This is a genomic window from Mycobacterium sp. (genome assembly GCF_035506235.1).
Lineage (GTDB): Bacteria > Actinomycetota > Actinomycetes > Mycobacteriales > Mycobacteriaceae > Mycobacterium.
In genome coordinates this window covers 1-55200 of sequence record NZ_DATJPU010000253.1, presented here as the reverse complement: position 1 = coordinate 55200, position 55200 = coordinate 1, and the positions used below count along the sequence as shown (strand labels likewise).

At 68.7% G+C, this 55200-nt stretch carries 55 protein-coding genes, 1 tRNA gene and 1 pseudogene; 21 read left to right on the top strand and 36 right to left on the bottom strand.

The features are described 5' to 3' along the window. Positions 1-223: hypothetical protein (locus VMD50_RS23845; protein ID WP_325431383.1), on the bottom strand; the 223-nt coding region annotated here is incomplete at its 3' end. Positions 224-616: 393 nt separating this feature from the next. Here VMD50_RS23845 and VMD50_RS23840 point away from each other — a divergent pair. Both VMD50_RS23840 and VMD50_RS23835 read left to right on the top strand, forming a co-directional pair. Further along, positions 617-1004 (top strand): annotated as a pseudogene (locus VMD50_RS23840) (IS110 family transposase); the annotation flags it as partial. Between the two features lie 100 nt (positions 1005-1104). Then, positions 1105-2856: a hypothetical protein gene (locus tag VMD50_RS23835; RefSeq protein ID WP_325431381.1), complete on the top strand. Its 1752-nt coding sequence runs from the start codon at positions 1105-1107 to the stop codon at positions 2854-2856. 73 nt (positions 2857-2929) lie between these two features. Here the strand turns inward: VMD50_RS23835 and VMD50_RS23830 are convergent, their stop codons facing one another. The 5 genes from VMD50_RS23830 to VMD50_RS23810 form a co-directional block, all read right to left on the bottom strand. Beyond that, complete coding sequence (locus VMD50_RS23830; protein ID WP_325431379.1) at positions 2930-3523, bottom strand: restriction endonuclease; 594 nt, start codon at positions 3521-3523, stop codon at positions 2930-2932. A gap of 92 nt (positions 3524-3615) precedes the next feature. After that, entirely contained in the window at positions 3616-4989 is a 1374-nt protein-coding gene (locus tag VMD50_RS23825; RefSeq protein WP_325431377.1) for a cytochrome P450, read from the bottom strand. A 60-nt stretch (positions 4990-5049) separates the two neighbouring features. After that, positions 5050-5352, bottom strand: a complete 303-nt coding sequence (locus VMD50_RS23820) for a DUF4193 domain-containing protein (RefSeq protein ID WP_325431375.1) — start codon at positions 5350-5352, stop codon at positions 5050-5052. Positions 5353-5453: 101 nt separating this feature from the next. Then, on the bottom strand, positions 5454-5777 hold the full coding sequence (locus tag VMD50_RS23815; RefSeq protein WP_325431373.1) for a hypothetical protein: 324 nt from the start codon (positions 5775-5777) through the stop codon (positions 5454-5456). 17 nt (positions 5778-5794) lie between these two features. Further along, entirely contained in the window at positions 5795-6010 is a 216-nt protein-coding gene (locus tag VMD50_RS23810) for a hypothetical protein (RefSeq protein WP_325431371.1), read from the bottom strand. A 259-nt stretch (positions 6011-6269) separates the two neighbouring features. Between VMD50_RS23810 and VMD50_RS23805 the strand changes: the two genes are divergently transcribed. Next, a complete protein-coding gene (locus VMD50_RS23805; RefSeq protein ID WP_325431369.1) occupies positions 6270-6974 on the top strand; it encodes an HAD family hydrolase in 705 nt (234 codons plus the stop codon). On the opposite strand, the gene VMD50_RS23800 is transcribed toward VMD50_RS23805, so the two are convergent. Further along, positions 6948-7448, bottom strand: a complete 501-nt coding sequence (locus VMD50_RS23800; protein ID WP_325431367.1) for a DUF6328 family protein — start codon at positions 7446-7448, stop codon at positions 6948-6950. The genes VMD50_RS23805 and VMD50_RS23800 overlap by 27 nt on opposite strands. A gap of 60 nt (positions 7449-7508) precedes the next feature. After that, positions 7509-7877 (bottom strand): STAS domain-containing protein, encoded by a 369-nt coding sequence (locus VMD50_RS23795; RefSeq protein ID WP_325431365.1) that lies wholly within the window; start codon positions 7875-7877, stop codon positions 7509-7511. A 153-nt stretch (positions 7878-8030) separates the two neighbouring features. On the opposite strand from VMD50_RS23795, the gene VMD50_RS23790 reads away from it, so the two are divergent. Genes VMD50_RS23790 through VMD50_RS23765 form a run of 6 tightly spaced genes read left to right on the top strand, consistent with a single transcriptional unit; the run spans position 8031 to position 13636 of the window. Further along, a complete protein-coding gene (locus tag VMD50_RS23790; RefSeq protein ID WP_325431363.1) occupies positions 8031-8924 on the top strand; it encodes an STAS domain-containing protein in 894 nt (297 codons plus the stop codon). Between the two features lie 22 nt (positions 8925-8946). Further along, positions 8947-9336, top strand: a complete 390-nt coding sequence (locus VMD50_RS23785; RefSeq protein ID WP_325431361.1) for an STAS domain-containing protein — start codon at positions 8947-8949, stop codon at positions 9334-9336. Beyond that, complete coding sequence (locus tag VMD50_RS23780) at positions 9326-9736, top strand: ATP-binding protein (RefSeq protein ID WP_325431359.1); 411 nt, start codon at positions 9326-9328, stop codon at positions 9734-9736. Before VMD50_RS23785 ends, VMD50_RS23780 begins: the two co-directional genes overlap by 11 nt. 46 nt (positions 9737-9782) lie before the next feature. Continuing rightward, the gene (locus VMD50_RS23775; protein ID WP_325431387.1) at positions 9783-10355 is read left to right on the top strand and encodes a SpoIIE family protein phosphatase; all 573 of its coding nucleotides are present in this window, start codon (positions 9783-9785) and stop codon (positions 10353-10355) included. Continuing rightward, complete coding sequence (locus tag VMD50_RS23770) at positions 10352-12595, top strand: SpoIIE family protein phosphatase (RefSeq protein WP_325431357.1); 2244 nt, start codon at positions 10352-10354, stop codon at positions 12593-12595. Before VMD50_RS23775 ends, VMD50_RS23770 begins: the two co-directional genes overlap by 4 nt. Before the next feature lie 15 nt (positions 12596-12610). Further along, a complete protein-coding gene (locus tag VMD50_RS23765) occupies positions 12611-13636 on the top strand; it encodes an iron-containing redox enzyme family protein (protein ID WP_325431355.1) in 1026 nt (341 codons plus the stop codon). On the opposite strand, the gene VMD50_RS23760 is transcribed toward VMD50_RS23765, so the two are convergent. The 10 genes from VMD50_RS23760 to selD all read right to left on the bottom strand — a co-directional run bounded on the left by VMD50_RS23760 (position 13578) and on the right by selD (position 24778). Then, positions 13578-13841 carry a CDGSH iron-sulfur domain-containing protein gene (locus VMD50_RS23760; protein WP_325431353.1) on the bottom strand — a complete coding sequence of 88 codons (264 nt, stop codon included), beginning with the start codon at positions 13839-13841 and terminating at the stop codon, positions 13578-13580. The two genes, VMD50_RS23765 and VMD50_RS23760, sit on opposite strands and share 59 nt — an antisense overlap. Next, on the bottom strand, positions 13838-14527 hold the full coding sequence (locus VMD50_RS23755; protein WP_325431351.1) for a HemK2/MTQ2 family protein methyltransferase: 690 nt from the start codon (positions 14525-14527) through the stop codon (positions 13838-13840). Before VMD50_RS23755 ends, VMD50_RS23760 begins: the two co-directional genes overlap by 4 nt. 110 nt (positions 14528-14637) lie before the next feature. Then, the gene (locus tag VMD50_RS23750; protein WP_325431349.1) at positions 14638-15192 is read right to left on the bottom strand and encodes a type 1 glutamine amidotransferase domain-containing protein; all 555 of its coding nucleotides are present in this window, start codon (positions 15190-15192) and stop codon (positions 14638-14640) included. Continuing rightward, positions 15168-16376, bottom strand: a complete 1209-nt coding sequence (locus tag VMD50_RS23745; RefSeq protein ID WP_325431347.1) for a zinc-dependent alcohol dehydrogenase — start codon at positions 16374-16376, stop codon at positions 15168-15170. The genes VMD50_RS23750 and VMD50_RS23745 overlap by 25 nt, the downstream gene beginning before the upstream one ends. Next, the gene (locus tag VMD50_RS23740; protein ID WP_325431345.1) at positions 16373-17107 is read right to left on the bottom strand and encodes an SRPBCC family protein; all 735 of its coding nucleotides are present in this window, start codon (positions 17105-17107) and stop codon (positions 16373-16375) included. The genes VMD50_RS23745 and VMD50_RS23740 overlap by 4 nt, the downstream gene beginning before the upstream one ends. Positions 17108-17284: 177 nt before the next feature. Next, the gene (locus VMD50_RS23735) at positions 17285-18271 is read right to left on the bottom strand and encodes an LLM class F420-dependent oxidoreductase (protein WP_325431342.1); all 987 of its coding nucleotides are present in this window, start codon (positions 18269-18271) and stop codon (positions 17285-17287) included. Between the two features lie 135 nt (positions 18272-18406). Next, positions 18407-19492: an NrfD/PsrC family molybdoenzyme membrane anchor subunit gene (nrfD, locus tag VMD50_RS23730; RefSeq protein ID WP_325431340.1), complete on the bottom strand. Its 1086-nt coding sequence runs from the start codon at positions 19490-19492 to the stop codon at positions 18407-18409. After that, on the bottom strand, positions 19489-20460 hold the full coding sequence (locus VMD50_RS23725; RefSeq protein ID WP_325431338.1) for a 4Fe-4S dicluster domain-containing protein: 972 nt from the start codon (positions 20458-20460) through the stop codon (positions 19489-19491). Before VMD50_RS23725 ends, nrfD begins: the two co-directional genes overlap by 4 nt. Further along, complete coding sequence (gene fdh, locus VMD50_RS23720) at positions 20423-23746, bottom strand: formate dehydrogenase (protein WP_325431336.1); 3324 nt, start codon at positions 23744-23746, stop codon at positions 20423-20425. Before fdh ends, VMD50_RS23725 begins: the two co-directional genes overlap by 38 nt. A 39-nt stretch (positions 23747-23785) precedes the next feature. After that, positions 23786-24778, bottom strand: coding sequence for a selenide, water dikinase SelD (selD, locus tag VMD50_RS23715; protein WP_325431334.1), 993 nt, complete (start codon positions 24776-24778; stop codon positions 23786-23788). Positions 24779-24805: 27 nt separating this feature from the next. On the opposite strand from selD, the gene VMD50_RS23710 reads away from it, so the two are divergent. The 3 genes from VMD50_RS23710 (at position 24806) to VMD50_RS23700 (ending at position 27890) form a co-directional block, all read left to right on the top strand. After that, positions 24806-24900, top strand: a tRNA-Sec gene (locus VMD50_RS23710). Between the two features lie 18 nt (positions 24901-24918). Continuing rightward, positions 24919-26208 carry an L-seryl-tRNA(Sec) selenium transferase gene (gene selA / locus VMD50_RS23705; RefSeq protein ID WP_325431332.1) on the top strand — a complete coding sequence of 430 codons (1290 nt, stop codon included), beginning with the start codon at positions 24919-24921 and terminating at the stop codon, positions 26206-26208. Then, positions 26196-27890, top strand: coding sequence for a SelB domain-containing protein (locus VMD50_RS23700; RefSeq protein WP_325431330.1), 1695 nt, complete (start codon positions 26196-26198; stop codon positions 27888-27890). The genes selA and VMD50_RS23700 overlap by 13 nt, the downstream gene beginning before the upstream one ends. Before the next feature lie 63 nt (positions 27891-27953). Here the strand turns inward: VMD50_RS23700 and VMD50_RS23695 are convergent, their stop codons facing one another. After that, entirely contained in the window at positions 27954-28418 is a 465-nt protein-coding gene (locus tag VMD50_RS23695) for a GatB/YqeY domain-containing protein (RefSeq protein WP_325431329.1), read from the bottom strand. On the opposite strand from VMD50_RS23695, the gene VMD50_RS23690 reads away from it, so the two are divergent. From VMD50_RS23690 to VMD50_RS23670, 5 genes are read left to right on the top strand one after another with little or no spacing between them, the layout of a single operon-like run. Further along, positions 28417-29751: a DUF7847 domain-containing protein gene (locus VMD50_RS23690; protein WP_325431327.1), complete on the top strand. Its 1335-nt coding sequence runs from the start codon at positions 28417-28419 to the stop codon at positions 29749-29751. The genes VMD50_RS23695 and VMD50_RS23690 overlap by 2 nt on opposite strands. A gap of 13 nt (positions 29752-29764) precedes the next feature. Next, entirely contained in the window at positions 29765-30418 is a 654-nt protein-coding gene (locus VMD50_RS23685) for a DUF4129 domain-containing protein (protein ID WP_325431325.1), read from the top strand. Beyond that, a complete protein-coding gene (locus tag VMD50_RS23680) occupies positions 30418-31596 on the top strand; it encodes a DUF4350 domain-containing protein (protein ID WP_325431323.1) in 1179 nt (392 codons plus the stop codon). The genes VMD50_RS23685 and VMD50_RS23680 overlap by 1 nt, the downstream gene beginning before the upstream one ends. Further along, the gene (locus VMD50_RS23675; RefSeq protein ID WP_325431322.1) at positions 31593-32570 is read left to right on the top strand and encodes an AAA family ATPase; all 978 of its coding nucleotides are present in this window, start codon (positions 31593-31595) and stop codon (positions 32568-32570) included. The genes VMD50_RS23680 and VMD50_RS23675 overlap by 4 nt, the downstream gene beginning before the upstream one ends. Then, entirely contained in the window at positions 32570-33904 is a 1335-nt protein-coding gene (locus tag VMD50_RS23670; RefSeq protein ID WP_325431320.1) for a DUF58 domain-containing protein, read from the top strand. The genes VMD50_RS23675 and VMD50_RS23670 overlap by 1 nt, the downstream gene beginning before the upstream one ends. 15 nt (positions 33905-33919) lie before the next feature. Here the strand turns inward: VMD50_RS23670 and VMD50_RS23665 are convergent, their stop codons facing one another. Further along, entirely contained in the window at positions 33920-34912 is a 993-nt protein-coding gene (locus VMD50_RS23665) for a stage II sporulation protein M (RefSeq protein WP_325431318.1), read from the bottom strand. A gap of 36 nt (positions 34913-34948) precedes the next feature. On the opposite strand from VMD50_RS23665, the gene VMD50_RS23660 reads away from it, so the two are divergent. Continuing rightward, positions 34949-35836 carry an RDD family protein gene (locus VMD50_RS23660; RefSeq protein ID WP_325431316.1) on the top strand — a complete coding sequence of 296 codons (888 nt, stop codon included), beginning with the start codon at positions 34949-34951 and terminating at the stop codon, positions 35834-35836. On the opposite strand, the gene VMD50_RS23655 is transcribed toward VMD50_RS23660, so the two are convergent. Beyond that, on the bottom strand, positions 35833-36222 hold the full coding sequence (locus VMD50_RS23655) for a hypothetical protein (RefSeq protein WP_325431314.1): 390 nt from the start codon (positions 36220-36222) through the stop codon (positions 35833-35835). The genes VMD50_RS23660 and VMD50_RS23655 overlap by 4 nt on opposite strands. A gap of 193 nt (positions 36223-36415) precedes the next feature. Between VMD50_RS23655 and VMD50_RS23650 the strand changes: the two genes are divergently transcribed. Next, positions 36416-37105: a PadR family transcriptional regulator gene (locus tag VMD50_RS23650; RefSeq protein WP_325431312.1), complete on the top strand. Its 690-nt coding sequence runs from the start codon at positions 36416-36418 to the stop codon at positions 37103-37105. Positions 37106-37225: 120 nt separating this feature from the next. Here the strand turns inward: VMD50_RS23650 and glpK are convergent, their stop codons facing one another. Then, a complete protein-coding gene (glpK, locus tag VMD50_RS23645) occupies positions 37226-38752 on the bottom strand; it encodes a glycerol kinase GlpK (RefSeq protein ID WP_325431310.1) in 1527 nt (508 codons plus the stop codon). A 122-nt stretch (positions 38753-38874) separates the two neighbouring features. Here glpK and VMD50_RS23640 point away from each other — a divergent pair, with 122 nt between their 5' ends. Next, a complete protein-coding gene (locus tag VMD50_RS23640; protein ID WP_325431308.1) occupies positions 38875-40356 on the top strand; it encodes a glutamate-cysteine ligase family protein in 1482 nt (493 codons plus the stop codon). A 9-nt stretch (positions 40357-40365) separates the two neighbouring features. Further along, entirely contained in the window at positions 40366-41043 is a 678-nt protein-coding gene (locus VMD50_RS23635; RefSeq protein WP_325431306.1) for a class I SAM-dependent methyltransferase, read from the top strand. A gap of 36 nt (positions 41044-41079) precedes the next feature. Here VMD50_RS23635 and VMD50_RS23630 read toward each other — a convergent pair whose 3' ends face one another. The 14 genes from VMD50_RS23630 to VMD50_RS23565 all read right to left on the bottom strand — a co-directional run. Next, complete coding sequence (locus tag VMD50_RS23630) at positions 41080-42513, bottom strand: PE family protein (RefSeq protein WP_325431304.1); 1434 nt, start codon at positions 42511-42513, stop codon at positions 41080-41082. A gap of 12 nt (positions 42514-42525) precedes the next feature. Then, on the bottom strand, positions 42526-42786 hold the full coding sequence (locus tag VMD50_RS23625; protein ID WP_325431302.1) for a PPE domain-containing protein: 261 nt from the start codon (positions 42784-42786) through the stop codon (positions 42526-42528). A 194-nt stretch (positions 42787-42980) separates the two neighbouring features. Next, the gene (egtE, locus tag VMD50_RS23620) at positions 42981-44123 is read right to left on the bottom strand and encodes an ergothioneine biosynthesis PLP-dependent enzyme EgtE (RefSeq protein ID WP_325431300.1); all 1143 of its coding nucleotides are present in this window, start codon (positions 44121-44123) and stop codon (positions 42981-42983) included. Further along, entirely contained in the window at positions 44120-45085 is a 966-nt protein-coding gene (egtD, locus tag VMD50_RS23615; protein WP_325431298.1) for an L-histidine N(alpha)-methyltransferase, read from the bottom strand. The genes egtE and egtD overlap by 4 nt, the downstream gene beginning before the upstream one ends. Next, positions 45082-45801 carry an ergothioneine biosynthesis protein EgtC gene (gene egtC, locus VMD50_RS23610; RefSeq protein WP_325431296.1) on the bottom strand — a complete coding sequence of 240 codons (720 nt, stop codon included), beginning with the start codon at positions 45799-45801 and terminating at the stop codon, positions 45082-45084. The genes egtD and egtC overlap by 4 nt, the downstream gene beginning before the upstream one ends. Then, positions 45801-47096 carry an ergothioneine biosynthesis protein EgtB gene (gene egtB, locus VMD50_RS23605; RefSeq protein ID WP_325431294.1) on the bottom strand — a complete coding sequence of 432 codons (1296 nt, stop codon included), beginning with the start codon at positions 47094-47096 and terminating at the stop codon, positions 45801-45803. Before egtB ends, egtC begins: the two co-directional genes overlap by 1 nt. Next, positions 47093-48361 (bottom strand): ergothioneine biosynthesis glutamate--cysteine ligase EgtA, encoded by a 1269-nt coding sequence (egtA, locus tag VMD50_RS23600; protein WP_325431292.1) that lies wholly within the window; start codon positions 48359-48361, stop codon positions 47093-47095. The genes egtB and egtA overlap by 4 nt, the downstream gene beginning before the upstream one ends. Before the next feature lie 176 nt (positions 48362-48537). Beyond that, positions 48538-49185, bottom strand: a complete 648-nt coding sequence (locus VMD50_RS23595) for a sensor domain-containing protein (RefSeq protein ID WP_325431385.1) — start codon at positions 49183-49185, stop codon at positions 48538-48540. 52 nt (positions 49186-49237) lie between these two features. After that, a complete protein-coding gene (locus VMD50_RS23590; protein ID WP_325431290.1) occupies positions 49238-50680 on the bottom strand; it encodes a catalase in 1443 nt (480 codons plus the stop codon). Positions 50681-50748: 68 nt separating this feature from the next. Further along, positions 50749-51210: a hypothetical protein gene (locus VMD50_RS23585; RefSeq protein WP_325431288.1), complete on the bottom strand. Its 462-nt coding sequence runs from the start codon at positions 51208-51210 to the stop codon at positions 50749-50751. Between the two features lie 129 nt (positions 51211-51339). Beyond that, positions 51340-51741 carry a hypothetical protein gene (locus VMD50_RS23580; protein ID WP_325431286.1) on the bottom strand — a complete coding sequence of 134 codons (402 nt, stop codon included), beginning with the start codon at positions 51739-51741 and terminating at the stop codon, positions 51340-51342. A gap of 93 nt (positions 51742-51834) precedes the next feature. Further along, positions 51835-52983 carry a DUF4185 domain-containing protein gene (locus VMD50_RS23575; protein WP_325431284.1) on the bottom strand — a complete coding sequence of 383 codons (1149 nt, stop codon included), beginning with the start codon at positions 52981-52983 and terminating at the stop codon, positions 51835-51837. Continuing rightward, positions 52980-54026 (bottom strand): aspartate-semialdehyde dehydrogenase, encoded by a 1047-nt coding sequence (locus VMD50_RS23570; protein WP_325431282.1) that lies wholly within the window; start codon positions 54024-54026, stop codon positions 52980-52982. Before VMD50_RS23570 ends, VMD50_RS23575 begins: the two co-directional genes overlap by 4 nt. Beyond that, positions 54027-55200, bottom strand: a 1174-nt coding sequence (locus VMD50_RS23565; protein WP_325431280.1) for an aspartate kinase, incomplete at its 5' end; no start/stop codon positions are given.

Here is a 55200-nt window from a genome sequence, read left to right as displayed (position 1 = left end):
TATTGTCGCGATTCGCGGCCCGCGCCGCGACCTTGCGCAGGCGGTCCGCGTCGATGTGCTTGTCGAAGTGACGCTGCGCCTGTTCGAACTCGGTGGTCCCGTTGTAACGCTTGTCGATGATGCGCTGAGCTTCCACTAGATCCGCCGTCGTCTCTAACAGTTCGTCGTCGGCCGCATCCTCATCCCGCCGCTTGCGGTCCCCCACGGGGTCGTAGTCCCTCACCACGGCGTGCTCTCCTCTGTCGGTCGATGGGGTGGGCGCCGCCCGGTGCTAGGCGTACAAGTCACAACGAAATCAGCTGGCAGCTGGGTTCCCGCCACCGTCCGCAGTTCGTCCGCAGTAGCTTCACCAAGCGTCGACAACGACCAACTGTTCCAACGCTCTGACATGCGATTTCCTAGTTCAGCCAACGCCGTCAACACCTCCAAACGCCCAGTACACAGAGTTCGGGACGAAGAGGCCGTGGGTTCAAATCCCGCCACCCCGACCAGGAAACGGCTAGACGGTATGGAGTGACCGCCGGCGTTGTGTCGGGGGTTGCGGGCCGGGGCCTCGCTCACCCATGTTCGTGGGTTACCGGGTGGGTAGTGGGCCCGCCCGGTCTATCCGACAGTGGTGGGAGGCCCCGGTGTTACTGAGCCTACGAGTATTGGGCTGGACGTGCATGCACATTCGGTTGTGGCAGCGGCGATCGACGGCGTCACCGGGCAGGTGTCGCAGCCTCGGTTGACGCCGTCCTACGAGCAAAATCCAGGAGTGGATCAAGCAGTTGCCAGGACCGGTGGCAGTGGCGTATGAGGCTGGTCCGACCGGATTCGGGTTGTATCGGACATTGACCGGCGCCGGCATTCGATGCGAGGTCCTCGCGCCGTCGAAACTGCAGAAGCCCGCCGGTGACCGGGTGAAGACCGATGCCCCCGATGCCCATCATCTGGCGCGGTTGTTGCGCATGGACGAAGTCACCTCGGTTGCGATCCCGAGTGTTTCGCGACCGATGCCACGGCCCCATTTGAGCTCGAACGTTCACCTCGTCGTGTTCTCGATGTGACGGCGATAACTCACTCTTGACGTCACTTGAGTGTCGTAGGCGCACTCCCGAGCAGATGACGAGTGGAGTGCCGGGGCTGGAAGACCGTCGTGACCGGATGTCGCGGGCACCGATGTGGCGGTGGCCGCGCGTGCTTGTCGCCGGGGGCGTGTGCATCCTCGCCGCCGGAGGAGTGTGCGTGGCGAGTGCCGCCCCGCCCGCCCCCGCCGCGGTCCTGCGCGTCGGCAGCTATCAAGGGATTCCCGGGCAGTACTCGAGCATCCAGGCAGCGGTCGACGCCGCCCGGCCCGGCGACTGGGTGCTAATCGGGCCGGGCGACTACCACGAGACCGGCAACCGCGTTCCTCCCGGGGCCGTCGGAGACGACACGGCGGGGGCCGCCGTGCTCGTGACCACGCCCGGTATCCACATCCGTGGCATGGACCGCAACGGGGTCATGCTCGACGGCACCAAGCCCGGGGCGTCTCAGTGCAGCTCTTTGACGGCCGACCAGGACCCCGGCCCGCCCGGTGCCGACGGCTCCCCAACGGGACGGAACGGGCTGATCGTGTTCAAGGTGTCCGGCGTCAGCGTCGAGAACATGACCGCCTGCAACTTCCTCTCGGGCGGCGCCACCCCGGGCGACGAGATCTGGTTCGACGGCGGCGGTTCGAGCGGCACCCAGCAGATCGGAAGCTGGCGCGGCGCATTCCTGTCGGCCACCTCGAGCTACTTCGCCGGCGGGAACCAGCCGTTCGCCCAATACGGGATCTACGCCTCCAACACCTTCGGGCCCGGGCTGTTCACCCAGGTGTACGCGAACAACATGGGCGACGCCGCGTTCTACATCGGCGCCTGCCCGGACTGCAACACGATCCTCGACCACGCCCACGGCCAGAACTCGGCGCAAGGCTACTCGGGAACCAACTCCGGTGGCCGCCTGATCATCGAGAACTCCGAGTTCGATTACAACCACACAGGGTTTTCCACGAACAGCCAGAACAACGATGACCAACCGTCGCCCCAGTCCGGCCGCTGCCCCGGTGGCGGGACCGGTCCGACGGGAACCCATTCATGCTGGCTGTTCACACACAACTCGGTCCACGACAACAACAACCCAAACGTGCCCACCAGCCCGGGCGTTGTCGGCTTCAGTCCGGTGGGAACCGGCGTCCTGATCTCCGGAGGCCGGTTCGACACCCTCAACGACAACGACATCCACGACAACGGCGCGTGGGGCGTGCTGCTGGTCCCCGAGGTCGACACCGCGGCCCCGCCGCCGATCGCCCACTGCCACGGCGGCATCGGCCTGGCGGCGTTGTCGTTCTGCTACTTCAACGACAAAGGGAACGAGATCGAGAACAACACATTGAGCCACAACGGCTTCTTCGGCAATCCGAGCAACGTCGACCTCGCGGAGGTCGCAAGCCTCGACTATCCCGGCAACTGCTGGCACGGCAATGTCAACCCCTCGCGAACAGCGGTCGGTGCCAAGCATTTTCAGCTTGACCGCCCGCGGGTCACGAGCGACCCGCTCTTCATCCAGTTCTTCCCCCACGGCATCTGCGGAATCCCGGACGAGGGCGCGGGGATCGCAGGAATCATCAGCGTCCTCAGCCTGGAGGTCGCGTGCGACTCGCAGTTCGTCGGCCCCTGCCCGAGCACCGTGGTCACGAATTACCCGCGCCAGACGGCGGTCCAGCTGATGGCGCCGCCCCCACAGGCGAGCATGCCCGATCCTTGCCTGGGCGTGCCGGGCAACCCGTGGTGCCCGAACAACCCGACCAGCCCGTCCCCCTACTCCGTGCCGGGGTCCACTGTTCAGTGAGGCGTACTTCTTCGCGCCACCATCGATCTCGATGACACTCGTTGCGGCGCAATAGGTATCCGGACGCCCGCGCCTAGGCTTCTCGTTCCGGTTGCACCCGCCCGCGCCCGGCCCGTGCCCAGATGTGCAGTTGCTCGCGTCCGACGAGACGGCAACGGTGGGTGGCCGCCAACTGGCGAGCCGCTTTGGTGAACGTCTGATTGGTCACCACGACCGCCTGGTTGCAGCCGTGGTGCAGGGCGCCGGAGACAACCTGCTGCACGGCCGCCACACCGACCGCCTTCGCCTGCCGCTTGCATTGGACCGCCATCCGGGTGCCGTCCCTGGTGGCAATCAAGTCCACCCCGTAGTCACCGGTGCCGGCGGTGCGCATCACGCCCCACCCCGCGGTCCGCAGCTGCGCGGCGACGAATTCTTCGAATTCGACCCCCGACTTGCGATCGACGGCCGCCAGATCGGACATGGCGTGCCGGCGGTCACGCCTTCGCTGCCGTCCGGCCCGGTGGCGGTCCCATTGCACGCCGAGCCACAACAGCGTGAGCACCGTCAGGCCCAGGCCGCCCAGCCCCGCCGAGAATCCCGCGACCACGCTGCCCGTCGCCTGCTGGGTGAAAAACCAAGGTAGAGCGAACCCCAACAGGAGGAAGGACCCGAGTATCTTCTCCATGACTCCTCAAGCTGACGACGCGGACTCGCCGATGAACCTAGTGGATGGGTGTGACGATTCGGCGCAGGCGCAGGCGCAGCGCGACAAGCCGGCTACCGCGCGCCCGCCTGGATAGGGCGAAGCCGCACCCTGGTCCCGCGGCGCGGCGCCAGCATGATCGAGCGGCGCACGATCCTCTCCGGCTCGTCGTCGACGGCGCTGAACTCGCCCTCGCGCAACAGCGTGTGCAGCACGGTGATCAGCTCCCGCAGCGAGAACGCCGCGCCCAGACAGCGTTTGACGCCGCCACCGAACGGCACCCATGCATACGTTTCGGGCCGGCTGCCCAGGAATCTCTCGGGGCGGAACTGGTTCGGGTGCTCGTAGGTGACGGGGTTGCGGTTGATCGCGATGATGTGAACGACGATTCGCGTACCGGGCTCCACGAGGTAGCCGCCGATCGGAAAGGGTTGCGCCGCAACGCGCGCCGTGAACGGTGCCGGCGGCCGTACCCGCAGCGTCTCGTGGATCACCGCGGTGGTGAAAGTCTCCTCCCCGCTCAGGGCTTCGGCCTGCACGCGTCGCAGCGCATCGGGGTGGTGCAGCAGCAGATCGAAAACCCACGCCAGCGTGGTCGCCGTGGTTTCGTGGCCCGCCAGCATCAAGGTGATCAGGTCGTCGCGAATCTCGCTGTCGGACAGTCTTTCCCCCTCTTCCCCGCGGGCGCGCATCAGCAACGCCAGGATGTCGAGTTGCTCGCCCAGGCGGGGGTCGTCTCGCCGCCGCGCGATGAGCGGCATGACGACGTCGTCGATCTCCCTGTTGGCGCGGGCGCGCTGGGGCCACACTCGTAACGCACCCAGATGTCGCAATGCGTAGCGGAGGGTCAATTGCTCGGAAACACCGAGGTTCAGCAGACCCTCGAAGGGCCGGCCCAGGCGGCGGACTTCGTCGGGATCGTCGACCCCGAAGATGATCCTGACGATCACGTCCAGGGTGAGCGCCCGCGCCGCGGTGAGCATCTCGAACGGCCGGTCAACGGGCCAGCTGTGCAGCGCCGCGCGGGCGGAGCTCTCCATGATCGGTATGTAACTGCTCAGCGCGGCGCCGTGCAGCGGGGGCGTCAGCAGTTTGCGCCGCCGCAGGTGTTCCGGCTCCTCCTGGACGAACATCGATCCGGACCCGTAGATGGCCGCCGCGGGGCCCACACCCTCGCCGCCGAGCAACACGTCCGCCGGCGCGGTGAAAACCTGCTTGACCAGTTCCGGGTCCGACACGATTGCGACGTTGCCCAGGCTGAGGACGGGCATCGTCATGATGGGCCCGTACCGACGGATCAGCCGCAGCATCCGGCGCTCGCCGCCGACAAGGTAGGCGACCGCATACGAGGCGGCGAAAGCCGAACGAAGCACGCGCGGCGCGGGCAGGCCGGGTGGGCGGCTCAAAGCATCCGGCGCACCGTCCGGGCGGGCCGCGGATGCTGTCATGTCGACGACAGAAACACGGTGCCTCTGGTTGGTCAAGGTGCGGCGGTCACCCGCCCGGCGTTACGCGCAGTCGGCGCAGACGGAAAGCCCCGAGCCCGACTTGCGCAGGCGGCTGCGGTGCTGCACCAAAAAGCAGCTCGAACAAGTGAACTCGTCGGCCCGCTGGGGAATCACCGTCACCGACAGCTCTTCGCTCGACAGGTCCGCGCCGGGCAGCTCGAAGAAGAGCACGTCGTTGGGGTCCTCGTCGACAACCGCGGTGGCCGAGACAGGCAGCGTGGGCGCCAGCTCGCGTAGGGCGGCGGGGTCCTGGGTCTCGACGTCGGACACGCGGCGTGCGTCATAATCGCTTGCGGTCGACATGGGTGTTCCTTCCTGCTGAATGCCGGGTTGACGCACTTGCCTGTACTCACACCCGTGGCTCAGTCGGTACCCCGATCAGACGTCCGCCACACCTATCCGGTTCAAAAAGATTGCGCGCGCGACAATTGATGCCGTCCGGCGTCTCGACGAGCGCGGCCGCGCAGGCGAATCGGCCTCGTGACGACCGGCGCTGAACCGGCGGCCCAGGCGGACTCGTCGCCCCGGCGCTGGCTGTGCGACACCCAGGCCAGCCCGCACCATGGCGCCGCGACGGCCAATGCCAGCCCCATGATGGCCAACGCGGCGTGCCCGGTCAGCAGCGCCAGCACGCCCGCCACGACGCCGAACGCCCACAGCGCCGCCGCCACCCGGCCGGGAACGCCGAAATCGATTCCCGCGTGCACCCTGTTGGACGTGTCGAGCATGCCGACGTTTTACCCGGTCAGGCCGGGAAATAAACCTTCCGGCTCGCCGACGGGTCAGCTGGCGGCGGCGGCGCGGGCTCATCGGAATTCTCGGCGTGCCAGCGCAGCTCGGCGTCGCGGACCCCGTGATCGGTGTGCAGCAACCAGGCCGTCGCGCCCGCGGCGACATGGCCGGTCGCGACCGCACACAAGCCGATTACCAAAGCGACCACGGCGACGACCACCCCCGCCACACCCACGGTAGGGGGCCGTGCGTCAGCGTCTCCCCTGCGCGCTGACGAAAAGTGCGTGCGTGATCGACCGGGTCGGCGTTGTGGGTCTTCAAGGGCACTCCTCATGAAACATCTTGTGTGCCAGAGTCTTTCGCGCGGCGGCACCGATTCGCCGACTTCGGATTGCGGTGCCGGATCGCGGCATCCCCGGAGGCGTACCCGCCGACCGGAGGGCCGAACAGTGGGTGTCAACCCGCCGCGGCGCGGGTATGCCGCGCAGATGACAACCGCCAGGCCCGGTCGCGGTACCCCCGCCGTCCTGTTCGACGTCGACGGAACCCTCGTCGATTCCAACTATCTGCACGTCTATGCCTGGCAGCGCGCGTTCGACGACGAACATATGCCCGTCGCCGCGTGGAAGATTCACCGCTGCATCGGCATGGACGGCTCCAAGTTGGTGCGCACCCTGTCCGACGACGCGCCTGCTGACGTGCAAGACCGGCTCAGCGACGGTCACAGCCGGTATTACCGCGACGTCATACCGCTGCTGGCACCGTTGCCCGGCGCCCGCGAGTTGCTCCGCCGCGTCGCCGGCCTCGGATTGCAGGTGGTGCTGGCCAGCTCGGCACCCGGCGACGAACTCGAGACGCTGCTCAAGGTGCTCGATTGCGACGACGTCATCGCCGAAACGACCTCGTCACGTGACGTCGACACCGCCAAACCGGAACCCGGCATCGTGCAGGTCGCGCTGGACAGGGCCGGTGTGGGGGCGGGCGACGCGGTGTTCGTGGGCGACGCCGTGTGGGACGCTCACGCCGCGGCGGCCGCGGGATTGCCGTGCATCGGACTGTTGAGCGGCGGCATCTCGGGGACCGAACTGCGGGCGGCCGGCGCGTCACCGATTTTCGCGGATCCGCAGGACCTCCTCGATCATCTGGAATCCACCCGCGTCGCAGCGCTACATACCGCGGGTGCGCAGCAGTAGCGGCAACACCCACCAAAAGAACGTGAACAATACCAACGCAAACGCTCCCGCTATCAAAGCCGCCTTGTTTCCGGCCACCGAGGCGAAAACGATGACCGTCACCCCGGTCAGCGCCGTGCCGAGCAGCGCCAACCCGGCGTAGGCGCACCGGTGGGCGGCCGACACCAGGACCCGGAGCCGGTGCCGCCGGAACAGCAGCCGGTGGATGCCGACCGGGGCGACCAGCAGCACCGTTGCGCCCACCGAACATCCGACCGTCACCAGGTAGACGATCCGCATCTGTTCGTCGAGGACGTCGAAGCGCTGCTGGAACGGCAGCGTCAACAGGAAGCCGGTGAGCAGCTGCACCCCGGTCTGCACCACGCGCAGCTCCTGCAGCAGGCTGTTCCAATTGCGGTCCAGCCGTTCGATTTCGGTCTCACCACGCTCGTTGCGGTCCCACTGCTGGTCGTCCTCGGGGCGATCGACGTCCATGGCCGTGATCATCGCACCAGCGGCCGCGAAGTGAGGCGAAGGCTCGCAGTGGCCGGGTAATCAGCGGTTGAGGTTGCCGTCCCGGACCGCGGTCAACGCATCGTCCAGCGTCGGGTACAGCGGGAAGGTCTTGTCCAGCCCGGTGAGGTGAATCGGTCTCCTGGTCGCCGGTCCGCGCGCAACCACGCCGAACTCGGTGGATTTGCCGAGCTTTTCGTAGGTCGCGGCCAGGATCTTCAACCCGACCGAGCCGAGGAACTCCACCGCGGAAAGGTCGATGACCAGTGCCGTCGGGCCGTCCGCGACCACCGCGCCGACGGCTTGTTCGAGCGCCGGGGCGGTGACCAGATCGATTTCGCCGCTGACGCTCACCACCGACACACCATCGTGGTCGGTAACCAACGTGGTAATCGAATCAGGAGCTGACAATGGCGATCCTTTGTCCCGGGCCGTAAGCGTGGTGCAAGCGTAACCTGCCGCGCGAACTGCGAGAAGAATATGCCCTCGACACTCACGGCACGATAACTCAGACTAGTCTCCCCAATAGGCACTGCGGAGCGCGATGCGGCAACGGGAGGCCAGATGTCAGATTCGCTGTCGGATTTCGGAAGCACCACCATCGCCGCGCAGACGGTCAGCGAGGGCCTGCTGCCCCAGCTGGTCCAGCATCTGCGTCAGAATCGCACCGTTTTGCGGGAGGAGTGGGCCCGCAGGATCACCGAGGCGCAGTTGCTTACCGCGATGACCCCGGAGGAGCTCTTCTCCGAGGCCACCGCCGTCTACGACAACTACGTCGAGGTGCTCGAGACCGGTAGCGTCGAGGCGCTGCAGGCCTACGCGCGGGACCTGTCGGAGCGCATCATCCCCCGGGGCGTGGAGACCGACGAGGTGCTCGGCATCGTGTTGCTGCTTCGCGACGTGCTCGCGCGCTCGCTGTTCGAGAAGTACCAGACCGACTTCGAGATGCTCAATCGGGTGCTCGACGCGTACGAGCCGGCGGCCAACCGCATCGCCAATACCGTGGGCGTCAGCTTCGTGCAGGAACGCGAACGCATCATCCGGCAGCAGCAGGAAGCGATCCGCGAGCTGTCGACTCCGGTGCTGCAGGTCCGCGAGCAGCTGCTGATTTTGCCCATCATCGGGGTGCTCGACAGTCAGCGCGCACGTCAGGTCACCGAACAGCTGCTGAGAGCCATCCGCGCCAACCGCGCGAAGGTCGTCGTCATCGACATCACCGGTGTGCCCACCATCGACTCCACGGTGGCCAACCACCTGGTGCAGACGGTCGACGCGTCGGGGTTGATGGGTGCGAGCGTGATCATCACCGGCCTGTCCTCGGAGATCGCCCTGACGCTGGTGACGATCGGGCTGGACCTGTCGAAGATGAATGCCGTCGGTGACCTGCAGGGCGGTATCGAGGAAGCCGAACGCCTGCTCGGGTACGAAGTGACACGCACCGGCGAGACCACCGGGTAGACACCGTCAGCGCGAGCACTCCATGCCAGTCCCCATCCTGAAACAGGGCGCGATCCTGATCGCAACGGTGCAGTCCGCACTGACCGACTCCGAGACCGAACGGCTGCGGTACGACCTCATGGAGCGGGTCAGCAGGTTTCGCGCACAGGGCATCATCGTCGACGTCACGGCCATCGATGTGATGGATTCGTTCGCCGCCCGATCGCTGCGGACGATCGCGCACATGACCAGGCTACGGGGCGCGGACACCGTGATCGTCGGGCTGCAGCCGGAGGTGGCCTTCGCGATGGTCCAGCTCGGGCTGGCGTTCGACGACATGAACACCGCGCTGGATCTGGAAGAGGGTCTCGCCCTGCTCAATCGTGCACGCGGAGTGGGGAAATCGATGATCGGGCGCGACGGTGGTGGGTGAGATCGTCGTCAACATCAAGAACCCTGACGACATCGTCGCCGCCCGCAAGGCCGGACATCAACTCGCGCTCGAGCTGGGTTTCTCGCTGACCGACGTCACCATGATCGCCACTGCGATCTCCGAGATCGCGCGAAATATCACCAGCTATGCGGGTCACGGCGCGGTCCGGGTCACGGTGGCCGACCGGGAGGGCCGCAAGGCCCTGGTGGTGCGCGCCGAGGACGACGGCCCCGGCATCGCCGACATCGAGCGCGCGCTGGAGGACGGGTACTCGACCGGTCGTGGGTTGGGGCTGGGCTTGCCCGGGGCCCGCCGACTGATGGACAGGTTGGTCATCGACTCGACACTGGGCCGCGGAACCGTCATCGAGATGTGGAAGTGGGTTCCGGCCCGTGCATGAGAATGGCCGCTTCGGGCCGATCGAGTGGGCAAGCGCGGGTCGTCCGATGCCCAGCGAGTACATGTCCGGCGACCAGGGCATCGCGGTCGACCTCGGCGGCGAGGCCGCTCTGTTCGGCGTGGTGGACGGGCTGGGCCATGGTCCGGATGCCGCCACCGCTGCCCTGCGCGCCGTCGACGCGATGAAGCGCGCAAGTTCCGAGCGGCTCGAGGTCTTGATCCAGCTCTGCCATCGCATGTTGGGCGGCACCAGGGGCGTCGCAATGACCTTGGCGCGGGTGGATTTTGCGACGAGCACGCTGACGTGGACGGGGGTCGGCAACGTCACGGCCGATCTGGTGGCCAAGACCCCGACCGGCATCCGGGTCCGATCCAGTGCGCGCCTCACGGCGGGGATCGTCGGCTACCGCATACCGGAAATCAGTCCTGCCCAGACGCTTTCGATCCGGCCCGGCGACCTGCTCGTGATGAGCACCGACGGCATCGCCGAAGATTACCTGGAGCACATCGACTTCGCGGCTCACGCCGTCGTCATCGCCGGAGACCTCCTCGGCAAGCAAGCCAAGGAAACCGACGATGCCATGGTGCTGACCGCGCGTCATCGGGGAGCCTCGACATGAGCGGCAACCATGAATTCCACGCCGAGTACGCGGCCGCGTTGCGCGCCTACCTGAACGCGCGCGACGAGGACAGCCTGACGGTCGGGCACGAGCTCGGGCGCCGCGCCCTGCAAGAACAGATCAGCATGCTCGACATCATCGAGCAGCATGTCCAGCTGGTCTTCGACCTGTCCGACGACGCGCGAATCGCTGCGCCGGTCGCACTGGAATTCCTCTTGCAAACGTTGGCGCCGCTCGACGTCGCAACGCGGGGATTCCTCGACGGCACCAGGCTCTACGCGCGGGAGCGGGCCCGCGCCGAGGGTCTGGCCGATCGCGACAAATTCCGTACCGCCCTGGTGAATTCGCTGCAGGAAGGCTTCTTCGTCGCTGACCACGAAGGCTCGGTGATCGAGATGAACAACGCCTTCATCGAAATCCTGGGCTATCCCGCGGCGGACCTGCCCTACCGATGGCCCCACCCGTGGCTGGTCGACAAGAAGACCGCCCGGGAACAACAATCCCTGGTCCGCAGCAACGGCAGCGCCGAGTACGAAACCCCGATCCGGCATCGCGATGGCCATCTCGCTTGGGTGATGGTCAGCATCAATGCGGTCAGGGAGGCCGGCAGCGATCGCGACGTGTACGTGGGAACGATCCGAGACGTCACCGCGGAACGGGCGTTTGCAGCGCGGGAGAGCGCGGTCCTGCGGTTGGCCACGGCCGTGGCCGTGGCCAAGAGCGTGGCCGAGCTGCTGGCGATCACTCTCGACGAGTGCCGGGCGGCGATCGACGTCCAGCGGGTGGTCGCCGTCTCGTGGCCCAGCGGCGGCGGGGAACCGGACGTCCAGGTCGCGGGCGGCCCTTCCGAAACATCCTGGCGCGGAATGGATCCCTGGTTGCGGAGCACTTTCCAGGACGCGCGCCACCAGCTTCCGCTGACGGCCAGGACCGTCGAGAGACCCGAGAACCCCGGCAAGGCAAAGGGATTGGTGGCCGTGCTGTCCAACGCCGGAGACCTCGCGTTGTGGCTGGAGCTGCGCTCCCCCCGCTGGGTCAGCGCCGAGGACCGGCTCCTGGTCACGGTGCTCATCGGCCACCTCAGCCTGGCCATGCAGCACGTGCGGCAGTTCGAGAGTGCCCGCGAAACGTCGCTGACCCTGCAGCGCGCGATGCTGCCCACGGTGCAGACGCCTCCCGGCTTCGCCGTGTGCTACGAACCCGCGGTTCCGCCCTTGGAGATCGGGGGCGACTGGTATGACGTGCTGCCGCTCGGCGACAACCGCATCGGCATTGTCGTGGGCGACTGCGTCGGCCGCGGGCTGCAGGCCGCCGCGACCATGGGCCAACTCCGCAGCTCGGCGCGCGCGTTGTTGATCAACGGCGCCCAGCCGGCGCTGTTGCTCGAGCAACTCGACTTGGCGGCGTCGCTCATCCCGAATGCGTACTGCACCACGGTCTTTCTGGCGATCCTGGACACCGAAACCGGCGTGCTGGAATACAGCAACGCCGGTCACATGCCCGCGATGGTCGCGGGTCCGCCGCCTGCGAACACGACCGTGTTGACCGACGCCGCGTCGGTGCCGCTCGCGGTCCGCCGGGAGGAACCGCGACCGCAGGCCTCCCGGGTGTTGCCGCCGGGCTCGACGCTGATGCTGTACACGGACGGCCTGGTCGAGCGGAAACACGAGTCCATTGACATCGGAATCGCCCGCGCCGCAGACGTTTTGCTCAGAACGGCGAAGCTTCCCCTGGAAGGCGTCCCGGAGGCGGTGGTCGGCGCGCTGGCCCCGGCGCCGGGGTATGACGATGATGTCGCGATGGTGATTTACCGGCACCTGCCGACGCAGCTCCGAATCGAAAGCGAAGCCTTTGCAGGGCAATTGGTGAAGGTCCGGCATCGGTTGGCAGCCTGGCTGCACACCGCCGACGTCCCCGAGGCGTTGGCCGCCGACATCGTGCTCGTCGTCAACGAGGCGTGCACCAACTGCGTCGAGCACGCCTACCGTGGACACCGCATCGGGACGATGCTGCTCGAAGCCGAAGTCGCCGACGGCCAAGTCCGAACCAGGATCACCGACGCCGGTTCGTGGAAGGCGCCGGCGACCGATCCGGGTAACAGCGGGCGGGGCCTGGTGTTGATGCGAGCCCTCAGTGAGACGATGGAGCTCCAGAACACCGCGGCCGGCACCACCGTCGACATCACCTTCCACGTCCCCGCAGCGGGCAGTGATCGGCCGCCGTTTGCCCGGCGCGATTGACGGGTAGTCATCGACGTGACCCGCACATCAATCCCGGTGGAACCCGCCCTGCCGGCGGCGCACGGACCGCTGTCGACCGCCGTCCGGCATGCGCTGGTCGGGCCACCCTCCCACGACCACCTCACCCGCATCGGTGCGTCCGTTCGCGACTCCGATCCCTACGGCCTGGATCTCCAACTGGCGTTGTGCATGTGCTACGAGCTGCATTACCGGGGTTTCGCGGGCGTCGATCCCGACTGGGAATGGAACCCCGCGCTGCTCCAGTTGCGCGCCGAACTGGAACGCGCGTTCCTGGCGGGCGTGCGACGCGAGGTCGGCCCCATCGAGCCGCACCACACGGCGGCGGCCGAAATGGCGGCGATCTCCCTCGAGCCCGCCGACGGCACCGGCCCGTCGTATTACTTGCGCGACACGGGAAGCTGGCAGCAGATGCGCGAATACTTCGCGCATCGGTCGCTGTACCACCTCAAGGAGGGCGATCCGCACGCATTCGCGATTCCGCGGCTGATGGGGACCGCCAAGGCGGCGTTCGTGGCGGTCGAGTTCGACGAATACGGCGCCGGTCGGGGGCCGCGGCTGCACCAGCAGCTCTTCGCCGATCTGCTGGTGGCCGCCGGGCTGGATTCGACGTACCTCGGCTACCTCGACGCCGTCCCCGCCGAGTCATTGGCGGTCGTGAATCTGATGTCACTGTTCGGGCTGCACCGCTCGTTGCGGGGCGCCGCGATAGGGCATTTCGCCTCGACTGAGATCACCTCGCCGCCGGGATCGCGACGGATGGTGCAGGCCCTGCAGCGGATTGGGGCGCCGTCGGCCTGCGTCGGGTTCTACAGCGAGCACGTCGAGGCCGACGCGGTGCACGAACAGGTGGTGCGCATCGACGTCGTCGGTGATCTCGTCGCTCGCGAACCCCACCTCGACGCCGATGTGGTATTCGGGATGCGCGCCCACGCCGTGGTCGAAAACCGCCTGGCGGACAAGCTCATGGAGTCCTGGCAGCGGGGTCAGACGTCGTTGCGGCGGCCCCTGGATTGGCATTAGCCGTCCGACCGGCCCGTTTCGCGGCGCCACGGCATCGCCGATGGCTGGTGTCGCACAGCGGATACTCGTCGCTGCGCCGGCAGGTGCAGATCGCGACCATGAACCGGTCGGACTCGACGACGTCGCCGTCGGGCATCTCGATGCGTACCGGCCCGGACACCAACACGGGTCCCCCCGCCACCACCTGTACCCGCGTGGTCGTCATGGCTTGTCCGCCCGGATCACGACGAGTTCCTCCTCGCGGCGGCCGCGCGGGATCCGGCCGGCGTCCTCCAGCCACTTCGCCCGCGCCGACATGACGGGGCCGAACGGAATCCACTTCGAGGCAATCACTTCGCCCTCCATGCCGGCCCACTTCAGGCGATCCAGCGATTGCTGGACCCCGGCGATCGCCGAATGCACGAGCAGAAGCGACCCCCCGTCGCACAGCAACTTTGGCGCCGCCTCGCACAGCGGGTCCAGGATCAGCCGGCCATCGGCGCCGGCGTTCCACGCCAACGACGGGCCGGCGCTGGCGCAGATCGAGGCGGAGTCGTCGCCGGGAGGGGTTGGCACGTAAGGCGGATTGGCCATCACCACGTCGAAGGGCGCACGGTCGACGGCGTCCATCCACGATCCCTCACGGACGTCCACCTCGACGCCCGCCAGCGCGACATTGGCCCGGCAGCAACCCACCGCCTGCGGGCAGATGTCCAAGGCGGTAACGCTGGCACAGCCCATTTCGGCCGCGGCGATCGCGACGAATCCGCTACCCGTACAAAGGTCGAGCACCCGTCGCCCCGGAATCAGCGCGGAATGGTGCATCGCGTCGACCAGCAAACGGGAATCTTCCTGCGGCTGATACACGTTGTGCGCAACCGAAATTGCGGGTTCGGGGTAGGTGGTTGTCAATGTCGGCCTTCCGGTCAGCCATTTCGAGGATCGCCGTGGCGATCACGGCCATGGCCTGTGTAATGCCCCCAAACTCGGGGGTTAAAACGGTGCAAATGATTCGGTTTCGGCTATCCCGTAGCGGTAGGGGCGAATTGCTTGACGATCGTCTCGCAAAACGCCGGCAGGTCCGACGGTGAGCGGCTGGTGATCAAATTGCCGTCGACCGCAACCTCTTCGTCCACCACGTGCGCACCCGCATTGCGCAGGTCCGTGCGAATGCTCGGATACGACGTCAGCGTCCGCCCGACCGCCACGCCCGCCTCCACCAGCGTCCACGGGCCGTGGCAGATTGCGGCAACGGGCTTCCCGGAGACCACGAAGTCGCGCACGAAAGCCACCGCGGCCTTGTCCAGGCGCAGCTTGTCCGGGTTCACCGTGCCGCCGGGCAGTACGAGGCCGTCGAATTCGCCCACCGACGCGTCCGACACCGCACGGTCGACCGCGAAGGTCCCGGCTGGCTCGAGATCGTGGTTGCGCGCCTGGATTTCGCCGGCCTTCAGCGACAGCAGCTCGACTTGGGCGCCGGCTTGTTCAAGGGCCGCACGGGGCTGTTCGAGCTCCACCTTCTCCACACCGTCGGCCGCCAGGACGGCAATCTTCATCCCTTGCAACTCATTTGACATCGCGGATACCTCCTTCGCGGGTGCAGGACGACCTTGGTGCAGCCGTCCTGCTTGTGTTTGAAGATCTCGTAGCCGTGCGGCGCCTGATCGAGTCCCAGGTGGTGGGTGATGATGACGGTCGGGTCGATGTCTTTACCGCGGATCCGCTCCAGCAGGGGCCGCATGTAGCGCTGCACGTGGCATTGACCCGTCTTGATGGTCAGCGACCGATTCATGATGGCGCCGATGGGAAACTTGTCCATCAGCCCGCCGTAGACCCCGACGATCGAGATGGTGCCGCCATTGCGGCAACTCATCGCGGCTTCCCGAAGCGCTTGCGGGCGTTCGGTTTCCAGGCGCATCGCCTGCTTCACGCGATCGTAGGCGTCCACCGGGGCGGACCCGTTGCGCGCTTCCATGCCGGCCGCGTCGATGCAGTGGTCCGGGCCCCGGCCGGCCGTGATGTCCTGCAGCTCCCCCAGTACCGACGTCTCTTCTAAGTTGATCGATGTCGCGCCGATCTTTTCGGCCAGCTCCAGCCGATACGGCACCCGGTCAATTGCAATGACTTTGGACGCGCCCAGCAGGAACGCGCTCATGATCGCGAACAGCCCGACCGGTCCGGCGCCCCAGACCGCGACGACCTGGCCCGGCTGGATGTCGCACATCTCCGCGCCCATGTAGCCGGTCGGCAAGATGTCCGACAAGAACAACACCTGATCGTCGGTGAGGTCGTCGTCGACCTTGAGCGGTCCCACGTCGGCGAACGGCACCCGCGCGTATTCGGCTTGGCCACCGGCAAATCCACCGAGCATGTGCGAATAGCCGAACAATCCCGCCGGGGAATGGCCCATGAACTTCTCCGCGATTCCGGCGTTCGGGTTGGAGTTCTCGCACAGCGAATACAGGTCGCGTTCGCAGGCCGAACACGCGCCGCACGCGATCGGGAACGGCACCACCACCCGGTCGCCGACGGCGAGGTTGTGCACCGCGTTGCCGACCTCGACGACCTCGCCCATGAATTCGTGGCCCAGCATGTCCCCGTGTTTCACGGTCGGGATGTAGCCGTCGTAGAGGTGCAGGTCCGAACCGCAGATCGCCGTCGAGATGACGCGCACGATCGCGTCGCGATCGTTGAGGATCTGGGGGTCGGGAATCGACTGCACCTCAACGCTGTTGCGGCCCGCCCACACGGTGGCTTTCATGCGGTGGCTCCTTTACTGTTTCCGGTGTGCCCGCTGGGCTGAGCGGGTTGCTGATGCAGCTGGCGGGCCGCGGCGGTGCCGTCCGGGGACCCGTCCGAGCGCAGCACCTGGCCCGTTTCCAGGATTTGCTTGAAACGCCGAAGGTCGTCGTTGACCTGTTGGTCGGGCGACTCGCCGAACAGGGTCGCGGCGGCCTTGCCGACGACCCCGCCCGGCATCTGGTAGCCGATCCGGACCCGCACCTCGGTCCCGTCGCCGTCGCTCGCGGGCGTGAATTCGATGCTGCCGCCGTTGTGGATCGCCGAGCCGGGCAGCGACTGCCAGGCGATCCGCTTGTTGGGCTGATCTTCGGTGATCTGCGCGTCCCACTGCATGTGCCGGCCGACCGGCGCGTTGGCGATGCCGCCGAGGGCGGCGGCGGAAATGGCGCCCTGCCGGCGGCGCCCGCGGCCGCGGGCGGCCACCCCGGCCACCAGCGGCGCCACGTCCAGGACGTCCCCCGCCACCCGCGTCCAGACCAGCTTGTCGGAACCGCCCAACAGCGCCGCTCCGTGGCCGCATTCACGCGCACCGAGCGCGCGGATGACCCGGCGCGACAGGCGCGTGTCGTCCACGCCCGCAACGGCAGCAACTTTCCGGGGGGCCACCAACTCGGCCAGCCCCAGCCCGAAGCTGGCACCGGCGAGTGCCTTCACCAGCGGCGCGGTGGTATTGCCGGATTGATCATTCATCGTCGACTCCCTTGCCATGCCGAACACGCGATGGTGCAAAGCGGCTGCTGGACAGCGTGTTTGCGGGCCGTCCGCCCGCCCGGCTCTAAGCCTTTGTTGGTACGTCAAACTGCCGGTGGTGGCCCGATGCCCACGGTGGCACTCGGATACCCCTGCAGAAACGGCCCAAACTTGTCATCAACCGGACGCGTCGCGCAGCGCGTCGAGCAAAGGTTGGGCGGCTTCCTTGAGGAAGAGATCCTGGGTCTCGCCCCCGATCTGGACGAGCGCGATGTCGGTGAACCCCGCCTCCCAGTACGGTCGGACGGCGTCGACGATCGCATCCAGGTCTGGGCCGCAGGGGATGGAATCGGCGACATCCTCGGGTCGCACGAATTGGGTCGCGCCCGCGAAGCCGGCCGGCGTGGGCAGGTCGGCGTTGACCTTCCAGCCGCCGCCGAACCAGCGGAACTGGTCGTGCGCGCGCTGGATGGCGGCATCGCGGTCGGGGTCCCAGGACACCGGGATCTGGCCGACCACCCGTCCGCCTCCGGCCAGGTTGGCGGCCTGACGTGCGGCGTGCCACTCGCGGACGAGATCTCCGTCGGGCTCCACTGCGATCAGGTGTTCGGCCAGCTTGGCGAACCTGTCGACGCCCTTCGCCCCGGACATCGCCACCCCGATGCCGACCGGGACGTCGGGCACGTCCCACAACCGGGCCGAGTCGACCTGGAAGTACTCACCGCGCCAGTTCACCAGCTCACCGCCGAAGAGCTCGCGGATGATGTTGATGGCTTCGCGGAGCATGTCCTGGCGGCGCTCGACGGTCGGCCAGCCCCGGCCGACGACGTGTTCGTTCAGGTTCTCGCCGCTGCCCAGGCCGAGGGTGAACCGGCCGTCGGACAGGATCTGCACGGTGGCGGCCTGCTGCGCGACGATCGCGGGGTGATACCGCATCGTCGGGCAGGTCACGTAGGTGTACAGGTCCACCCGCTCCGTGGCGTGCGCCACCGCGCCCAGCACCGCCCAGGCGTTGGGCGCGTGTCCCTGCGAGGTGAGCCACGGCGAGAAGTGGTCGCTGCAGACCTCGAAGTCGAAACCATGCTCCTCTGCCGAGATAGCGTGACGGACAAGGTCTTTGGGTCCACTCTGTTCGGTCATCAGAGTGTAGCCAAAATTCGTCATGCCCTATACGTACCCCGGTCCGTGGCGGGCAAACCGCCTCACCGGCGGCTCCGCCCGCGAGCGTAACCGCAGTGCGAAAAACCGAAGATCGCAGTGGGGTTACGCTCGCGAGCGGCGGCGCAAACCGCGCGACCCTCAGTCCGCGGTGGTGATGGAGTCCCCGGCGACACCGGCCGCCCGGCGGGCGGCGAGCCTGCGCTTCTGCGGCTCGATCGTGTAGCGGGGGTGGCGGGCCGACTCCAGGCCCGCCTCGAAGAAACCGAACCTCAGCAGTGCCGACGCCGTCAGCAACGTGACGCCGGACACGGCGGCGACACCGCGGTGCCGCCCGCCGAGCAGCGCGCCCAAACCGCCCGCGGCGGCGAGCCGTTCGCTCCACGCCAGCAGCCGGCCGGGCGTGCCTTGGTGCAGCGGTTCCCTGGTCACCGGGTCCATCCGGTACTCCGTGAACCTGGCGGAGATCAGATCGCTGATCGCACCGATGACGGCCAGGCTGCGGGCGGGGCCCGCCTCGGCGACCGGGGTGGTGATCATCGCCAGCCCCGACGCGGCCAGGCTCGCCGAGCTGACGAACACGAACGGCAGGTCTTTGTACGCGGCGTTCCACGTCGGGGTCGCCGTGTCGGTGAGCAGCACCGCGGTGTAGACCGCCAGCGGTGCGGCGAAAACGGCGGCTTCGAGTCCGGCCGGTCCCTCCACGGCGCGCAGCACGGGCCGCAACGGGCCCAACGGGATTCGCCCGCCGGTCATCCGGTCGACCTCGGAGACCGCGGCAATCCCGATGCCGGCGCTGAAGAGGCTGAGAATCCACGAGCCGATGCTCATCGGTGAGGTCAGTTTGACCGTCCGCAGCATGTTGACGAACCGCTCGGGCCGGCCCAGGTCCTTCACCAGCGCGACCGCGCCCAGCATCACCGCGATCAGAGCGGATAGCCTTGTATTGCGGCGCAATGTGTTTCGCCCCGTGAGCTGGGCGCCGGCCGCCAGCAGACCGGACCCGCCGGCGACGCCGCCCAAGAACAGGTATGCCGCGACTTCGTGACCCCATGGCGCGGGCTTGACCACCGGGCGTCCGTAATACGAGGTGAATTCGGCTTCGGGGACCATCGGCATCTCGCGGGAGCCATCCGCGCCGCCCCGGCGGCCCGCGCGTTTGCCTTTCCGGCGCCTGCCTCCCTCGGGTTCCGGCGGGCGGAAGCTGTCGAACTCGGACGTACTCAACGGCTCCTCCAAAAAGCCCATGCGGCCGCCCCGACCATGCCGGCCGCGGCCACGCCGGCGCGCTTGAACATCGTCACCAGGTCAGCCGTGCACACCCGCGGGTCGGGAGGCAGGCCGTAGACCTCCGGTTCGTCGAGCAACAAAAAGATCGATCCGGTGCCGCCCACTCCGTCGTTCTCGTTGGCGCCGTAGAGGCGGGCCTCGGTGAGCCCCTGGGCATGCAGCCGCGCCACGCGTTCGCGGGCCTTGGCCACCAGGTCGTCGTGATCGCCGAACTTGATCGAGGTGGTGGGGCAGGTCTTGGCGCATGCCGGGATCTGGTCCTCGACCAGGCGGTCGTAGCAGAGGGTGCACTTCTGGGCGACGCCGGTGACGGGTTTCTCGGCGGGGCGGCCCGGCCGCTGCGCCGGTGTGGTGTAGGTGCCGTCGTTGCGGCGCTCGACCACGCCGAACGGGCACCCGGCCACGCAGGTGCCGCAGCCGTTGCAGACGTCATCCTGCACGACGACGGTGCCGAACTCGGTGCGGAACAACGCGCCCGTCGGGCAGACGTCGAGGCAGCCGGCGTGCGTGCAGTGCTTGCACACGTCAGAGGACATCAGCCAGCGGAACTCCGGCGTGTCCGGTGGCGTGGTGTCCGGGTGGTGCTGGGCGCCGGGAACCGCGGGCAGGCCCAAATCGATGAGGGCACGGCCGGATTCGCGCGCCGCCTCGATGCGCTCCCGCCCCTGCTCGATGAACGCCACGTGCCGCCACGTGCTCGCCCCCAGGGAGCCGGTGTTGTCGTAGGACGAGCCCAGCAGTTCCAGGTCGCCGTCCTGCGGGTTGCGGTTCCATTCCTTGCACGCCACCTCGCAGGCCTTGCAGCCGATGCAGATCGAGGTGTCGGTGAAGAAACCCTTGCGCGGCTTGGGATCTGCCCAGCCGGCGTCAGTTGTCGGGTCGGTCGGCCCGCTCAGCAGACCCATCGGCTCCCCCTTCCCATACGGCGTCGCTGATCCGGGCGTTGCCTGTTTCGGTGGTGGCGCCCGAGCGGGATTGATACTCGGCGATCAGGCGCAGCAGTTGCTCGCCCCGCGGCCGACGCCCCGGGAGGATGTCGCACGACCCGGCCTTGGACTCCTGGATCTGCACGTTGGGATCCAGTGTCACGCCGAGCAGGTCGTTGGCCGCGTCCCCGCTGACCACCGCGTCACTCCCGACACCCCAGTGGTACGGCAATCCGATCTGGTGCACCGTGCGGCCGTTGATGACCAGCGGCGCAACCCGTTTGGTCACCAGCACCCGGGCTTCGATGGCCGCGCGGGGCGAGACGATGGTGGCCCACCCGTAGGGCTCGAGACCGCGTTCGGCGGCCAGCTCCGGCGAGACCTCGCAGAACATCTCCGGTTGCAGCTCCGACAGGTAGGGCAGCCACCGGCTCATGCCACCGGCGGTGTGATGCTCGGTGAGCCGGTAGGTGGTGAACACATACGGGTAGACGTCGGCGCCGGGCTCCCCGGCGCTGGGCGCGCTCAGATTGTCCTTGCGCGGGAAGGTGATTCGCGCCGGGTTTCGCTGCTGCGGATAGAGCGGGTTGGCGACGGGCGACTCCTGCGGCTCGTAGTGCGTGGGCAGCGGCCCGTCGACCACACCCTTCGGCGCGAACAGCCAGCCCTTGCCGTCGGCCTGCATGATGAACGGGTCGTCCCCGGCCAGCGCGTCGGGACCGCCGACGTCGGGATCGGGCCGGCTGCCCGGCGCCCGGTCGGCGACGAAGTCGGGCACGTCATATCCGACCCAGCGCTGCTGGTCCGCGTCCCACCAGACGTATTTCTTGCGCTCGCTCCACGGCTTGCCGTCGGGATCGGCGGAGGCGCGGTTGTAGAGGATGCGCCGGTCGGCCGGCCAGGCCCAGCCCCACTCGAATTGCGCCGGGGACGAACCGCCCTGGGGCACGCGGCGCGCGGCCTGGTTGACCGCGTCCGCGTAGACCCCGGTGTAAATCCAGCAGCCGGCGGCCGTCGACCCGTCGGCGCGCAACTCGGTATACGACTGCAGCGGAGCGCTATTCGTGACGTGATAGCCGTTGATCTCGGCCAGCACCGCCTCCCCGTCGGGGTCGCCGTGCTCGTCCGTCGGGTAGTCCCACGTCAGGTCCAGCAGCGGCCGGTCGCGCGCGTCGGTGGATCCGGCCAACCGCTGCCGGATGCGCGTGCCGAGTTCGTAGAAGAACTGCAATTCGCTATGGCACTGGCCCGGCGGCTCGACAGCCTTGTGCCGCCACTGCACCAGCCGCTGCGTCTGGGTGAAGGATCCCGCCTTCTCCACGTGGCTGGCCGCGGGCAGGAAGAACACCTCGGTCTCGATGTCCTCGGTTTTCAGCTCACCCGAGGCGATTTCGGGCCCGTCCTTCCACCAGGTGGCCGACTCGATGAGGTTGAGGTCGCGGACCACCAGCCACTTGAGGTGGGCCATGCCGAGGCGCTGCATGCGGCCGTGCGCCGAACCGACCGCGGGGTTCTGGCCGAGCAGGAAGTAGCCCTCCACCTCGTCGGCCAGCATCCCCATCACGGTCTGATAGGTGCCGTGCGGGCCGGAGAGCCGCGGAAGGTAGTCGTAGGCCCAGTCGTTTTCTTTGGTGGCCGCGTCGCCCCACCAGGCCTTGAGTAGGCTGACGGTGTAGGTGTCGGCCTCGGCCCAGAAGCCCTTCTGCTTCTTCGATCCCACCGCGTCGAGGTAGTCGGCCAGGGTGTCGTGCATGCCCGCCTTGGGCATCGGCAGGTAGCCGGGCAGCAGGTTGAACAGCGTGGGAATGTCGGTGGAGCCCTGAATGGTGGCGTGGCCGCGCAGCGCCATGATGCCGCTGCCCGGTCGGCCGACGTTGCCCAGCAGCAGCTGCAGAATCGTTGCGGTGCGGATGAATTGGGCGCCCAGCGTGTGCTGCGTCCACCCGACGGCGTACGCGAAGCAGGTGGTGCGTTCCCGCCCGGAGTTCTCGACGATGGAGCGGGCCAGGTAGTCGAAATCCGCACGGCTGATGCCGCACACGTCGGTGACCATCTCCGGCGTGTAGCGGGCGTAGTGCCGCTTGAGGATCTGGAACACCGTGCGCGGATGCTGCAGGGTCTCGTCGCGCTTCACCCGCGCATGCTCCAGTGGGGGGCCGCCGCTGCCCTGCTCGTGGCCCGCGGCGCTCTGCGCGGCGGTGGCGCCGTGCGTGTGGCCGCCGCCGGGGGAAGCGATCTGGCCGTTGCCCTGCTCGTCGTACGCCCACGTCGACGTGTCGTACTGCCCGGTCTCGGGGTCGAATCCGGAGAACAGGCCGTTGAGATCCTCGGTGTCCCTGAACTTTTCGTTGATCAGGGTCGCGGCGTTGGTGTATGCGACGACATATTCCTTGAACCACAAATCCTCGGTGAGGACGCGGTTGATCAGCGCGCCGAGCAGGACCACGTCGGAACCGGCCCGGATCGGGATGTGCTTGTCCGACACCGCCGAGGTTCGGGTGAAGCGCGGGTCGACGTGGATTACCCGGGCGCCGCGGGACCTGGCCTCCTCGACCCACTGGAAACCGACCGGATGGCACTCGGCCATGTTGGAGCCCTGGATGACGATGCAGTCGGCGTTGGCCATGTCCTGCAGTGTTTGGGTGGCGCCACCGCGCCCGAAGGAGGCTCCCAGACCGGGAACCGTGGCGGAGTGTCAAATGCGAGCTTGGTTCTCGATCTGAATCGCGCCCGCGGCGGTGAAGAGCTTCTTGATGAGGTAGTTCTCTTCGTTGTCCAGCGTCGCCCCGCCGAGGGCAGCGATGCCCATGGTGCGGCGCAGCAGGTTGCCCTTCTTGTCGATGTCCTGCCAGGTGTGGCGGCGGGACTCGACGAAGCGGTCGGCGATCATGTCGATCGCCGTGTCCAGCTCGAGGGGCTGCCATTCGGTCGCCCGCGGCGCGCGGTAGAGCACCTGCAGCTGCCGGCCCGGCGAGTTGACCAGCTGCTCGCTCGCGGATCCCTTGGGGCACAAGCGGCCTCGCGAGATCGGGGAGTCGGGGTCACCCTCGATCTGGACCACGCGCTCGTCCTTGACGTACACCCGCTGCCCGCAGCCCACCGCGCAGTACGGGCACACGCTCTGCACCACCCGGTCGGCCGTCGTGGTGCGCGGCGTGATGGCGAGGGTGCGCTTCGAGGTTACGGCCGAGCCGCGGCCGAGCTTGTCCCCCGAACGCAACTGACGCAGGACGGGCCATTCCAGGAAAATCCTCCGCATAGGCATGACCTTTACCCTAGTGCGCGCGACCGAAACCCCGCTCGTTCAGCGCACCACGATGGTGTGCTCACCCCGCGGCACCAGCTCCCCGATGACGGGCGCGCCCGGGATCTCGCCGGCGATCAGCAGCCCGCCCGAGGTCTGCGCGTCGGCCAGCAACAGGGCCTCCTCCTCGGCGACCGCCGACAGGTCGGCGTGCGGGGCCACCCAGTCGAGGTTGCGCCGCGTGCCGCCGCTGACGTAGCCGGCCGACAGCGCCTCGCGGGCGCCCTCCAGGTAGGGAACGGCCGCCGCGTCGACGATCGCGGTGACGCCGCTGGCGCGCGCCAGCTTGTGCAGGTGCCCGAGCAGGCCGAACCCCGTGACGTCGGTCGCGCACTGGACGCCCGCCGCCAGCGCCGCGGCGGCCGCCTCGGCGTTGAGCGTGGTCATCGCCTCGATCGCCTGCTCGAAGCGCTCGCCCGTGGCCTTGTGCCTGCTGTTCAGTACGCCGATGCCGAGCGGCTTGGTCAGCGACAGCGGCGTACCGGGTTCGCCGGAGTCGTTGCGCAGCAAGCGATCCGGATCCGCGATGCCCGTGACCGCCAGCCCGTATTTGGGTTCCGGGTCGTCGACGCTGTGGCCACCGGCGAGGTGGCAGCCGGCGAGCCCGCACACGTCCAGCCCTCCGCGCAGCGTCTCGGCGGCCAGCTCGAAGGGCAGCACATCGCGCGGCCAGCCCAGCAGGTTTACCGCGACCACCGGGCGCCCGCCCATCGCGTACACGTCCGACAGCGCGTTGGTGGCTGCGATGCGGCCCCAGTCGTACGCGTCGTCCACCACCGGGGTGAAGAAGTCCGTCGTCGCGATCAGCACCGTGCCGCCCCCGATGCGCACCACCGCCGCGTCGTCGCCGTGGTCCAACCCGACCAACAGTTCGCCGACCGGGTCGCGCGGCGCGGTTGCCTCCAGTCCGCGCACGACATCCTCCAGCTCACCGGGCGGGATCTTGCAGGCGCAGCCGCCGCCGTGGGCGTACTGAGTGAGTCGGTAGGTCACGCGTCCATAATTGTCGCCATGGTCCGAGGAGGTGTGCCCGGTCTGGTGACCGGCGCGGTCTTCAAAACTGTCGAGCGGCAGTCGCTGCCGTTGGCGGGTTCGATTCCCGTCCGCCTCCGCCATGCTCCCGCGGACCTGACGTGACCGACCCGCGCCGGCGGGTGCCGCGCACCGACACGCTGCTTGCCGATCCCCGCCTCGCCCAGGCCGAGCGGGTGCTGGGCCGCGCGCTGGTGAAGGCGGTGATCGCCGACGCCCAGCAGCGGGCGCGCGCCGGGGAGATCGAGCCGGAGCTCGTCGCCGAACACGCCGTCGCCGCGCTGCCGTCCACCGCATCGAGCCTGCGGCCCGTCGTCAACGCCACCGGCGTGGTCGTGCATACCAACCTGGGCCGGGCGCCGCTGTCGCGGGCCGCGGTGGACGCGGTGGTAGCCGCGGCCGGGGCCACGGACGTCGAGTTCGACCTGGCGACCGGCCGGCGCGCGCGCCGGGGTCGCGGCGCCCTGGCCGCGCTGGCCCGGGCGGTGCCCACCGCGGGCGGGGTGCACGTCGTCAACAACAATGCCGCCGCGCTGCTGCTGACGGCGCTCGCGCTGGCGCCGGGCAAGGAGATCGTGCTCAGCCGCGGCGAGCTCGTCGAGATCGGCGACGGGTTCCGCATCCCCGAGCTGCTGGCGTCCACCGGAGCGCGGCTGCGCGAGGTCGGCACCACCAACCGCACCAGCCTGCGCGATTACACCGAGGCGATCGGTCCACAAACCGGTTTCGTCCTGAAGGTCCACCCATCCAACTTCCACGTCACCGGGTTCACCTCGGCGGTGAGCGTGGCGGAGTTGGCCGACCTCGACGTGCCGCTGGTGGTCGACATCGGCTCCGGGCTGCTGACCCCGCACCCGGTGCTGCCCGACGAGCCCGACGCGACGTCGATGCTGGCCGACGGCGCGGACCTGGTCACCGCGAGCGGCGACAAGCTGCTCGGCGGCCCGCAGGCCGGCCTGCTGTTCGGTGACGCCGGGGTCATCGAGCGGCTGCGCCGCCATCCTGCGGCACGGGCCCTGCGCGTGGACAAGCTGACGTTGGCCGCCCTGGAGGCGACCCTGACCGGCCCGCCGCCGCCCGTGCACCAGGCGCTGGGCGTCGACGTGGCGGGGCTGCGGGCCCGCGCCGACTCGATTGCGGCGCAACTGCCCCAGAACCTGCGGGCCGTGGCGGTGGATTGCGTTGCGGCGGTCGGCGGCGGCGGTGCGCCGGGCGTCGACCTCCCCAGCGCCGCCGTGAGCCTGCCCGAGTCCTACGCCGCCGCGCTGCGCGCCGGCAGTCCGCCGGTCGTCGGCCGCATCGAGTCCGGCCGGTGCCTGCTCGACCTGCGCACCGTGGCGCCGGAGGACGACGCGCTGCTGGCGGCGGCGGTGCTGGCATGTTCGTCTTAGCCACGGCCGGCCACGTCGACCATGGCAAGTCGACCCTGCTGCACCGGCTCACCGGCATGTGGCCCGACCGGCTGGCCGAGGAGCAGCGCCGCGGCCTGACCATCGACCTCGGCTTCGCGTGGACCGAGCTCGGCGGCCGTCAGCTGGCGTTCGTCGACGTGCCGGGCCACGAGCGGTTCGTGGCCAACATGCTGGCCGGCTTGGGGCCGGTTCCGGCGGTGGTGTTCGTCGTGGCCGCCACCGAAGGCTGGATGCCACAGTCCGAAGAGCATCTTGCGGCGCTGGACGCCCTCGGCGTGCGGCACGGGCTCGTCGTGATCAGCAAGGCCGACCTCGCCGATCCCCGTCCGGCCGTCGCGCAGGTGTCCGAGCGGCTCGCCACCACCTCGCTGGGCGACGCCCCCGTCGTGATCGGCGCCGACCTGGATCGCGTGGGCGCGGGGCTGCTGGCGCTGACCGACCGGCTGCCGCCCCCGGACCCCGGCGCCGACGTGCGGCTGTGGGTCGACCGTTGCTTCACGGTCCGGGGTTCCGGCACGGTCGTGACCGGCACGCTGGCCGCGGGTGCGGTTCGGGTGGGCGACGAGCTCGAACACGCCGGGCGGCGCGTCACGGTCCGCGGGCTGCAATCGCTGGGCCGCGATCAGACCGCGGTCGGCGCGGTTGCCCGCGTCGCGCTCAACCTGCGCGGCGTGGACCGCCACGACATCGGCCGCGGGGACACCGTCCGGACGCCGGGCGCCTGGCTGGACACCGCGGAGGTCGACGTCGGTCTGCGGTCTGCGGGGTCTTTGCACCGCCAGCTCGTCCTGCACATCGGGTCGGCGGCCGTGCCGGTGCAGGTGCGTCAACTGGGGAGGGCCGCGGCGCGGCTGCGGCTGGCGAGGCCACTGCCGCTGCGGGTTTCGGACGTCGGGCTGCTGCGCGATCCCGGCGAGCACCGGATCGCGGCGGGGATCGAGGTGCTCGACGTCCGCCCGCCCGGCCTGCGCCGCCGGGGTGCGGCCCGCGACCGCGCCGCCGAGCTGGCCACCGGCCGGGTCCGGCCGCCCGACTGCGCGCGGGCGGCCGAACTGCGCGCCATGGGCCTGCCGCTTTCCGGCCTTCGGGTGGGCGACTGGGTGGTGGACCCGCGGTGGTGGGACGCGCGTCGCGAGTCGGCGACAGCGGCGGTGCGTGGCTGGGCGGACGAGCACGACATCGCGGCGGGGATGCCCCTCGAAACGTTGCGGCAGCGCGCCGGGCTGCCCGCCGCGGAGCTGATGCCGACGCTGCTCGAGGGCACCGGCCTTCAGGTGGTCGACGGGTTGGTCCGCGTGCCCGGCGCGAGCCTGCCCGCGCGCGTCGACAAGGCCGTGCGCGCGATCGAGGAGTGGCTGGCCGCCGAGCCCTTCCGCGCGCCGGAGGCCGACGAACTGGCCGAACTGAAGCTCGGCCACCGGGAGCTGGCCGCGGCGGTGCGCGCCGGGCGGCTGACCCGCATCGCCGACGGCGTCGTACTGGGGCCGGACGCGCTCGATCGCGCGGCCGGGGTCCTCGCGCAACTGCCGCAGCCGTTCACCGTCAGCGATGCGCGCCGCGCGCTGGGCACCACCCGGCGGGTCGCCGTGCCATTGCTCGAACAGCTCGACGCCCGACGGGTCACGCGGCGCGGCGGCGACGGCACCCGGGTGGTCGTTTGATCGCTGGAAAACGAAAGCCGTTGCCGCAGAACCAATTTCGGATGCCGCCCAAGCCGTTCGGCGTTACAGGCGCTCCTTGACCGCGGCGGATAGCCGCGCCCCGTCGGCCTTTCCGGCCGCGATCGCGGTGGCCGCCTTCATCACCAGCCCCATCTGCTTCACGCCCGGCCGCTCCCCGATGTCCTCGGCGACCTGTGCGATCGCGGTGTCGGCGACGTCGGCCACCTCGGCCTCGGTGAGCGGCGTGGGCAGGTACTCGTCGATGACCCGCGCCTCGGCGCGCTCGTTGGCGGCGAGCTCGCCGCGACCGTTTTCGGTGTAGATCTCCGCCGCCTCACCACGCTTCCGCGACTCCCTGGCCAGCACCTTGATGACTTCCTCGTCGGAGAGCTCGCGCGCCTGCTTTCCGGAGACCTCCTCGTTCTGGATCGCGGCCAGCAGCATGCGCAGGGTCGCCGTTCGCAATTTGTCCTGGGCCTTCATCGCCTGGGTCAGGTCGGCCCGCAGCCGGGCTTTGAGTTCCGCCATGCGTGGGACCCTACGCGCCGGGACGCCGGTCAAGATTGTGAAATGCCCGGACCGCCGACAGGATGGAGCCCATGACGAACGACGCGCCCGGCAGCGAGGCCGGCTGCAAACCCGGTTGCAGACCCGGTTCAGAAGGCCGCTGCACCCGGTGAACGCGTCGCCGCCCGGTTACCCGGTTTTTCCCCCGCCCGGGTACGGCCCACCAAACGGGTACGGCCCGCCGTACGGGTTCGGCCCGGCACCGGGGTACGGCCCGCCGTACGGCTACGGCCCGGCACCGGGGTACGCGCCGCCATACGGCTACGGCCCGCCGCCGGGGTACGGGTCGCCATACGGTCCGCGGCAATTCGTTCCCGGGGCGGTCAAACCCGGGATCATCCCGCTGCGCCCCCTGACGCTCAGCGACATCTTCAATGGCGCGGTCGGCTACGTCCGCGCCAATCCCAGGGCGACGCTGGGATTGACCGCGATGGTGGTCGTGCTCATGCAGATGATCTCGCTGGTCGCGACTTTCGGTCCGCTGGCCGCCTACGGCAGGATCACCATCGCACGCTCGAACGAGCTGAGCGGAGGGATCGTGGGCGCCTGGATGGCGTCGATGGCCGCCGGGATCCTGGTCACCTGGCTCGGCGGCATGCTGCTGTCCGGCATGCTCACCGTCGTCGTCGGGCGGGCGGTGTTCGGGTCGTCGATCACCATCGGTGAAACCTGGGCCAAGATTCGGGGCCGGCTGTTGCCGTTGCTCGGGCTGGCGCTGCTGGAAGCCGCCGCGGTTGCGGCCCTTTTCGGGCTGGTGGCGGTGGTGATCGCGTTGTTGGCCGTGGCCGGCGGCGCGGCGCCGGCGGTGCTCCTGGGCCTGCCACTGGTGCTCGCGGCGATCGCGTTGCTGGTCTATCTGTACACCGCAGTGTTGTTCGCGCCGGTGCTCATCGTCCTCGAAAGGCTGCCTGTCTTCGACGCGATCACCCGATCGTTCGCGCTGGTCCGCAACGGCTTCTGGCGGGTGTTGGGGATCCGCACACTGACCTTCGTCGTGGCGTCCTTCATCGGCAACGCCGTCGCGGCACCGTTCGGCATCGGCGGCCAGATCCTGCTGGCCGGGACGACGCCGTCCACGGGATCGCTGCTGCTGGGAACCGCGATCGCCTCCGTCGGGTCGGCGATCGGCCAGATCATCACCGCGCCGTTCAACGCCGGTGTCATCGCGCTGCTCTACACCGACCGCCGCATGCGGGCCGAGGCGTTCGACCTGGTGCTGCAGAGCGGCGCCGCCGGCGGACCCTACGCGGGCGCGGAGTCCACCGACAATCTCTGGCTGACCCGGCCGGTTTGAGGACCAGCTGACCGTGCCCTCCATCGACATCGACCGCGATGCCGCCCATCAGGCCGCTCAGATCGAGCTGAACAAGCCGATCTACTCCAAGGGTTCGGTGGCCCGACAATTCGCCGAATGGGTCAACGAGCTGCTGTACCGGCTGCTCGAGAAGACCGCGAAGATACCGGGCGGATGGTTGACCACCACCGTGCTTCTCATCCTGCTGGCGGTCGCGGTGGTGGTCGCCATCCACGTCGCGCGGCGCACCATGCGCGCCAACCGGGGCGGGGACTATCTGCTGTTCGAGGCCGCCCAGCTCACCGCCGCCCAGCATCGCGCCACCGCCGAAAGCTATGCCGCGGAGGGGAATTGGTCGGCGGCGATCCGACACCGGCTGCGCGCCGTCGCGCGCCAGCTCGAGGAGACCGGCATCCTGGAACCGGCCCCGGGCCGCACCGCCAACGAGCTGGCCAAAGACGCCGGCGCGGCGCTGCCCCACCTGGCAGGCGAATTGTCTGAGGCGGCAACGGCATTCAACGATGTGACCTACGGTGAGCGGCCGGGGACGGAGGCCGCCTACCGGATGATAGCCGCCCTCGACGACCACCTGCGGTCACGCTCACCGGCCGCCCCGGCGGTGCCGGGTCAGCCAGCGGCGACCGCGGCGTGGGCGCAGGTCCGGTGATGGCGACCGTTGGGGCACGCCGGGAAGACGGGAGCGCGACGGCGGTGCGGCGCTGGCGGCCTTGGGCCTTGGCGGTTCTCACCATCGTGGTGCTCGCCGTCATCGCCGGCATCGGCGCCTACCTGACCGCGCCGCGGCCGGGCGCCCGGATGGCTGCGCAATCGACCTTGCCCGACGGGGCGCGGGCGCTGGTGACGCTGCTGCGCGACGCCGGCGTCGAGGTAGTGGTCGCCGACACCATCGGCGACGTCGAACAGGCGGCCACGCCCGGCACGCAGATCCTGGTGGCGCAAAGCCAGTACCTCACCGACACCGCGCTGCTGGACAGGCTGGCCAAGGTCCCCGGCGATCTGCTCCTGGTGGAACCGACGGCGCCAGCCCGCGAAGCGCTGATGCCGGGTGTGCGGATGTCCGTCGAGAGCATCTCCTTTGACAGCAGCCCGAATTGCACTCTGCGAGAGGCGAATCGCGCTGGAGCCGTTCGCTTCGGGCCGAGCGACACCTACCAGGCCAAAGACGGCCGGACCATGACCAGCTGTTACGACGGGGTGCTGATCCGGTATCGGGAGAACGGGCGGACCGTCACGGCCGTCGGCAACACCGACTTCATGACCAACGGGAACCTGTTGCAGGCGGGCAACGCCGCGCTGGCAATGAACCTCGCGGGCGACCGGCCCCGCCTCATCTGGTACGCGCCCCACCGCATCGAGGGCGAAACAACCGCTCCGTCATCGGTTTTCGACTTGATCCCGGAAAACGTCAACTGGATCGTCTGGCAACTGTGCCTGGTCGTGCTGCTGGTCGCCCTGTGGAAGGGCCGGCGGCCCGGCCCGCTGGTGGCCGAGGAGCTGCCCGTCGTGGTGCGCGCGTCGGAGACCGTCGAGGGCCGCGGCCGGCTCTACCGGTCCCGCCGGGCGCGCGATCGCGCCGCCGCGGCATTGCGCACCGCCACCGTGCAGCGGCTGCTGCCCCGCCTGGGCCTCGGCCCGGGCGCGTCGGAGCCGGCGGTGGTGACGACCGTGGCCCAACGCTGGGGGCACCACCCGCTTGCGGGGTACGGCGCCGACGCGGGATTCGTCTCCTACCACTTGTTCGGCCCACCGCCCGCCACCGACCAGGATCTGTTACACCTTGCCCGTGCGCTCGACGACATCGAAAGGCAGGTCACGCACACGTGACGCAACCATCTACCGCCCAGACGTCCGAAGCCGAATCGGCCCGCGAGGCGCTGCTGGCGTTGCGCACCGAGCTCGCCAAGGCCGTCGTCGGGCAGGAGGGAGTCGTCAGCGGCCTGGTGATCGCGCTGCTGTGCCGCGGCCATGTTCTGCTGGAAGGTGTTCCGGGAGTGGCGAAGACGCTACTGGTGCGCTCGCTCGCGGCCGCGCTGCAATTGGAGTTCAAGCGGGTACAGTTCACCCCCGACCTGATGCCGGGCGACGTGACGGGTTCGCTGGTGTACGACACGCGCACCGCCGCTTTCGAATTCCGGCGCGGACCGGTGTTCACCAACCTGCTGCTGGCCGACGAGATCAACCGCACCCCGCCCAAAACCCAGGCCGCGCTGCTCGAGGCAATGGAAGAGCGTCAGGTCAGCGTGGAAGGCAAAGCCAAGCCACTGCCCGACCCGTTCATCGTCGCCGCAACGCAGAACCCGATCGAATACGAGGGCACCTACCAGCTGCCCGAGGCCCAATTGGATCGCTTTTTGCTCAAACTGAACGTGACGCTGCCGGCCCGCGACGCGGAGATCGCCATCCTGGCCCGGCACGCGCACGGCTTCGACCCCCGCGACCTGTCGGCGATCAAGCCGGTGGCCGGACCGTCGGAGCTCGCCGCCGGGCGGCAAGCGGTGCAACAGGTCCTGGTCGCCGACGAGGTGCTGGGCTACATCGTCGACATCGTCGGCGCCACCCGCTCCTCCCCCGCACTGCAGCTGGGGGTGTCACCACGCGGGGCGACGGCGCTGCTGGGCACCGCCCGCTCGTGGGCGTGGCTGTGCGGCCGCAACTACGTCACGCCCGACGACGTGAAGGCCATGGCCCGCCCGACGCTGCGGCATCGGGTGATGCTGCGCCCGGAGGCCGAGCTCGAAGGGGCCACGCCAGACGGCGTGCTCGACGGCATCTTGGCGTCGGCTCCGGTGCCGCGCTAGTGGTCCTGACCGGACGCACCGGCCTGCTGGCGCTGATCTGCGTCCTGCCCATCGCGGTGTCACCCTGGCCCGCAAGGGCTTTCGTGGTTCTGCTGGTAGCGCTTGGGACGGTGGTCGTCATCGACGCCAGCCTGGCGGCGAGCATCCGCGGATTGCGCTACATCCGTTCGCCGGACTCCTCGGTCCGGCTCGCCCAGCAGGTGGATGTGGACCTGCTGATTCACAACGAAGGCCGCCGCCGGCTCCGCGGTCACGTGCGCGACGCCTGGCCGCCCAGCGCATGCGCCGAGCCGCGCGGTCACGACGTCAACATCGCCGCCGGGGAACACCGGCGCGTGCAGACCCGGCTGCGACCGGTTCGCCGCGGCGATCAGCGGGCGGCCCTGGTCACCGCCCGATCGATCGGGCCGCTGGGGCTGGCCGGACGCCAGGGTTCACAGGCGGTGCCGGGTCAGGTCCGGGTGCTGCCGCCGTTCTTGTCCCGCAAGCACCTGCCGTCGCGGCTGGCCAAACTGCGGGAGATCGACGGCCTCTTGCCGACCCTGATACGCGGGCAGGGCACCGAATTCGATTCGCTGCGTGAGTATGTCGTCGGCGACGACGTGCGCTCGATCGACTGGCGCGCGACCGCGCGGCGCGCCGACGTCGTCGTCCGCACGTGGCGGCCCGAACGCGACCGGCGCGTGGTGATCGTGCTCGACACCGGGCGCACGGCGGCGGGTCGCGTCGGCGTCGATCCGACTTCTACCCGGGCAGAAGCCGATCCGGCGGGCTGGCCCCGGCTGGACTGGGCGATGGACGCCGCGCTGCTGCTGGCCGCACTCGCGTCGCGGGCCGGCGACCACGTCGATTTCCTCGCCCACGACCGGGTTAGCCGCGCCGGAGTGTTCGGCGCGTCGCGCACCGAGCTGCTCGCCCAGCTGGTCGAGGCGATGGCGCCCCTGCAACCGGCGCTGCTCGAACCCGATTGGCGGGCAATGGTTGCCGCCGTTCTGCGGCGCACCAGGCGCCGATCGCTGGTGGTGCTGCTGACCGACCTCAACGCCACCGCTCTGGACGAGGGCCTGGTGCCGGTCCTTCCGCAGCTGTCGGCCAAACACCATGTGATGATCGCCGCCGTCGGCGACCCCCGCGTCGACCAGATGGCGGCGGGGCGCTCGGACGCGGCAGCGGTCTACGACGCGGCGGCCGCGGAACGGTCCCGCAACGACCGGCGTGCGATCGCGACGCGGCTGCGCCGCAGCGGGGTGGAAGTCGTCGACGCACCGCCCACCGAGATCGCGCCCGCCCTTGCCGACCACTATCTGGCGATGAAAGCCACCGGCCGACTTTAGCTTTCGCTGAGTGGCCTAGCCCGTCGGGACGACGTCGGGTGCGTCTTCGACATCGCCGGTCTCCCCGGCCTTAGCCGCCCGGCGGCCGAAATACACGATGTAGGACAAGAATGCCGCCTCGGCGATGACTCCGATGCCCACCCGGACGAACGTCGGCAACGGGGACGGCGTCACCAACGCCTCGATCAGCCCGGAGACCAGTAACACCGCCACCAGGCCGACAGCGACCGATACGACGCCACGGCCTTGTTCGGCAAGCACTTGCCCGCGCGGCCGGTCCCCGGGAGCTATCACCGACCACCCCAATCGCATCCCCGTTGCCCCCGCCAGGAATACCGCCGTCAGCTCCAGCAGCCCGTGCGGGGCCAGCAGCCCCAGCAGGACGCCGCCCTTGCCGGCCTGTAACATCAGCCCCGCGATCAGCCCCAGGTTGGCGGCGTTGTTGAACAGGATGAGTGGGATCGGCAGTCCCAACACGACCGACATGGCGATGCACTGGGCGGAAACCCAGGAGTTGTTGATCCAGACCTGCAGGGCGAACGCCGCGGCGGGGTGTTCGCTGTAATACGACGCCACATCGTGGTTGACCAATTCGTCTATGTCACTTGGCGTTCCGAGGGCGGACTGCACCTCCGGATTGACGGCCACCCAGATCGCGATGAGCACCACGACGGCGAAGAACACCGCGGCAGTGCCCACCCACCACCGCCAGGTGCGGTACGCGACCACCGGAAACGACACCGTCCAAAACCGCGCGAACGTGCTGCTCAGCGGCGCGTGGGCGCCGGTCACCGCCGAGCGGGCCCGCGCGACCAGGCTCGAGAGCCGGCCGATCAGCAGCGAGTCCGACGAGGCAGACCGCAGCATCGACAGATGGGTGGACACCCGCTGGTAGAGCTCGACGAGTTCGTCGACCTCGGCACCGGTCAGCGACCGCCGCCTTTTGACCAATTGGTCGAGCCGGTCCCACGTCCCGCGATGGGTCAGCACGAATGCGTCGACGTCCACCCTGCGCAGCCTAATCGCCCTGTACCGTTCGGTGTTATGTCGGAGGTGGTCACCGGGGACGCCGTGGTGCTCGATGTGCAGATCGCCCAGTTGCCGGTGCGGGCGGTGGGCGCACTGATCGATATCGCGGTGATCTTGGTCGGCTATATGCTCGGCCTGATGTTGTGGGCGGCCACCCTCACTCAGTTCGACACCGCGCTGAGCGCCGCCATCCTGCTCATCTTCACGGTGCTGGCGATCGTCGGGTATCCGTTGGTGTTCGAAACCGCCACGCGGGGGCGGTCGGTCGGCAAGATGGTGATGGGCCTGCGGGTGGTGTCCGACGACGGCGGCCCAGAACGCTTCCGGCAGGCGCTGTTTCGCGCGCTGGCGTCGGTGATCGAGATCTGGATGCTCGCGGGGAGCCCCGCGGTCATCTGCAGCATCTTGTCGCCGAAGGCCAAACGCATCGGCGACATCTTCGCCGGCACGGTGGTGATCAGTGAACGCGGGCCGCGATCCGACCCACCGCCCGGGATGCCACCGTCGCTGGCGTGGTGGGCGTCCTCGCTGCAGTTGTCCGGCCTGGACGGCGGCCAGGCGGAGGTCGCCCGCCAATTCCTTTCCCGCGCACCGCAGCTCGACCGTCAGCTACGCCAACAGATGGGATACCGAATCGCCGGTGACGTGGTGTCGCGGATCGCCCCGCCACCGCCGCCCGGCGCCCCGCCCGAGCTGGTGCTCGCCGCGGTGCTCGCCGAGCGACACCGCCGCGAACTGGCGCGGCTCCGCCCCGCCATCCCGCCCGCGGGACCCTGGCCGGCGGCGGGTCCGCCCGCCTGGCCCCCGGCGCCGACGCCGGCCCCACCCTGGCCGCAACAACAGTCGCAGGGGCCACGCCCGCAGCAAGGACCGCCGACGGGCGGCTTTTCGCCGCCGGTCTAGCCGGAAACGGCCGCCGCCATCAGGGCGACGTCGACGACCAAGAGCGCCCACCCGGCCAGCGGAACCGCGATGCCGCCGCGGCGCTTTGCGGTGAAGAACGAGATGACAAGGACTATGAAGGCCACCACGGGTGCGCCGTAGAACGCGACGCCGAAATCGATCCCGCCGCGACCCAGGTTGGGACAATGGTGTTCGCTGCACCCGTCGGTGCTCATCACGGCACCGAGCGCGAAGAGCATCACGATGGCCGCGGCGGGCACCGTCGCCAGCGCCAACCCCCAGTTGACCCAGGGCCACGCGGAGAGGCCGCGCCCGGCGTCACCCCGCCCGGATCCGGACGCGCTCCGGGTTTCGCGGCCGACTGCCAGGTTGTTGTTAGCGTCCATCCCTCAGTTCCTACCCGCGGCCTGCGGGACGCAAACCGCACCCTCGCGCCCTCCTCGATTTCTGTTCCCGCAGGTCAGGGAGTTTTCTCCGTGACACGGAATATCTTGTTGCATCGCGTTAGTTTCCGATATATCGTGATACTTCGGAGCGCACGACCTGTGCGTTCCCCTTGAAACGTAAGGACTACAAACAATGAGCAACCCCTTTACTCACCCCGAGGGACCGTTCGCCGGCCGGCCCGGATTCGGGTTCGGCTTCGCCCCCGGCCCCGTGGACCGGCGCGCGCTGCACGACGCCAGGCGCCAGGCCCGGCGGGAATTCCGCGAACACCTCCGCGACCATGCCGGCGACCACTTCGGTCCCGGTTTTGGTCCCGGGTTCGGCCCGGGGTTCGGGCCAGGATTCGGCCCGGGCGGCCGGCGCGGCGGGTGGCGTCGTGGCGGCCGCGGACGCCGCGGTGACGTGCGAGCGGCCATCCTGGCGCTGCTGGCCGAGCGGCCGATGCACGGCTACGAAATGATTCAGCAGATCGCCGAGCGCAGCAACGGGATCTGGCGGCCCAGCCCCGGGTCGGTGTACCCGACGCTACAGCTGCTGGACGACGAAGGTCTCATCACCGCCGGCGAAACCGACGGCAGCAAAAAGCTTTTCACGCTGACCGACGATGGTCGCGCCGCGGCCGAGAAGATCGAGAACCCCCCGTGGGACGAAATCGCCGAAGGCGCCGACCCCGGCCAGGTCAACCTGCGGGCGGCGATCGGCCAATTGTTCGGCGCGGTCGCGCAATCCGCGCACACCGCCACCGCCGAGCAGCAGCAGCGCATCGTCGAAATCCTCAACAACGCCCGCCGCGAGGTCTACGGCATCCTCGGCGAGGACTGACCCGTCCATCCGCGAGCGCGCGCAAATGTACAGCCACACTGGCGTGTCGGCTGGGGGTACCTCCCGCTTGTGGGGGAACAAACACGCGCGCTCGCGGCAATGGTGCCGCCGCCGCGAGCGCTAGGACACATCAACCCAATCTAGGGTTCGCTGCACCGCCTTACGCCAGCCCGCATATCCCGCGGCGCGCTGGTCGTCGTCCCACGTCGGGGTCCAGCGCTTGTCCTCCTGCCAGTTGGCCCGCAGATCGGACGGATCCGCCCAGAACCCGACCGCCAGCCCCGCTGCGTAGGCCGCGCCAAGCGCGGTGGTCTCGGCGACCACCGGCCGCACGACGTCGACACCGAGCACGTCGGCCTGGATCTGCATGCACAGGTCGTTGCCGGTGACGCCGCCGTCGACCTTCAACACCTCAAGGGCCACACCGGAATCCGCCTTCATCGCATCCACCACATCGCGGCTCTGGTAGCAGATCGCCTCCAGCGTCGCGCGAGCCACATGCGCGTTGCTGTTGAACCGCGACAGCCCCACGATCGCGCCGCGGGCGTCCGATCGCCAGTACGGGGCGAACAGCCCGGAAAATGCCGGGACGAAATACACCCCGCCATTGTCGGAAACCTGACGAGCCAGCGACTCGCTCTGCGCCGCGCCGCTGATGATGCCCAGCTGGTCACGCAGCCACTGCACCGCCGAGCCGGTGACCGCGATCGAACCCTCAAGCGCGTAAACGGGTTTGGCGTCGCCGAACTGGTAGCAGACGGTGGTCACCAGGCCGTTGTTCGACCGCACGATCGTCTCGCCGGTGTTGAGCAGCAGGAAATTGCCGGTGCCGTAGGTGTTTTTGGCCTCCCCCTCGGCCAGGCACACCTGACCGACCATCGCCGCATGCTGGTCGCCCAGGACGCCGGTGATCGGCACCTCGCCACCGGCGGGCCCGGTCTCCAGCGTCACGCCGTAGGGCTGCAGCGGCGAGGATGGCGCGATGGTCGGCAGCATCACGCGCGGGACGGAAAAGAACGACAACAGCTCGTCGTCCCAGTCCAGCGTCTCGAGGTTCATCAGCATCGTGCGGCTGGCGTTGGTCACGTCGGTGACGTGCGCGCCGCCCCGCGGGCCTCCGGTCAGATTCCACAACACCCAGGTGTCGGCGGTGCCGAACAGGGCATCGCCCCTTTCGGCCGCCTCGCGCACCCCGTCGACGTTCTCCAGGATCCATTGCAGCTTGCCGCCGGAGAAATAGGTCGCCGGCGGGAGACCGGCCTTGCGGCGAATCACGTCGCCGCGGCCGTCTCGCTCCAGCGCCGACGCGATCCGGTCGGTGCGGGTGTCCTGCCAGACGATCGCGTTGTAATACGGCCGGCCGGTGCGCCGGTTCCACACCAGCGTCGTCTCGCGCTGGTTCGTAATTCCCAGGGCCAAAAGCTCGTTCGAAGACAGGTTGGCCCGGTTCAACACCGACATCAGCACCGACGACGTGCGCTCCCAGATCTCCACCGGATCGTGCTCGACCCACCCGGCGCTGGGCAGGATCTGCTCGTGCTCGAGCTGGTGGCGGGCCACTTCGGCACCGTCGTGATCGAAAATCATGCAGCGGGTGCTCGTGGTGCCCTGATCGATGGCGGCTACGAATTCAGCGGACCCGGCCAACTAGCTCTCCTCCACCCAGGCGACACGTCCACGTCCATCATGGTCTACCCGCTCGGCGGCCGTCAGCACAGGTCAGCCTGTCACCCTTGCGCCCGGGCCGTTAAACCTGTTCCATCGGCGGTGTGGGCGAAGAGGTCAAGCGCACCACGTACGACCGCGCGCAGCGGGAGGAATACCGGCGCAAGGTGCGGCTGTGCCTGGACGTCTTCGAGACAATGCTTGCGCAGTCGCGCTTCGACGCGGACCGGCCGCTCACCGGCATGGAGATCGAGTGCAATCTCGTCGACGCCGGTTATCAGCCGGCCATGTCGAATCGCGTCGTGCTGGACGCCATCGCGGATCCGGCCTACCAGACCGAATTGGGCGCCTACAACATCGAATTCAACGTGCCGCCCCGGCCATTGCCCGGACACACCGGCTTGGACCTGGAGGCCGAGGTGCGGGCCAGCCTCAACGACGCCGAGCTCAAGGCCAACTCCGGAGGGGCCCACATCGTGATGATCGGGATCCTGCCCACGCTGATGCCGGAGCATCTCAGCGACAATTGGATGAGCGAATCCATGCGGTACGCGGCCCTCAACGATTCGATCTTCTCCGCCCGCGGCGAGGACATCCCGATCAACATCTCCGGTCCGGAGCCGCTTAGCTGGCGCGCCGCGACCATTGCGCCCGAATCCGCTTGCACGAGCATGCAATTGCATTTGCAGCTGGCACCAGAGGAATTCGCGGCCAACTGGAACGCGGCTCAGGTGCTCGCGGGTCCGCAACTGGCTATGGCGGCCAACTCGCCCTATTTCTTCGGCCACCAGCTGTGGTCGGAGACCCGCATCGAATTGTTCTCGCAGTCCACCGACACCCGGCCGGAGGAACTGAAGGCCCAGGGGGTGCGGCCGCGGGTGTGGTTCGGCGAGCGGTGGATCACCTCCGTCCTCGACCTGTTCGGAGAGAACGTCCAGTACTTCCCGTCCCTACTGCCGGAGGTGTCCGACGAAGACCCCGTCGCCGAGCTGGCCGCCGGGCGCACCCCGCACCTCGCCGAATTGCGCCTGCACAACGGCACCGTGTATCGGTGGAACCGGCCTGTGTACGACGTGGTCGGCGGGCGCCCGCATCTGCGGCTGGAGAACCGGGTGCTACCGGCCGGGCCGACCGTCGTCGACATGCTCGGCAATGCCGCCTTCTACTACGGGGTGCTGCGCGGCCTGTCCGAAGACGAGGACCCGCTGTGGAACAGGATGGGTTTCGTTGTGGCACGGGCGAATTTCCTCGAGGCGGCCCGCAACGGCATCGACGCCGAGCTGCTCTGGCCCGGCGTGGGCAAGGTGACGGCCCGGAAACTGGTCCTCAACACGTTGCTGCCGATCGCGGACGACGGGCTGCGCCGCTGGGGCGTCGACGCCGAGGTGCGCGACCGTTTCCTCGGCGTCATCGAGGGCCGCGCCCGCACCGGCCGCAACGGGGCGACCTGGCAGGTGTCCACCGTGCGTACCCTGGAGGACGGCGGTATGAGCCGGGCCGCGGCACTGGCCGAGATGCTGCGACGGTATTGCGAACACATGCACGCCAACGAGCCGGTGCACACCTGGGATCTACAGCAGCGCTAGGGGGTAACCATGTCGTCCAACATCATGGACTGGGACGGTGCGTATCGCGAGGAGGGCGAATTCGACGGTCCGCCACCCTGGAACATCGGCGAGCCCCAGCCGGAATTGGCGGCGCTGATCGCCGCGGGCAAGTTTCGCAGCGACGTGCTGGACGCCGGATGCGGGTTCGCCGAGTTGTCGCTGGCGCTGGCGGCGCAGGGCTACACCGTGGTCGGCATCGACCTCACGCCGACCGCCGTGGCAGCGGCCACCAAGGCGGCTCAAGAGCGTGGCCTGACCACCGCCAGCTTCGTGCAGGCCGACATCACGTCGTTCACGGGGTACGACGGACGCTTTTCGACGGTCGTCGACAGCACGTTGTTCCACTCGCTGCCGGTGGAGGGCCGCGACGGCTACCTGGCCTCGATCCATCGCGCGGCGGCCCCGGGCGCCAGCTATTTCGTGCTGGTATTCGCCAAGGGCGCCTTTCCCGCCGAGATGGAACCGAAGCCCAACGAGGTCGACGAGGACGAGTTGCGCGCCGCGGTGAGCAAGCACTGGGAGATCGACGAGATCCGGCCCGCCTACATCCACGCAAACATTCCCTCGGTCTCCAACGCGCCGTTCGAGTTTCCGCCGCACGATCGCGATGAAAAGGGCCGGATGAAGCTGCCTGCCTACCTGCTGACGGCGCACAAGGCCGACTGACTTTCGTCAAGCCGGCCCGTGCGCCGAAGCAACCGGTCAGACCGGAATGTCGAACTGGGCGATGGGGACCGACCCGATGTTGATGCCGGGGATTTCGATATCGGGCAGGCTGAAGGCGCCGATACCGATGGGCGGGATCGTCAACGGCGGCGTGGAATACGGCGGCAAACTGAGGTTCGGCAGCGTGAACTCGCCGACTTGGATCGGCGGGATGGTCACCGGCGGCAAATCGAATCCGTGCTCGCTGATCGGCGGCAGGGTGAACCCGCCGACGTGGACGGGGTTGATCGTGAGGGACGGAATCAGGAAACCGGAAAGGCCGATGGACGGGATAGTGAATCCGGAAAGGCCAATGGGCGGGATAGTGAATCCGGAAAGGCCAATGGGCGGGATAGTGAAGCCGGAAAGGCCAATGGGCGGTATCGTAAATGCCCCAAGAGTAATGGACGGTATGGTGAATCCCTGAATCGAGCCGGGTGTGTTCAGGCCAAGCCCACCGTTTATATCAAAGGTCTGAAGGTTGACACTTACCTGACCGACGGGCAAGCCAAACCCGGTAACGTTAATTGTAACTAACGGTTGATTGCCCCCTATGATATCGAGATCCGGGAACGTTATCTTGGGAAGACTGATCGTCGGGACAGTTATGGTGGGCAGCGTGATGCCAGGGACCGAGATTTCAGGGAGACTGAAGCCAGGAATTGTGATTTGAGGGAGGTTGAAGCCAGGAACTGTAATTTGAGGCAGATTGAAACCAGGTACCGTCACCGCGGGCAGTTGTATCGGGGGCACCCATATGGGAGGAGTTATTATCTGCGGCAGGTTGAATGGAGCCACATGTATGGGAGGCGACGTGAATTGCCCAACGTGTATCGGCGGAATAAATACCTTCGGCAAACTGAAGGGACTTAGTTGTATATTCGGGGGCGTCGTCCCGCCAGGAATGCTGATGGACGGAAGACTTATCTGGGGGAGATCGAAAGCGGAGAGATTCACCGGGGGTATGTGTATTGGCGGCAGGTTGATCGTGGGTGTGCTGATTGTGACCAAGACGTTGCTCTGCCCAACCTCGAGGGTCAGGAGGCCTCCAAGGTACGATTGGGCCGCCGCCGCCGGCGCGGCCGCCGCGGCTGCCTGCCCGCCGCCGAGCGCCGAGGCCCCATTCACCGTGTTGCCCAGAACTTGCCCTGCGTTAGCAGCCTCGGCGCTGACATATGCCGCCGCGCCAGCACTCAACAGGTTTTCGAACTCGGCGTGGAATGCCTGTGCCTGGGCGCTGGCAAGTTGAAATTCCCGGCCCGCGCTGCCGAACAGCGAAGCGATCGCGATCGATATCTCGTCTTCAGCGGCGGCCGCTATCCCGGTGGTGGGGCCCGCGGTCGCAGCGGCGTCGGCCAGCGAGGCACGAATGCCCGCCAGGTTCTGAGCTGCGCCCTGCACGGCTTCCGGCACGGTGGTCACGAACGACATTTCCATCTCCCTTCACGCAGCCGCAATGGGCCGAGTAACTTGCCGAAAAGTAATGACAACGGGCCGAGCGGCGGCGGTCATCGCCCGAGATGCCGCACTTTGCCAGGACGCGCCCGCCAGTCGTGAGGCGAACGAGCTGAATGAGATTGCAGCCGATGCTGTTTCATCAGCCAGCCCAACGCAGGCCGGCGCCACCTCGAACGTCGGAGCCGACCCGGCTCCCGCGAATACCCGGATAGAGTTTATTTCTGGGGGCAACACAGAGAAGTTCATGTCAGCACATCCCTTTCGCACTGGTCTTCATCGAGCGAAGCCCAGTGCATCTGCCGAGCCCTAAATCGGCGGCCACACGGTACCAGCGTGCCTATAAATACGCCATTTCCGTACTTTCTGTCAAGGAAAACGGTGATTTTCAGATTTCCGGTTTCGTTTGCCGGATAACCGCGACGGAAAGTGACCTGGAGAGCTTAGGTGCCGGTCGCAGCCGTGGCCGCGATCAGCGCTTCGGCGAAGGTCTCCAGGTCGTCGGCCGTGGTGTCCACGTGCGGCGAGATCCGCAGCACCGGCGCGGAGAGTTCGTAAGGCGCCCGCGCGACCGCCGCATAGGTGGTCAGGATGCATCGCTCTGCGAGCAGCCACGCCCGCACCGCTTCGGGGTCGGCGCCGTCGACGCGGGCGAGTGTCGTGATGGCGCTGGGCTCCTCGGCCTCTTCGACCACCAGCCAGCCGTCGACGTCGGCCAACAGGGTGCGGGCGATGTCGCCGAGCTCGGCCAGCCGGGCACGGATCGATTCCGGCCCGTACGCCAGGTGCTCACCCATGGCGACCGAAAAGCCCACGCGCGCAGCGACGTTGGCCTCCCCGAAGCCGAGTTGCTGTGCCACCGAGAGCTCCGAGGCCCACTGCGGTGCCGGCAGCCGCGGCGTCAGCCGATCCATCAGCTCGGGCCGCACGGCCATGGCGCCGACGCCGCGCGGCCCGGCGATCCACTTGCGCGACGACGAATACATGACGTCTGCGCCGACGGCGCAGTCGATGTGCCCCAAGGCCTGTGCGGCATCCACGACCAGCGGCAGGCCCAGCTGACGGCAGAGCGTGGCCACCATGGCAAGGGGTTGCACCACGCCCCGGTGGCTGGCCACGGGCGTGAGGTGCACCAAATCCGGTGGGTCGTCTTCGAGTTCGAACGCCGCGTCGTCGAGCGCCAGCCTGCCGTCGTCGAGGGTCGGTAAGGTGCGCACCTCGAACCCGTGGGCGCCCATCACGGCCAGGTTGGGGCCGTACTCGCCGGGCAGGCAGGCCAGCGTGCGCCGGCCCGCCGGCCAGCTGCCCAGCAGCAGATCCAGCGCATGCAGCGAGCCGGTGGTGAACACGACTTCGGCGTCGGGCATGCCGCACAGGGTCGCGACCGCGGCGCGACCGGCGTCGAGCACCGGGGCGGCCGCCTCAGCTGCGACGTAGCCGCCGACTTCGGCCTCGTGCAGCGCGTGCTTGCCGGCGGCATCAAGCGCCGCGAAACTCTGGCGGGAGCAGGCCGCGCTGTCCAGGTGCAGCCCGGCCGCCGGCGGACGGGCCGCCCGCCAGCGGTCGGCCAGCGGACCTTCGGTCACTTAACCGCCAACGACAGCCCGAAGTCGCCCGCATCGTCGGTCCACCACCGGATGCGACGCAGCCCGGCCCCGGCCAGCTCGGCGCTCACCCCGTCGGGGCGGAACTTGCACGACACCTCGGTGAGCATCTCCTCGCCCTCCGCGAAATCGGCCGTCAGGTCGAGGGCGCCGACCCGCACCCGCTGGCGCCGGCCGGCCCGCAGCCACATTTCGATGCGTTCCTCGTCGGTGTTCCAGCGCGCCAGATGGTGATAGGCCTCGACGTCGAAATCGGCGTCGAGTTGCCGGTTGATGACCGCGAGCACGTTGCGGTTGAACCGGGCCGTCACCCCGGCGGCGTCGTCGTAGGCGCGCACCAGCCGCTCGGTGTCCTTGACCAGGTCGGTGCCCAGCAGCAGGCTGTCCCCCAGCCGCATCACCCCGGCCAGGGTGGCGAGGAACTCCGCGCGCGGCCCGGGGGTGAGATTGCCGATCGTCGATCCCAAGAACACGAACAACCGCCGCCCGGCGCCGGGTATCTCGGCCAGGTGTTCCTCGAAATCCCCGCAGACGGCGTTGATTTCGATGCCCGGGTATTCGCGCTGGATGGCCGTCGCGGTGGCGGACAGCACGCTGGCGTCGACGTCGAACGGCACGAATCCGCGCAGCGAGCCGCGGTCGCGCAGCGCGTCCAGCAGCCGCCGCGTCTTCTCCGACGTTCCGGCGCCCAGCTCGACAAGGGTGTCGGCCTCGCTGGCCGACGCGACCTCGCCCGAACGGGCGCGCAGGATCTCGGCCTCGGCCCGGGTGGGATAGTACTCGGGCAGCCGGGTGATCTGGTCGAACAGCTCGCTGCCTACCGAATCGTAGAACCACTTGGGCGGCAAGGTTTTCGGCGTCTGCTGCAGGCCGTCGAGCACGTCGCGACGCAATGCGTGATACGCGGAGTCGGCGGCGAGGTGGTTGGACAGCGTCATCGTCATCGAGATCCTTTCGAATGCGGGTGACTCAGTGGGGTGATGCTGACACCCTCCGAGGTGACCTCGACCAGGTGCCGGTCGGGCACGTCCTCCCAGTCGGGCGCGTCGTCGTACGGTTCGCTGGCCAGCACCACGCCGTCGTCGCGGCGCAGGATGCACAGGGTGTCGCCCCAGGCCGTCGCCAGCAGCCGGGAGCCGTCGGCGGCCAACACGTTGAGCCGCGCGAGCGGGTCGGCGGTTCCGATTTCGGCGATGGTGTCGCCCAGCGCGTCGAGCCCACGCTCGAAGATGGTTGCCGCGAGTAGCGCGCTGTCGCAGGAAGATTCGGCAGAAGAGGCGGGCGGCAGCACCGCGCGGTCGACGATTCCGTTGTGCGACAACAGCCACCGGCCGTCGGTGAACGGCGCGGTCGCACTCGCCTCGATCGGCATCCCCACGGTCGCCGAGCGCACCGCGGCCACCACGCAGTGGCTGTGCAGCGCGGGCGCGATCGAGTCGAAGGACACGTCGCCCCACAGCGGCGCCGGGCTGCGCCAGCGCCGCGGCGTCAGGCCTGGCGAAGACCCATCGAAAAACCCGACGCCCCAGCCGTCGGCGTTCATCAGGCCGTGCTTCTGGCGGCGCGGCGCATACGACTGCACCCGCAACCCGCACGGCGGGTCCAGCACCAGCGAGGAGAGGCTCACGTCGGCGCCGAGCCAGCCCAGATGACGACACATCAGTCGCGCACATCCCAGGCCAGGCGGACCCCGGAGAAGATCTGGCGCCGCACCGGGTGGTCCCAGTTGCGGAAGCTGGGCCGCAGGATGGCCGCCTCCGCGGCCCATGAGCCGCCGCGCAGCACCCGGTAGTCGCCGTCGAAGAACGGCTGCGAGTAGCGCTCGTAAATCATCGGGACGAAGCCCGGCCAGGGCCGCAGCGGCGAGGCGGTCCACTCCCACACGTCGCCCAGCATCTGCTCGGCGCCGTAGGCGGACGCTCCGGCCGGGTAGGCGCCGACGGGTGCGGGCCGCAGCGCGGTGCCCCCCAGGTTGGCCAGAGCGTCCGACGGCTCCTGGGCGCCCCACGGATAGCGCCGCCGGGTGCCGGTCGCCGGATCCCACGCGCAGGCCTTCTCCCATTCCACTTCGGTGGGCAGCCGGGCGCCGGCCCAGGCCGCATAGGCCTCGGCCTCGAAGTAGGTGACATGCTGCACCGGCTCATCGGCGGGGATGTCCTCGATGTAGCCGAACCGGGTGCGGGTTCGCCCGTCGGAACTCCAGAACTGGGGCGCGGTCAGGCCCGTGCTGTGGCGGTGCTGCCAACCGCGCTCGGACCACCACCGCGGCTGGTGGTAGCCGCCGTCGCCGATGAACTGTTGCCATTCGCCGTTGGTGACCGGCGCCCGCCCGATCCGGAACGCCGGCACGTCGACGACGTGGGCCGGACGTTCGTTGTCGAGCGAGTACGGTTCGCCGGCCGCATCGACGCCCAGGACGAAGGGGCCGCCAGGCACCGGCACCGACGTCCCGGCCACCCCCGGCCGGCCCCCGGGCAGGGCGGCAGCGTCGTGCAGCAGCGGCGCGCCGGTGCGCAGGTTCAGCGCCTGCAGCATGGTTTCGTCGTGCTGGTTTTCGTGGCTGACCACCAGCCCGAAGGCGAACGCGGCCTGCTCACCGGCGGGGTCGTCGGGCAGCGCGTCCAACGCGTCCAGCGCCGCCGACCGAACGGTCCGGCAATAGGAGCGCGCCCGGTCGGGGGACAGCAGCGGCAGCTCGGCGCGGCTGGCCCGGGAGTGTTCGAACGCGTCGTAGAGGCCCTCGACGGCCGGCGGAAGGATTCCCGGACGGGCCTGATCGCCGCCGCGCAACAGCCAAAATTCTTCCTGCTGACCGATGTGCGCCAGGTCCCATACCAGCGGGCTCATCAACGGGTCGTACTGCCGCCACAGCTCGTCGTCGTCGAAATCGACGAGCCGCAGCGTCCGCGCCCGCGCCCGCGCCAAGTCGTCGGCAAGCCTCTCCCGGGAAGTCACGACCCCCCTTGTGGCCAGCCCGCTGCCTTGGAGACCGTGGCGGCGATGCCATGCTCGACGACCTGGTCGGAGAAGTCGTCGCCCGGACATCGGCCCTGCTCGACGCCCCTGACCAGGAGCTGCATCGCGTCGGTCAGCTCCGCCGGCGCCCGCTCGGCCGCCACGGCCACGCACTTGTTGGCCGCCGCGTAGAGCCGCCGGTCGCGAAGGCCCACCCGGGCCGCGGTGTCCCAGGCGGTGGACACCGGTTCCACGGCCTCGGCGGCCAGGTCGGCGGCGACCGGGTCGTCGAGCAGCGCCACCAACGTGAACACCACCGCGGGCCACAACGCGTCCGGCACGCTGTCGAGGTAGCGGATTTCCAGCCATTGCCTCGGGCGTACGGGTGGGAACAGCGTGGTCAGGTGGTATTCCAGGTCGGCGATCGTCGGGCGCCGATCGCCGAGCAACACCCGCCCGTCCACCCAGTCGGCGAACGGCACCCAATCCGTGACGGGCACGGCGTCCGGGTTGTGCACCAGCATCACCGGCGCCTTGAGCGCGTAGCGCGCCCAGTCCGTGCCCGGGTCGTCGCCGCTGGCCCCCAGGATGGGACCGCAGCGCGCCGAGTCCATATCGCCCCACACGCGCTGCCGGGTCGAGACCCAGCCGGTGAACTCGCCGCCCAGCATCGGGGAATTGGCGGAGATCGCGATCATCGTCGGGCCCAGCGCGTGCGCCAGCCGCACCCGCGCGGCCCACCCCCGCTGGGGCCCGGCGTCCACGTTGACCTGAATCGATGCCGTGGACGTCATCATCGCCGCGCCCGCCTCCCCGGAGCGACTGGCGGTGAAGAACTGCTCCATGGCGCGGTAGCGCTCGCCCGGGTTGATGCGCTTGGGTGGCCGCAGCGGGTCTGCCCCGAGGAAAACCAGGCCCAGCCCGGCATCGGCGAAGCCCGCCCGCAGCACCGCCTGATCCCGATTCATCGCCTCGATTCCAGCCACCACCCCGTCGACCGGAGGACCGGACAATTCGATTGCGCCGCCCGGTTCCACCGTCACGGCGCTGCCGCCGGGCAGGTGGGGCAGCTGCTCGAGGACATCGGTGATTTCGTCCCAGCGCGGCCTTCGGTACGGGTCTGCCGGGTCGTGGCAATGCCCCTCCAGCTCCAGGCCGACGCGCCGCAACGGGCCATCGAGCAGGCAGGCCTCGGCGATGTATTTCGCGGCGGCCGAGGAGTCGGCCATTTCGGCTTGGGCGGCGCTGACCGGGGCGAACGTCATATCACGATCCCTCCCAGGGCCCACCGTGACCGGATCGGACTGCGGACCGCTTGTTGCGCAGCTAATGGAAAAGTAAACGCCTCTACTTCATCTTGCAGATCGCCCCGACATATTCCCGCTTTGCCGGACATCCCAACCAGGAACCGCCGGAGCCCATTCGGGTACGCGGGTCCACGCTACTGGCCCAGCGCGTTCTGCATCGCCCCGGCCAGGACGTTGACCGCGGGGCCCGCGTTGCCAGACTGGCAGACCTTGGCCTGCAGCAACACGTTTTCACGCAGCCTGGTTTGATCGAAACACCGCCGGTCGGTACCCGCTTCCTGCTTGGTCCAATTCGCATCGGTGCCCGTCGCCGGGCCGCCGTCGAACGACCACACCTGTGTGCTCCCGTTGTCCAGATGCATCGCCGTGGTCTGCCCCGAGCAGCCAACGGTGCGGTCCACGACACGATGGAACGCCCGGACCGCCGCGTCGTCGGTGGCGAACACCCCGACCGCCTGTTTGACGAAGTGGGTCTGGTCGCTGGCCGACGTCTGTGTGGTCGCGCCGTTGAACGACGCCAGATCCGGATCGTCGAAGACCTCGGGCAGCCCGATGTCAGCCCAGTTGTTGCATACCGGCACGTCGACCGAATAGCCCTGGAAGGGCTGGGTGAACGTCGACTCCCAGCCCATCGGGCCGCCGACGATGTTGCCGACCGACCCCTTTCCGAGGACCGCGTAATTGACCACCCCGGGCTCCGACGGGTGAGCGGCCGCGACGGGAACGCCCAACGCTGTTCCGGCCGCCACCCCGGCGGTCACCACCGCGGCGCAGATCCGCATGGTCATGGGTTTCGATCATGCCAGGGCCGGGCGCCCCGCAGCGAACGCCGAATTACTGAGCCCGGACTCCCTCCTCGACCTTCTTGCCGAGATCGGGGTCGACGTTGCGCCAGTACTCGAACACCCGCGACAGCACGGGCTCTTTGACTCCCTTGGACACGTGCCCGATGATGTTGTGCGCCAAGCGTTCCCGGGCCGCGTCATCGAGGACCTCGCGGACCATGGTCCCGGCCTGGCCCCAGTCGTCGTCCTCGGCATGCAGCGTGTACGCGGCGCGGACCATGTCGCCGTCGGCGTGCCAGCGCACCTCGGCGGCACGCGCCGGGTCCGCCTGCGGGCCGCCGTAGGAATTGGGCGCATACACCGGATCCGAGACGTTCTTCACCCGCATCGCGCCGTCCTTCGAGTAGCTGTTGACCTCCACCTTCGGCGAGTTGACCGGGATCTGCCGGTAGTTGGTACCCAGCCTGGCGCGGTGCGCGTCGGAGTAGGAGAAACCGCGGGCCTGCAGCATCTTGTCCGGGCTCAGCCCGGTGCCGGGCACGAGGTTGTTCGGCTCGAAGGCCGCCTGCTCGATTTCGGTGTGGTAGTCGGTGACGTTGCGGTCCAGGGTCAGCCTGCCGACGTCGATCAGCGGGTAGTCGCCGTGCGGCCACACCTTGGTCAGGTCGAACGGGTTGAACCGGTAGTTCCTGGCCTCCTCGTACGGCATGATCTGCATCTTCAGCGTCCAACTGGGGTGATCGCCGCGCTCGATCGCCTCGTAGAGATCCCGCTGGTGATAGTCACCGTCCTCCCCGGCGAGCCGGTCGGCGTCCTCCTGGGTCAAAAAGTCGACGCCCTGGTCGGTGATGAAGTGGTACTTCACCCAGAAGATCTCGCCGGCGGCGTTGATCCAGCTGTAGGTGTGGCTGCTGTAGCCGTTCATGTGCCGCCAGCTCTTCGGGATCCCACGATCCCCCATCAGCCAGGTGACCTGATGCGCGGACTCCGGCGACAGCGTCCAGAAATCCCACTGCATGTTGTGGTCGCGCAAATTCGTTGCCTGCATTCGCTTTTGGGACCGGATGAAGTGCTGGAACTTCAGCGGGTCACGCATGAAGAAGACCGGCGTGTTGTTGCCGACCATGTCGAAGTTGCCCTCGGTGGTGTAGAACTTCAGCGCGAACCCACGCGGGTCCCGCCAGGTGTCCGGGCTCCCGCGCTCGCCCGCGACCGTGGAAAACCTGATCAGCGTTTCGGTTTTGGCGCCAGGCTGGAACACCGCGGCCCGGGTGAACTTGCTGACGTCATTGGTCACCTCGAAGTGACCGAAGGCACCCCCGCCCTTGGCGTGCGGCTGGCGCTCCGGGATGCGCTCCCGGTTGAACATCGCCATCTGTTCGATCAGGTAGTGATCCTGCAGCAGGATCGGGCCGTCGGGGCCGATCGTCAACGATTGGTCGTCGCTGGGCGCCGGGGTGCCGGCGTCGGTGGTCGTGTAGCGTTCCGTCATCTTCGCTGTCTCCTCGTTATCTTGAATCGGCTCAACACCATTCGATGCCGCAGACGATATGGGCCTGCCTACGGGCGCGGGTTGCCCGGGGTGTTCGGCGCCGGTGCGGGCGCGCTGGGCGTCGGTGACTGGCTCGGGCCACCCGGACCACCCGGACCGGAGCCGGGCGGCGGACCGAACGGGCCACCCGGACCACCGGGACCGAACCCCGGCGGCGGACCCCACGGCCCGACAACCATCCCCGGACCACTGGGCCCGCCGAACCGCCAGGGTTCGCCACCCGGGCCCCCGGCCCCACCGGGGCCGTACGTCATGCCGTGGTGATGGCGCCAATGGCAGTGATGGTTGAACCCGACAACCATGGCGCCGGCGAAGAAGATGGTCGAGAGGATGAAAACGATCCCGGCGACGATCACCACCCACGCCGCGGCCACGTAGAGCCTGGGGGGCTTGACCCGCTCGTACGCCGGCACCGGGGGCCCGGCGGCGACGGAAGTCGTTTGCGCTGACGGTTCAGGTGTTTGGGTCATGCCTTGAATAGTGCCCCTGTCATCAATCGCGATAACAGGTTGCACCGAGAAAAGTTGCTGTGAATTGTGTAGCCCGGCGCTCGTGCGAGCGCCGGGCTGTCGGCGGAGGGTTTAGCGACCCGCCAGTGCTTACGGCGTCCGAGACGGCGCGACCGACGACGGAATCTGGCTCGGTCCGGGCGCACCGGGGGTTGCCGAGGCGGGCCCACCGCCCTGGACCGCCGCGGGGCCACCGCCCTGTCCGCCGGGACCACCCGGACCGCCGGGGCCGCCGAAGCGGTGCGGGTGCATCATCATCGCGTGGTGCTTGTGGTGGTGCATGCCGCCGCCGTGATGCCCGAGCGCCATGCCCGCGAAGAAGATCACCGAGACGATGAAGACGATCCCGGCGACGATCGCGACCCATGCCGCGACGATGAAGACGCGGGGGGTGCGGTGTAGCGCTGCTTCGGTTGCCGCCGCAGACGCCGGTGCAGTTGCGGTGTGAGTCCGCACAGTTGGGGTGTCAGATGTTTCACTCATGAGACTCATGATGCGGGCGTTAACACAAGCTGTGGCTATGCGCCGCTTAAGTAGCAGCTATGAACTGAAAACGCCGTTACCTGCTAAAACAGCGCGCTGGCGCTAATCGGGCTTGAATGGGTTGACCGCGTACTGGATCACCCGGTACGGCGCGGTCGCCCTGGTCCGGGTGTCCCACTGGCTGACGAAGATCCGCAGCTCGTCCAGGGTGGAGCCGGGCGAGATGTACCCGCCGTACGGTTGTGCGAGCCGGTTGTCGTACGGGGGCGGCAGGCTTTCGGCCGGATCGGGCCACTCTTCGTGTTGCACCACCGTCGTCACGGGCGCGGTGCCCAGCGAGGTCGGGTCGTCGGCCACCCGGACCTCCATGTTGCCGGTGCTGGCGTTGAAGTACGACAACACCGCCTTGCCGTCGATCTGCCTGATGGACATCTCGCCCACCTGGTCCGGCCACAGGGGCGTGGGCGGCTTGCCCCATCCGCCCTCGGGGCCCGGGGCATAGCCCTGCCAGCGGGACCGGTCGGTGAACGTTTGCGGCGTGGCCCGGTACAGCAACACCGGAGCGCGCCGCGTGAAACTGTTGGCCACCACGTACACCCAGCCGCTCGGCGAATCGGGTGTGGGAATCGGGTCGTAGTAGCCGCTGATCTGCGACTGCGAACCGCCCTGGTAGGAACCATCGCGCCGCGAGCCCACGACGGTCGGCCAGCTGCCGCGCGCCGGCTCGGGCGTCACCAGCCGAGAGCTCTGCGGCTCGAGGTTTTTCGTCGTTGTCACCATCAGGTAGTTGCGCCGGTTGATCTGCACCACCCCGGCGGGCAGCTGAGAATCCCCGGGCGGCGTGGGGTCGGCCAGCAGCGGTTTGTTGATCCCGGTGACCCCGGTGTAGCGCACCCCGCCGGGGTCGTCGACTGACGCGGTGTCGACGTGCAGCGCGACCGGCGAGTAACAGCCGCCGAACCCGACGCCCTGGCCGGCGAAACTGTCGCCACACACCTGCAACAGCTCGGCGGGAAACTCGAGGAACTCGCACAGGTCAGTCGCGCCGATGCCGTAGTCGCCCGTCGGCGTTCCGGTGCCGGCGGTCGGGCCGATCCGCAGCACCTGGCCGGGCGCGAGCGGCTGCAGGATCGGCTCGGGGGCCGGCGCGGGCGGGTCGGCGCGTGCAGCATCGATCCAAAAGCACTGGGGCACAAGCAAAGTCAAGGCAAGCAGCGAGCACCGCGTCGCGGAACTCACCCGCGGATTCACAACTGGGCGGCCAGCAGCTCGGCGATCTGGATGGTGTTGAGCGCCGCACCCTTGCGCAGGTTGTCCCCCGAGACGAACAGAGCCAGGCCACGCCCGCCGGGCACGCCCGGGTCGCGCCGGATCCGGCCGACCAGCGACTCGTCGACGCCGGCGGCGGCCAGCGGCGTCGGCACCTCGACCACCTTGACGCCCGGGGCGCCGTCGAGCAGCTCCCGGGCCCGCTCCGGTGACAACGGGCGCGCGAATTCGGCGTTGATCGACAGCGAGTGCCCCGTGAATACCGGCACCCGCACGCAGGTACCGCTGACCAACAGGTCGGGAATGCCGAGGATCTTGCGGCTCTCGAAGCGCAGCTTCTGGTCCTCGTCGGTCTCGCCGGAACCGTCGTCGACCAGCGATCCGGCCAGCGGCAGCACGTTGAAAGCGATCGGGGCCACGTACGTCTTCGGCGCCGGGAACTCGCACGCGCCGCCGTCGTACACCAGCTGCTCGGCGCCGTCGATGACGGCGCGGGCCTGGGTGGCCAGTTCCTCGACGCCGGCGAGACCGCTGCCGGATACCGCCTGATAACTGGAGACCACCAGGCGCACCAGCTGCGCCTCGTCGTGCAGCACCTTGAGCACCGGCATCGCGGCCATGGTGGTGCAATTCGGGTTGGCGATGATGCCCTTCTTGAGAGACCCGGGCCCCGCGGCCACGTCTCTTGTGAAGTTCACCTCCGACACCACCAACGGCACGTCGGGATCCTTGCGCCACGCCGAGGAGTTGTCGATCACGGTGACCCCGGCGGCGGCGAATCGCGGAGCCTGCACCAGCGACATCGTCTTGCCGGCCGAGAACACCGCGATGTCCAGGCCCGTCGGGTCCGCCGTCGCGGCGTCTTCGACCTCGATCTCCTGGCCGCGGAAGGTCAGCTTGCGACCCTGCGAGCGTGCGGAGGCGAAGAACCGCACCGTCGTCGCCGGAAAGTCCCGCTCATCGAGGAGCCTGCGCATCACCTGGCCCACCTGGCCGGTGGCCCCCACTACCCCAATCGCAACCATCTATCTGCCCGTCCCCGCATACACCGTCGCCGACTCCTCGCCGCCGAGCTTGAACGCCTCATGCAACGCCACGACGGCCTTGTCTAGTTCGGTGTCGCGGCACAGCACCGAGATGCGGATCTCGGAGGTGGAGATCAGCTCGATGTTGACGCCCACGGTGGCCAGCGCCTCACAGAAGGTCGCGGTGACCCCGGGGTGGCTGCGCATGCCCGCCCCGATCAGCGACACCTTGCCGATGTGGTCGTCGTAGAGCAGCTGGGTGAACCCGATCTCTTCCTTGAGCGCGTCGAGCTTCTCTACCGCGGTGGGGCCGCTGTCGCGCGAGCAGGTGAAGGTGATGTCGGTCTTGCCGTCCTCGACCTTGGATACGTTCTGCAGCACCATGTCGATGTTGACGTCGGCGTCGGCGACGGCCCGGAACACCCTGGCCGCATACCCGGGGATGTCGGGTATCCCGACGATGGTCACCTTGGCCTCGCTGCGGTCGTGCGCGACTCCGGTCAGGATGGGGTCTTCCATGATGATGTCCTTGATCGATCCCTTGACGACGGTGCCCGGTTTGTCCGAGTACGACGACCGGACGTGCACCGGGATGTTGTAGCGGCGAGCGTATTCGACGCAGCGCAGCATGAGCACCTTGGCGCCGCAGGCCGCCATCTCGAGCATCTCCTCGAACGTCACCGTGTCCAGCCTGCGGGCGTTGTGCACGATCCTGGGGTCGGCGCTGAAGATGCCGTCGACGTCGGTGTAGATCTCGCAGACGTCGGCTCCGAGCGCCGCGGCCAGGGCGACGGCGGTGGTGTCCGAGCCGCCGCGGCCGAGGGTGGTGACGTCGCGGGTGTCCTGGCTGACCCCTTGGAAGCCGGCGACCAGCACGATGCGCCCCTCGTCGAGCGCGGTCCGCAGCCGTCCGGGCGTCACTTCGATGATCTTGGCGTTGCCATGGGTGCCGGTGGTGATCACGCCGGCCTGCGAACCGGTGAACGACCGGGCCTGCGCGCCGAGCGATTCGATCGCCATGGCCACCAACGCGTTGGAGATGCGTTCGCCGGCGGTCAGCAGCATGTCGAGCTCCCGCGGCGGCGGGGCCGGGCAGACCTGCTGGGCCAGGTCGAGCAGGTCGTCGGTGGTGTCGCCCATCGCAGAAACTACGACCACTACCTCATTTCCCTGC

Coding starts and splice junctions, on each gene's coding strand:
- VMD50_RS23835 (WP_325431381.1), top strand. CDS start 1,105: ATGACGAGTGGAGTGCCGGGGCTGGAAGACCGTCGTGACCGGATGTCG.
- VMD50_RS23830 (WP_325431379.1), bottom strand. CDS start 3,523: ATGGAGAAGATACTCGGGTCCTTCCTCCTGTTGGGGTTCGCTCTACCT.
- VMD50_RS23825 (WP_325431377.1), bottom strand. CDS start 4,989: ATGACAGCATCCGCGGCCCGCCCGGACGGTGCGCCGGATGCTTTGAGC.
- VMD50_RS23820 (WP_325431375.1), bottom strand. CDS start 5,352: ATGTCGACCGCAAGCGATTATGACGCACGCCGCGTGTCCGACGTCGAG.
- VMD50_RS23815 (WP_325431373.1), bottom strand. CDS start 5,777: ATGCTCGACACGTCCAACAGGGTGCACGCGGGAATCGATTTCGGCGTT.
- VMD50_RS23805 (WP_325431369.1), top strand. CDS start 6,270: ATGACAACCGCCAGGCCCGGTCGCGGTACCCCCGCCGTCCTGTTCGAC.
- VMD50_RS23800 (WP_325431367.1), bottom strand. CDS start 7,448: ATGGACGTCGATCGCCCCGAGGACGACCAGCAGTGGGACCGCAACGAG.
- VMD50_RS23790 (WP_325431363.1), top strand. CDS start 8,031: ATGTCAGATTCGCTGTCGGATTTCGGAAGCACCACCATCGCCGCGCAG.
- VMD50_RS23785 (WP_325431361.1), top strand. CDS start 8,947: ATGCCAGTCCCCATCCTGAAACAGGGCGCGATCCTGATCGCAACGGTG.
- VMD50_RS23775 (WP_325431387.1), top strand. CDS start 9,783: ATGCCCAGCGAGTACATGTCCGGCGACCAGGGCATCGCGGTCGACCTC.
- VMD50_RS23770 (WP_325431357.1), top strand. CDS start 10,352: ATGAGCGGCAACCATGAATTCCACGCCGAGTACGCGGCCGCGTTGCGC.
- VMD50_RS23760 (WP_325431353.1), bottom strand. CDS start 13,841: ATGACGACCACGCGGGTACAGGTGGTGGCGGGGGGACCCGTGTTGGTG.
- VMD50_RS23750 (WP_325431349.1), bottom strand. CDS start 15,192: ATGTCAAATGAGTTGCAAGGGATGAAGATTGCCGTCCTGGCGGCCGAC.
- VMD50_RS23745 (WP_325431347.1), bottom strand. CDS start 16,376: ATGAAAGCCACCGTGTGGGCGGGCCGCAACAGCGTTGAGGTGCAGTCG.
- VMD50_RS23740 (WP_325431345.1), bottom strand. CDS start 17,107: ATGAATGATCAATCCGGCAATACCACCGCGCCGCTGGTGAAGGCACTC.
- VMD50_RS23735 (WP_325431342.1), bottom strand. CDS start 18,271: ATGACGAATTTTGGCTACACTCTGATGACCGAACAGAGTGGACCCAAA.
- VMD50_RS23725 (WP_325431338.1), bottom strand. CDS start 20,460: ATGGGTCTGCTGAGCGGGCCGACCGACCCGACAACTGACGCCGGCTGG.
- VMD50_RS23700 (WP_325431330.1), top strand. CDS start 26,196: ATGTTCGTCTTAGCCACGGCCGGCCACGTCGACCATGGCAAGTCGACC.
- VMD50_RS23690 (WP_325431327.1), top strand. CDS start 28,417: ATGCGTGGGACCCTACGCGCCGGGACGCCGGTCAAGATTGTGAAATGC.
- VMD50_RS23695 (WP_325431329.1), bottom strand. CDS start 28,418: ATGGCGGAACTCAAAGCCCGGCTGCGGGCCGACCTGACCCAGGCGATG.
- VMD50_RS23680 (WP_325431323.1), top strand. CDS start 30,418: ATGGCGACCGTTGGGGCACGCCGGGAAGACGGGAGCGCGACGGCGGTG.
- VMD50_RS23660 (WP_325431316.1), top strand. CDS start 34,949: ATGTCGGAGGTGGTCACCGGGGACGCCGTGGTGCTCGATGTGCAGATC.
- VMD50_RS23655 (WP_325431314.1), bottom strand. CDS start 36,222: ATGGACGCTAACAACAACCTGGCAGTCGGCCGCGAAACCCGGAGCGCG.
- VMD50_RS23650 (WP_325431312.1), top strand. CDS start 36,416: ATGAGCAACCCCTTTACTCACCCCGAGGGACCGTTCGCCGGCCGGCCC.
- VMD50_RS23635 (WP_325431306.1), top strand. CDS start 40,366: ATGTCGTCCAACATCATGGACTGGGACGGTGCGTATCGCGAGGAGGGC.
- VMD50_RS23630 (WP_325431304.1), bottom strand. CDS start 42,513: ATGTCGTTCGTGACCACCGTGCCGGAAGCCGTGCAGGGCGCAGCTCAG.
- VMD50_RS23625 (WP_325431302.1), bottom strand. CDS start 42,786: ATGAACTTCTCTGTGTTGCCCCCAGAAATAAACTCTATCCGGGTATTC.
- egtD (WP_325431298.1), bottom strand. CDS start 45,085: ATGACGATGACGCTGTCCAACCACCTCGCCGCCGACTCCGCGTATCAC.
- egtC (WP_325431296.1), bottom strand. CDS start 45,801: ATGTGTCGTCATCTGGGCTGGCTCGGCGCCGACGTGAGCCTCTCCTCG.
- egtA (WP_325431292.1), bottom strand. CDS start 48,361: ATGACGTTCGCCCCGGTCAGCGCCGCCCAAGCCGAAATGGCCGACTCC.
- VMD50_RS23595 (WP_325431385.1), bottom strand. CDS start 49,185: ATGCGGATCTGCGCCGCGGTGGTGACCGCCGGGGTGGCGGCCGGAACA.
- VMD50_RS23590 (WP_325431290.1), bottom strand. CDS start 50,680: ATGACGGAACGCTACACGACCACCGACGCCGGCACCCCGGCGCCCAGC.
- VMD50_RS23585 (WP_325431288.1), bottom strand. CDS start 51,210: ATGACCCAAACACCTGAACCGTCAGCGCAAACGACTTCCGTCGCCGCC.
- VMD50_RS23580 (WP_325431286.1), bottom strand. CDS start 51,741: ATGAGTCTCATGAGTGAAACATCTGACACCCCAACTGTGCGGACTCAC.
- VMD50_RS23570 (WP_325431282.1), bottom strand. CDS start 54,026: ATGGTTGCGATTGGGGTAGTGGGGGCCACCGGCCAGGTGGGCCAGGTG.